Genomic DNA, 56,679 nt, shown 5'->3' on the forward strand with positions numbered 1-56,679 from the left:
GTCCGTCTCCTTGTCGTGACGGACTCTACCAAATTTTGGAGGAAGTTAAGGGGCTCAGGTCAGAGCTCGTCATCCTTCACTTTACTCTCGTTCATGCAGGTTCCCCCGTAGCCGCGCAGCCCGTTCCAGCCGTTCGTTTAATGTGTCGTGTTTGAAATCGCTTAATGTAGCAGCCTGAGATTGGTGGATCGACGCGCCCGCGACGCGATCAGCGCTGAGGCCTTTATGGACTTTCCGATCAGGTTGTCGAACGCGAGAATACAGCGTACGCAACACCGCCGCGCTAACCGGACTACCACCTCGCGTACGTAAACCTTCGCTCTTCATGAGTGAGGCTATCTGCTCCCAGGTCGCGCCAGCCGCCCGTAGGCGTTCAAGAAAACCAATGTGATCGCGGACAACACGCTGTAGCGGAAGCGGCCCCAAAATGCCTTTGGCTGATTTCGCAAATGTTTTCGCCTGTACTCTTATGTATTTCATGCTTCTCATATAGAAATAATGCCGCGCAATTTAAATTGCGACAAGCATCATAGACAGATTTGTAATAAATATTGAGTTACGAAAGTTTTCGTAACGTTTCATAATGTTACATTCACACCTGTGCACCTGCGAGTGCGGCGCGCTGGGTTACTATGAATTCGCTGAAGACGACCCATAAGACTAGATCTGCATTACTCGGGGAACTTGCCGTAGTTCTTGTATGGCGAGAACCTTCCCGGCTTCACGCAGCCGGGCAGCCGAACAAGCCATAGGCCAGATCAATCCGTCCTTCTTGGCACAGAAACTCCAAGGCTTGCTCATCGGTAAGGAATCTTGGTTCATCTCCGGCAATTCGCCCACTGTTAATGTCCTTGGCCCAAATGGACTCGGCATTGATCTTACATGCGGTGAAGTACACTCCATCCTGGGTCCGATAGAGATACTTCTGCCAATTAATAACTTCGTCGTTCCCGGTTGCGCGGGAAAGACGCATAATTTCATTAGCTTTCGAAAGGTCAACATGTTCTTCTTCCAGCAACCGGAGACTCTTCCAGTTTTCGGACCCGAAATAGAAAAATTGGAGAGAATTTTAGATGTTTTAAGGGAGCTTGACCTCAGGATGACGATCGGGGCTCTCTCAGCCTTTGTGTTCATCGCACGACGTCTGCACGTACTGGCATCTGGCGATGAAAATCTGCGCAACATTGCTCACGAAATGCAAATTCCCTACCCGTCGCTTCTCCGGCACACTGACCTGCTCTCAGAGGGAATTCCGCAAAAGATCGAAGGAATACGATTATTCGAAAAAGGCCGCATCCGCACGACAAGCGAGCGCGGCAGGTTAAGCTTACCGCAAAAGGATTAGCGATCTTCGAGAAAATCGAAAAAATAATGGCCTGATTTTCCTTCACTTCGAAAGGTGGATTCGCTGAGCTTTCACCCGAAACCCACTACATCTTGCCCTCTCAGTACAGCAGCAACAAGACACGCACAGGCCAATCGCCGCTCGGTTAACGTTACGATGCCCGCATACATCATCACCACCAAGATGATCGACACGCCCTTCGCAATATCCACCCAAGCCATACGTTTCGAATGGGTCATTTCGGCTCCAGGGCGTAGCGCGCATTCATTTCGTCATGGCGGTCGCGGATTTCGTCCGGCCATGTACTCTTGATGTAGGAGAGGACAGCGATGATTTCTGCATCGGTGAGCACGTCTTCATAGACCGGCATTGCCGAAGTGTAATTCGTCAGATTTGCTGCGGCTACAATTCCGTATTTCGTGATCTCGAAGAGAATTTCATCCGGGTGATGCCATGTGTGGCCGGTTTCGTCATGGGGCGGCGCCGGCATCAGGCCGTCGGCACCCGGAGACTGCCAATCCTTGACTTGCCCCTCCAATTTCACACCATGGCAGGACGCGCAATTCTCGCCATACAGGGTTTGCCCCAACGCCAACAACCGCCGGTCCTCTGGTTTAAGAAGCCCCGCGCTCCCTGCATCCTGCTGCACCGTCACGACGATCGCGGCTGCTGCAAACCCCGCGATGACGGCAATGGCCGTGACATACAAAGGTTTACGCATGGCCGACTCACACCACTATGAGCCGGGAGCCCGAAGGCACGCGGTTATACAGGTCAATAATATCCTGGTTCATCAGCCGGACGCAGCCGCTCGAGACCGCCTTGCCGATCGTCCAGTATTCGGGGGAGCCATGGATACGGTAAAGCGTGTCGACACCGTTCTGAAAGATGTAGAGCGCGCGGGCACCCAGAGGATTGTCGAGCCCCGGCGGCATGCCGCCATTGTCCGCGCTCCATTGCTCCAGTTCCGGTTGCCGGGCGATCATCTCTGCGGGCGGGGTCCATTTTGGCCATGCCTGCTTCCATTGTATGCGGCCTTCGCCGGACCATTCAAAGCCTTGCCGGCCAAGCCCAACCCCATAACGCATGGCCTTGCCGCCTTCCTGGACGAGATGGAGGAAAAACGTGTGTGTGTTGACCACGACAGTACCGACCGGGTACGGCTCGGTATAATCCACCTGCCTCCGCCAGAATTTTTCCGGTACTCTTGTCAGCTCGACTGCCGGAATGGGAAATCTTTCCTCCGGCATCGGCCCATACATGGCAAGATAGGAGGACGGCGGGCCTTTGGGCGGGGGTGGCGCCTGCGGAGTTTCTGTTGTGGAACACCCGTGCAAGGCCAAAGCCGACAGGCTTCCTGCCCCGGTGATGAATTGTCGCCGGTTCATTGTTTGCCAGCCTCGAAGAAAACCGCAGGGGTTTCGGCGGCTCGGCCGGTGAACGCGTAGACTTTATAGTTTGCCGCCGGATCATCGCCCATGCCGAGTGAGCCCATCGGCATGCCCGGGGCCGAGATTCCGCGGATATCCGGTCTCTCGGTCATCAATGTTTTCACCGCCTCGATCGGCACATGGCCTTCAAGCACGTATTTGCGTTCGCCGCCAATCATGGCTGTGTGACAGGCCTCAAGTTCGCCGGGCACGCTGGCCTGCATCTTGATCGGGGTGAGGTCTTCTACGTCCGTGGTTTCGACGTCGTAGCCGGCCTTTTCCATCGCGTCAGCCCAGGCCTGGCAGCACCCGCACCACGGCGTCTTGAACACCATGATCTTGTTGTCAGCTTCCAACGATTGAGCGAACGCAACCGTGACCGTTGCGGAAAGCCCCATGGCAAACGCCAGGGCAAATGGGGTGAGGAATTTGGTCATATCATATGCCTTTCGAAATCGTGAGAGATTGGTCTTGGCAGCATGGCCCCCAGTTTGGGGCGCGAAGTGGTGAACACCGTGGCATAGGTCCAAACCGGCAGTCAGCGGGCGCGAATTTTCCCCTTGGCGGGTTGGCCTGAACCGGCCTTGCTGGCGTTGCATATACGTATCCGAGACACGATGAAAGCGCGGGAACCGGTATTGGACCGTGCTTGCTGTTGCATCACAACACCACCACCTCGGCACCGGCAGGCACTCTTTCATACAGGTCTTCAACATGTGCATTGATCATGCGAATACAGCCGTTGGAGACCGAGCGCCCAATCGACGAGGGCTCTGTCGTGCCGTGAATGCGATAATAAGTATCTCGCCCGTTCCTGTAGAGATAAAGCGCCCGTGATCCGAGCGGATTGCCGGGACCGCCGGGGACACCCTTGGCATATTTTGCGTATTTGCCGGGCTGGCGCCGGATCATGTTCTGGGTCGGCGTCCAGCTCGGCCATTTCGCCTTGCGGGCAATCGTGGCGGTTCCTTTGAAAGTAAGGCCTGCCTTGCCAACACCAACGCCGTAGCGGCGTGCCATTCCCTTGCTCACTTGCAAGTAGAGAAAATGATTGCGGGGATCGACGATAACGGTACCGGGCGCATAGCCCGAAAACGCTACGGTCTGTGGCTCGAATTTCGGGTCAAGCTTGAAAGACTTTGTATGTGCGTGAGCCTGCGGTGCCGGCATCAATGTCAAAGCCGCAAAGCCCAACATGAATTTTCTTTTGGAGATCATGATCACCTCGTGACTGATTAAATTCCGAAAGCGCCCATTGGCGCGGCTATCCGTGATCAGGACACAATAGGGGGTCGCATGAGGGTGCCTTCGACCGAATATGTCAGCGAAGACGAAGACCAACTTGCTTTAACGGGGATTGTTCGCCGGAAATTGATAACGATATAGGGCGCGAGGAAATGGCAATCCATGGCGCAGGAATTGTAACCATGCCCCATCTTGCTGCCGGGACTTTCACAGCAGTCCTTCTTGACAGCGTCGGGCCGGCTTTGCTCGGTCATCATCTGGCCAGCCGTATCAGCTGTTTTCGCACTCTGCGTTGCAGCCAGGAGTGCGCCATTGGAAAACAGCAAGAAAACAAGTGCGATGACAAGATTGCGCATACCACCCTAATTACCCGGAAAAGCTAAAATGTTCCATAATAAACCGGCCTTCACGCAATGGTGAACGCCGTCGTCATGCCTGCCGCGGCATGTTCAGGCATGTGACTAGGGTCACGCCATTTGCCCGGATTGTCGGCGACAAAGGCAGTTTCCGTCGTCTGTTCGGGCCCGATCAGCAAGGTGTCGCGCCACGGTTGCCTTCGTCCACCTCGCTGCCCGGCCGGGAGATCAGCCGGAAATGATGTCAACTTCCAAATTTTCGTTAACCACGCGAATGCACACATCTGTTACGTTATCAACATCAACATCGCGCTCTTGACTGAGACGGCGGCACCAACTCTCCGATCCACAAGGGACAGAGAAGAACTTGTTTCAGAAGCTACTCAAATTTCTGGTCCTGCCTGCGATTGCAGTGTCTATGACAGCTTGCGTATCGACGGTTCTTGACGTTGACAACAAGGCAAATCAGCCAATTGCGGCAAGCCTTGTCAGCGACATGAGAAAGCTCAAGATGACCCCGGCTGATCCCATCCTGGTCCGGATTTTCAAGGATGAGAGCGAACTCGAGATCTGGAAACGTGACCGCACCGGGCGTTACGCGCTATTGAAGACGTTTCCCATGTGTCGCTGGTCCGGAAAGCTCGGCCCGAAGACCACAGAAGGCGACCGGCAGGCTCCGGAAGGATTTTACCATGTCTCCGCGGGCATGCTCAATCCCAACTCCCAATACTATCTCGCTTTCAATCTTGGCTACCCGAACAGGCTGGAAAGCGCACTCGGTTACACTGGCGACGCCTTGATGGTTCATGGTGCCTGTACATCGTCAGGATGCTACGCGCTCACGGATGCCGGCGTCGCGGGCATCTATGCGATAGTCCGTGAGGCCCTGAGGGGTGGACAATCGTCATTTCAGGTGCAGGCTTTTCCATTCCGGATGACGCCTGAAAACATGGCGCGAAACCGAAATGACCCCAACTTCGAATTTTGGAAGAACCTGAAACAGGGTTATGACATTCTGGAGGTCACGGGCCGGCAGCCGCAGGTCTCCTATTGCGGCAGACGGTATGTCTTTGATGCGACTTTTGAGGGGGGTAATCCTCGCGACCCGCTTGCGTCATGCCCACCTCTCCTGAGCACGGAAGACGATGCCGTTGCTGCCCGGCGTGTGTCTGATGAACGCAAGATGGAAGCTGTCATTGCCTCCGGCGCGGATATTTCTGTTCATGCGTATTCGGATGGCGGCATGCATTCAAGTTTCCGAAAACTTCTGAAAAACCGTGGTGCCAAGGCGCTCGCAGAAACAACATCATTGAAGAGCGTACCGGTCAGCCGACCGGAGGCTGCCCTGGCGGATCCTCATACGCCCGGAGAATGACATCCAAAGTCGGATTTGCCATTGGACATGAGACCCTGTGTCCGTGCCGCCGGGCCTGGGGAGTCGCCAGGTTCGTTGCCAGTGGCGAACCGAATAGTCCCGAGCCACTCATAGCCACTCATGGGCGTTCTCGGTGACCGGTTGCGGTTCACCGAGAGCGCCTGTCGCGGCACCCAGACATCTTGACAGCACGGGCGCGCTGTCAAGATGAGTGCCGCTGCTGGGCACAGGGCGCTGGAAGGCATCAGCCGAGCTTCGGAAGCATCAGGCAGGGGTGCCGGGATAACCTGCTTCTTGCAAAGCGGCGCCAAGTGCACCGGCATCGGCAGTTGAGGCCACGGCCACGTTCCTGGTCGCCAGATCGATGTCGATCTGCGCTTGCGGGTCGACGCTCCGGAGCGCCTTGGTCACGATGCTGGCGCAATGACCACACGTCATATCAGGTACATTAAGTTTCAACATTTCTCTCACCTTTGGTTGGCTGGCTCCTGCCAGTGAGCACCCAATTGGGGCTTCCCCCCATGGCAAGGTCAAGGGAGTGTCGAAAAATATTTGCCTCCAAAAAAAAATGCACAAAGAACGCTTGACCTTCCCATGATGGGAAGCCTTAGGGCTGTTTTCAAGACCAATTGTTTTGAAGGACTACCCCCATGAACATGCGCCCTGAAATAGATGCCCGGCACCGGTTCCGGATTGAGGGAATGACTTGTGCCTCCTGCGTGAAGCGGGTCGAAACTGCCATTGCCAAACTTGACGGTGTCAAATCCGCCTCGGTCAATCTGGCCACTGAAACCGCCGAAGTCCGGTTCGGAGCCAGGCCCGACGCGCAAGCCGTCATCAAGGCCGTGAACGATGCCGGCTATGAAATCGCAGCAGATGTGGCCGAGTTCGGCATCGAAGGCATGACCTGCGCCTCCTGTGTCCGCCGGGTCGAACTGGCTATCGCCGCCGTCCCCGGCGTCCTTGGCGCCTCGGTCAATCTGGCAACGGAAACCGCAGTGGTCCAGTATGCCAGTGGGCTCGCTCTGACGGAAGTCGAGGCGGCCATACGCCAAAGCGGCTACGAGCCTACAAGAAAAAAGGGCGGCGCGGAGGAAACCGACCGTCGCAAGGCCGCAAAGGAAGCCGAGTACCGCGCCTTGATACGCGACTTCAGCCTCGCTGCGACGCTGACGCTGCCGATCTTCGTTCTGGAGATGGGCTCGCACATGATTCCAGCGTTGCACATGTGGCTGATGCATGCGGTCAGTACCCAGACCCTCTATCTCATCTTTTTCGCCCTCGCATCGGTGGTGCAATTCGGCCCCGGCCTGCGGTTCTACCGCAAGGGCGTGCCGGCGCTTCTGCGTCTTGCACCCGATATGAACTCTCTGGTGGTTCTGGGCTCGACGGCTGCCTGGGCCTATTCCGTGGTGGCCACGTTTACGCCCGGCATTCTGCCGGATGGCACTGCCAATGTGTACTATGAAGCCTCCGCGGTCATCGTGACCCTGATCCTGCTCGGACGCCTGCTCGAGGCGCGTGCCAAAGGCAGGACCGGCGAAGCCATCAAGCGCCTGATGGGGCTGCAAGCCAAATCGGCCCGGGTAGAGCGGAACGGTGAATTCGTCGAGGTGCCGCTCGAACAGGTGGCCACCGGCGATATCATCCAGGTGCGTCCCGGCGACAAGATCCCGGTGGATGGGCGGGTGACCAGCGGCTTCTCCTATGTCGACGAGGCGATGATCTCCGGCGAGCCGGTGCCGGTGAAAAAGGTGGCGGGTGATGAAGTCATCGGCGGCACCATCAACAAGACGGGCAGCTTTGTCTATCAGGCAACCAAGGTCGGCGCCGACACGTTGCTGGCGCAGATCATCCAGATGGTAGAAACTGCGCAAGGCTCAAAACTGCCGATTCAGGCGATTGTCGACCAGGTGACGGCCTGGTTCGTGCCCGCCGTCATGCTTGCTGCGGCACTCACGTTTCTGGTCTGGCTCAGCTTTGGCCCGGACCCGGCATTGGCGTTTGCGCTGGTCAACGCCGTCGCAGTGCTGATCATCGCATGCCCATGCGCCATGGGCCTTGCTACTCCCACCTCGATTATGGTCGGAACCGGACGCGCCGCAGAACTCGGTGTGTTGTTCCGCAATGGCGATGCCCTGCAAAGCCTCAAATCGACCGATGTGGTTGCCCTCGACAAGACCGGTACCCTGACCCTCGGACGCCCGACCCTGACCGATCTCATTGTCAGCGACGGTTTTGACCGTGACGAGGTTCTCTCGCTGGTCGCCTCTGCCGAAGCCATGTCCGAGCATCCGGTGGCCGAAGCCATTGTTGCAGCCGCCAAGGCGCAGGCGCTTGCGATTCATCCGGTCGAGGCGTTCGAAGCCGTCCCGGGCTTCGGCATCAAGGCCGAAGTGGCGGGCAAGACCCTGCACGTCGGCGCGGACCGCTACATGCGCCAGGTCGGCGTCACCTACGCTGTCCAGCCACAGGTGACGGAAGATCTGGCCATGGAAGCGAAGACACCGCTCTATGCTGCCATTGACGGCAAGCTGGCGGCCATCATCGCGGTTGCCGATCCGGTGAAGCCGTCGACACCGGCTGCCATTGACGCGCTTCACGCCCTCGGGCTGAAGGTTGCCATGATCACCGGCGACAACCGCCGCACGGCTGAAGCCATCGCCGCGCGTCTCGGCATTGACCAGGTGGTGGCCGAAGTGCTGCCGGAAGGCAAGGTCGAGGCGGTCAAACGCCTGCGCGCTGGTGGCCGCAAGGTTGCCTTTGTCGGCGACGGCATCAATGACGCACCGGCGCTGGCCGAGGCGGATGTCGGCATCGCCATCGGCACCGGAACCGACGTCGCCATCGAGAGCGCCGATGTGGTGCTGATGGCCGGAGACCTGACCGGCGTTGCCAATGCCATCGGCCTGTCGAAGGCGACCATAACCAACATCCGGCAGAACCTGTTCTGGGCGTTTGCCTACAACGCCGCGCTGATTCCGGTGGCGGCAGGCGTGCTCTACCCGTTCTCCGGAACCTTGCTGTCGCCGGTGCTGGCCGCTGGCGCCATGGCCATGTCCAGCGTGTTCGTGCTGGGCAATGCGTTGCGGCTGAAACGTTTCACCGCGCCGATCAAGGACTGGTCCAAGACCAAGCCTGCCTAACATCAACTGCGGGTGCGGGGCCTGGGCGCTCTGCACCCCATTCAGGAGAACATCATCATGACCGATGCACCTTCCAGATCCTGGATTGAAATCTACACCACGCCGCAATGCCCCGACTGCATCGCGCTGAAGCGCTGGCTTCGGAACCTGGGCATTCCCTTTGTCGAACACGACCTGCGCGACCCGCTGATTGCCGAGGAAGCACGGGAGCGGACCGGAATGCGGATCGCCCCGCTGACCCTCATTGAGGGACAGGTTTTCTGGGGCACCTTCAGCCACCAGGCACCGCAAATCGCCGAACTGCTCGGTCTCACCGCAGCCGCGGCCTAGGAAATCGATCCTGACAGATGGGTTCCATCCTTAAGGACACACCGACCCACCAGATCAAGAGGAGAGAGAGATGACCACAATCACATTGCCACAACTTTCCCGCCGTATCGGCGCGGCTGACCAACAAACCATCCTCGACGCAGCCTTTGCTGCCGGGGTCGCCTATCCTCACGGCTGTTTGTCGGGGCGGTGCGGCGCCTGCAAGTCGCGCCTGCTGGAGGGCGAGGTGGTGATGGCGAAGCACTCGCCATTTGCCTTGACGGCAGAGAAAGCCGCCAAGGGACAGATCCTTGCCTGCGTGGCGACACCGGTTACGCCGTTATCGGTTGAATGGCTTGATACCGACTATGTGCCCCGCGAAGCAGCGAAGACGACCGCCCGGGTTCTCTCGACGAGCCAGGCGACCCATGATGTTGTGATCCTGAGGCTTCGCCCGTCAGCGCCGTTGGCCTTCGCCGCCGGGCAGTATCTGTCCTTGAAAATCCAGGGCACACGGGCGCGGCATTACTCGATGGCCAATACACCCCGTGAGGAACTCATCGAACTGCATGTCCGGGTCGTTCCGGGTGGCCGGACAAGCGGACTGGTCTCTCGTCTGGTTGTAGGTGACGTGGTGCAGCTGACTGGTCCGATGGGCAGCAGTTACTTTCGAGAAACCCACGCCGGTCCGATCCTGGCGGTAGCCGGCGGAACCGGCCTGGCCCCGGTGAAATCGATCATCGAGGCGGCCCTTTCGCTCGATCCCGATCGGCATGTGCTGCTCTATTTCGGTGTACGAACAGAGCGCGACCTCTATTATGCCGCCCATTTCCGGGCGCTCGAAGCCCGCCACGCCGGGTTCAGCTTCATCCCGGTTGTTGCAGTGACGGACAATCCGGAGCATCGTAGCGGCATGGTAACGGACGCCATTGCCGACGATATCCGCGATCTCAGCGGATTCAGCGTCTACATGGCGGGACCACCACCGATGGTGGAGGCCATGCAGGCTCTAGCCTCGCAACGTGGCGCACTGGCGAATCGGGTTTACGCCGATGTGTTTTTCACGCCCGAGGCCGCAAAACAGGAGGAGTTGCTATGAACATCGGCGAAGCCGCCAAGGCGACCGGCATATCCGCCAAGATGATCCGTTATTACGAGGGATTGAACCTGATCAGGCCGGCCTTGCGGACTGCGTCGGGTTACCGGGTCTATTCCGACGTCGACATTCACACGCTCAGGTTCGTGCGGCGGTCGCGTGATCTCGGGTTTTCAGTCAGGCAGATTTCCACTCTGCTCAACCTCTGGCAGGACCGGAGCCGCGAAAGCGGCCAGGTCAAGCGGGTGGCGCTGCAGCACATTGCCGATCTCGAAGTCAGGATCAGCGAGTTGCGCGACATGATAGGGGTGCTGAAGACCCTGGCGGACACTTGCCATGGCGACCATCGACCTGATTGCCCGATCCTGCACGGGCTCGAACGAGGGGCCCGGGTTGAGCCCACAGCTTTTGCCTGACCTGGTCCTCCTGCCTGCGATGTTGCACATCGCAATCTGGTCAGGACAGGACACCTTAGATCAGGACTCATCTGTTGATATGGAAGATGACGGTCACCGCGATGGCGATGGCTGACATGAAGGCGCGGGCGCTTGACCTTCCGCTGGGTGGAAGCTTTATAGATAATCGCCGAGCATCAAACTCCACCGGACTGTTCGGAAAACGATCCGGAGAGTGGTGGTATAGATCTCGAAATATTCTGCACCGCTGATATTCTGGACCCATGTCGGCGGTGAAGATCAAAGATCCAGAAGTCGACACAATTTGTATCTACACAGGTAGTACTCAACGCGGCAATGGAATACCCTGACAATACCCCAGCAGCGCATACGCCAAGAACAGACATCTCCTCACTGGCTTTTGATCAAAAAGGCTATTGTTGTTGCTCAAATTTAGGCTATCAAATCCGCCGATGAAGCTGTCGAATCACTTCATATCCCGTCGCCGACGCATGTTCCTGGTCGTGCTGCTTGTTGTTGCGAGCTTCTTGCCGGGGCCCCTGCGGGCGCTTGCCATCACCGGGGCTCAGGCCGCCGACGGGGGTGGGCACCATGCCATGATGGGGCACGTCTCGAGTGATCGACCGGCAGCCGCCCACGGTTTATCCCAGGATATATCCTCTGGTTCCGACCAAGGTTCAGTTCCTGCAAATCCGGGTGACAAGGCAGACCTTTGTTGTCCCGCGACCTGTTTCGTTGCGATTTGCGCCTATGAGCCCGAGACGGCCGATCTGTACATTGCGGAACGTTTCGAGACCGGACTCACGCCCGGATTCATCGTCACCGTCACGGCATTGCCGGAGCGACCGCCGCGAGCCTGAAGTGTGACCTGACCTTTTCCAGGGTCATCGACGCCGGAATTGACCGGCCCCTCACACTCTCGATCGCAGTAGGACACCCATGTATCGTTATCTCTTGGCGGCTGCCTTGCCGCTGGCGCTTGCCGCTTGTGCGGCGTCGAACAGGCCTGCCGACATCTTGCCGGCGGTTTCGCCGGTCGATTCCGGCCTCGGCATCCGGAGCACGCACCATCACACGGTACTCGACGGCTACACGCACCGCGTTCCAGTCAATCCGAAGCCGTGGCGTCAGCAAAACGACAGCCAGGGGCCCGGTGCGGGAGGCGGATCATGAGCGTGCGGAGAGCGTTCAAAGCCCGCATGGTCCTGCCGCTCGCGGCAATCGCCCTGTCAGGATGTGTGACAGATCAGGACCTGGCCGGCTATTCGGCAAAGGACGCCGGATTCGGGGTTGTTTCGGCGGCCGTGTCAATCGGCACCAAAGGCAAAGATACCGTCTGGATCCAGAATCAGCAGCAGGCCAAGGCTGTCTCTGAGCGCGTCCAGGGTCTGGTTCACAAGAAGACCATAAATGCAGACACCGCGGTACAGGTGGCGCTGCTCAACAATCGCGGACTTCAGGCAGCCTATGCCGACATTGGCATGAATGCAGCTGAGGCCTGGCAGCAGGGCATGCTCGAAAATCCGACGGTTTCCATCGGCCTGCTCGGCATTGGCGCTCCGGAACTGGGCGCCTTGCGGGCGATCGAAGGCATGATCGCAACCAATATTCTGGCGCTGGCAACGCGCAAGGCGCGGGTCGATATTGCAGATACACGCTTCAGGCAGTCGCAGATGCGCGCCGTTGACGCAACACTGAAAGTTGCCAACGATACGCGCCGGGCCTGGATCAATTCGGTATCGGCGTTCGAAACCGTCGCCTATCTCAATCAGGCCAAGGTGGCTGCCGACGCCGCATCGGAACTGGCACAGAAGCTGGGCGAAAGCGGCGCCATGGGCAAAGGCAGTCAGGCGCGCGAACACGCCTTCTATGCCGAGCTGACCGGACAAATGGCCGAAGCGCGGCTGGCGTCACGGCTGGCAAAAGAAGAGCTGACCCGACTGATGGGCTTGTGGGGCAGCGATGTCGATTATTTCGTCCCCGACCGTTTGCCGCGGCTTCCACGTAGCATCATCAAACGCAACCGGATCGAGCAGGAAGCGCTCGAAAACCGCGTCGACCTCAGGGTCGCCAAACTTGAGCTCGACGCTGTCGCCAAAAGCTACGGCCTGACTGAAGCCACGCGACTTGTCACCGATCTTGAGATCATTTCCGGGGTTGAAATCGAGCGTGAAATCGAGAGCGAATACGAGATTGCCGGCGGTGAACTGGAAGAGAATAAAACCAGGAAAACCGTCGTCACGCCGCAGATCGAACTCGAATTCGTGATCCCGATCTTCGACAGCGGCAAAGCCCGTCTGCGCAAGTCCGAGCTCAGCTATATGCAGGCGGCAAATCAGCTTGCGGAAAAGGCCGTCAATATTCGGTCCGAGGCGCGTTCTGGTTACACAGCCTATAGTTCGACCCATGAGATCGCGCGGCACTACCTCAACGCGGTTGTGCCATTGCGCACCACCATCGAGGCGGAAGGCTTGCTGACCTATAATGGCATGATTTCCAACACCTTCGAACTCCTCGCCGACACCCGCGCCAAGATCGGAACCTTGATGTTGGCGATCAACGCCAAGCGCGAATTCTGGTTGGCCGATGTCAATCTGTCTGCTGCGATCTATGGCGGCGGAACCGGAGCAAGCGGTAGTGCCGCTGCACCCTCCGTCGGCGACGCTGGCGGCGGCGGCCACTAACTTTCCGGAAAGGAAAAGACCATGTTCAACAGACGACAATTACTCGGCGCAAGTGCCGCGGGTGCGGCCCTTGCCTCCTCGACCGCCTGGTCAAAAACGACAAATATGGGGCTGCCCGATGCGGCGCTGATGGATAGCCCGTTGACCCAGGCACCGCTGATGCCGTCGACCGGACCGGACTACAATCCGGTGGTGACGCTGAACGGGTGGACCTTGCCATTCCGGATGAACAACGGCGTCAAGGAGTTCCATCTCGTCGCCGAGCCGGTGGAGCGTGAACTTGCAGACGGCATGACCGCCTATCTCTGGGGTTACAATGGCCAGTCCATCGGCCCGACCATCGAAGCCGTGGAAGGCGACCGGGTCCGGATCTACGTCACCAACAAGCTGCCCGAACACACAACGGTACACTGGCACGGGCTGATCCTTCCATCCGGCATGGATGGAGTCGCTGGGTTGTCACATCCGGCAATCCCGTCCGGCAAGACCTACATCTACGAGTTCGATCTGGTGAAGTCCGGAACCTTTATGTACCACCCCCACGGGGACGAAATGGTGCAGATGGCGATGGGGATGATGGGATTCTTCATCGTCCATCCCAAGGATCCGTCCTTCATGCCGGTTGATCGTGATTTCCTGATCATGCTCAATGCCTTCGACATCGATCCCGGCTCCTATGTGCCCAAGATCATGACCATGACCGATTTCAATCTGTGGACATGGAACAGCCGTATTTTTCCCGACATTGACCCACTTGTCGTTTCGATGAATGACCGGGTGCGGGTGAGGGTAGGCAATCTGACCATGACAAATCACCCGATCCACATGCATGGGTATGATTTCGAGGTGACCGGCACCGACGGGGGCTGGGTGCGCCCGGAAGCCCGCTGGCCGGAAGTGTCGATTGACATACCTGTGGGCGCCATGCGGGCCTATGAATTCGACGCCAAATACCTGGGCGATTGGGCCATCCATTGCCACAAGTCCCACCACACCATGAATGCCATGGGCCATGACGTGCCGACCTTCATCGGCGTCGACAAGTCCAAGGTGACCAAAAAGATCCGGATCGTGCAGCCCGAATACATGCCGATGGGAACCGCCGGCATGGCTGACATGGCGGAAATGTCGATGGAGCTGCCCGACAACACCATTCCGATGATGGCCGGATGGGGTCCGTACGGACCGCTGGAAATGGGCGGCATGTTCTCCGTCGTCAAGGTCCGTGAGGGCATCTCCGCCGGCGATTACAGCGATCCGGGCTGGTACGAAAACCCGCCTGGAACCCAGGCCTATGAGTGGACCGGCGAAATCCCCGATTTTGCCAAGGCCGCTGATGCAAAGACAACCATCACCCCCAAGCCGCACAGCGGCAAAGGTTAACCCTGACTACACCCCGACCAACCCACCAAAAGGAAGATCGATGAACTTGATTACAGGCAGCACTTTAGCCCTCATCCTGCTCGGCACGCCCGCGCTTGCGGCAGGCACCCACGGGGGCGGACATCATGATGAAATGGATGCGGGCAAGCCCGGCAAGGCCACCGCTGTCAGCCGGACGGTCGAAATTTCCATGTCCGAAAAAGACGATGGCCAGATGCTCTTTGAACCAGCCTCACTGCAGGTGGCGGAAGGCGAGACGATCCGGTTCCAGATCAAGAACACAGGTGAGATCGAACACGAATTCGTCCTCGACAGCCATCACGAGAACATGGAGCACAAGGCGATCATGGCGAAGTTTCCAGAGATGGAGCACGATGATCCGAATGCGATCCGCCTGATGGAAGGAACCAGCGGCGAGATCATTTGGACCTTCTCCAAGACCGGAACCTTCGAGTTCGCCTGTCTGATCCCCGGTCATTACGAATCGGGCATGAAGGGTGACGTTACTGTCGCCAGCAAATGAATCAGCACACCACTTCCACCACAACGAAAGGCTATCCCCCATGCGCAAATTCATAACACTCGCCCTTGCTTCCGTAATCGCCGTCAGCGGCGCCACCGCGGCGCTGTCAACCGAATATACCAAGGGTGTCGTCAAGAAAGTCGACCTCAAGGCTGGCAAGGTCACCATCATCCACGAGGAACTCGCCAATCTGGAGATGCCGGCCATGACCATGGTGTTCAAAACCATTGACATGGCTATGCTTGAAAAAATGAAGGAAGGCCAGGACATCGAGTTCGTTGCCGACCGGGTTAACGGCAAGTTGACCGTCACAGAGCTGAAGTAACCGCTGAATGACAAGTGGCGGGAAATCAAAGCGTCCCGCCATTTGCACCTGCTGTTTATCGCCAAGACCGCTCCCGGATTGCCGGGCTGAGGGGCCGCTGATGAAACTTTCCCGTCGTCGTTTGCTTGCCGGTTTCTCTTCCGGGCTCGTGGCCTCCCAATTGCCGAGTCTGTCGCTGGCAAAATCACAGGATGGGTTCTTTGATCTCATTGCCGCGCCTTCGGAGCAGCGGCTTTAGCTGCCCGATGCGCCCACGTCGGATCTTTGGACCTACAACGGATCTGCACCGGGGCCGGAAATCCGGGTGAAAAAGGGTGAGCGTGTCCAGGTACGTTTCACCAACAAGCTGGATGAGCCGACATCGGTCCATTGGCATGGCATTCGCATTGACAACGCGATGGACGGCGTTTCCGGGCTGACCCAGGACCCGGTCCAGCCGGGCGGCTCATTCGTCTATGACTTTGTCGCGCCTGATGCCGGCACCTTTTGGTATCACGCCCATAACAAGAGTTGGAACCAGGTTGCACGCGGTCTATATGGACCTCTCATTATTGATGAGACTGAGCCTTCTTTCGAGCGATCAAACGACATTACCTTTGTTTTTGATGACTGGCGGTTGGCGGGCGAAGGCGTGCTTGATGTCGCAAGCCTTGGTTCGATGATGGAATGGGCCCACGGCGGACGGCTGGGCAACTGGCTGACGGTCAATGGTCAAAGCCGGCCGGTGTCAGATCTTGTCCGGGGACAGACCTATCGCCTCCGGCTCATAAACGCCGCCAATGCACGTATCTTTGAAATAGATCCAAACCGTTTTGGCGCAACGCTCCTGGGCTTTGATGGCCAATCATTCACTGAACCGGGCAGGCTGGACTATGCGCCGCTTATGCTGGGGCCAGCCCAGCGCGTGGTTTTGATGGTCGTAGCCGAAAAAGATTTCACCATTGAGGAAGTCTCCGGGGACACGCCTTATCCTATGGCGGGATTCTCTGTCCTGGATGCTGAGTCTTCGCGACTGGCTAGACCCGCCATCAAGCTGCAGCCCAATGTTCTGCCCGCACCTGACTTTTCCAAGGCCCGGCGCATCCGACTGGAAATGACGGGTGGTGCGATGGGGGGCATGACTGACATCACCTACAAGGGAAAGAGGCTCAAGGGGGATGATATCCGTACTACGAGACAGGCCTGGGCCTTCAACGGGGTGGCCAATCTCGCCGAGGATCCGTTTTTCGAGGCACGGCAAGGCGAAACCATTCTGATTGAAACCGTAAACCGAACCGCCTGGGTTCATGCCATGCATGTCCATGGTCATCATTTCCAGATCCTAAACCGATCCGGATCTGGTGTTGATGAGGGAAAGCCATTCCGGGATACCTTTCTGATCGGACCGGATCAGACGACCGAAATAGCTTTTGTGGCCGACAATCCTGGGAAATGGCTGTTCCATTGCCACATGCTTGAACATGCGGCAGCCGGCATGAACACCTGGTTTGAGGTGGTCTGATGGGCAAGCGAACTGATGGCCTTGGTACCAGACGAATTCTGCCGAAAAGAACATATCAATGATAAAGAGAAGGAACCTGCTCGCCGGCGGCGCGGCACTTGCAGCCAGTAGCGCCCTCTACACTTGGGCAGATAACCGCTTCACGTCTCAAGCAACCGATGCTGCAAACCGTCCCGTGTTGCAGTTTCCGCCGCTGATCGACACGGTCGATACGGGAAAATTCCTGGTCACCGCCCAGTCAGGCACAATATCCTTCTTTCCGGGCCATCCAGCAGAAACGATTGGCTTTAATCAAGCCTATCTCGGACCCGTGGTTCGAATAAGGAACGGAGTACTGCGGCCGAGTGTGGAAAACGGACTGTCATGGCCGGTCAGCGCGCACTGGCATGGTCTGGTGGTGCCAGGCAATCACGACGGCGGGCCACACCTGCCCGTCGAACCGGGAGAGGTATGGGCACCGGACATGGAAATTGGACAGGGACCCTGTACCGCCTTTTTTCATACCCACATCCATGGTCGAACCGCGCGCGATGTGTACGCCGGTCTGGCTGGCGTACTGCACATTGCAGACGGGTTAGACCGCGAACGAGGCCTGCCGGACACCTACGGTGTCGATGACCTGACGCTGCTGCTTCAGGATCGCCGGTTCTCCAGCGACGGCCAGCTTGTCTACGCCAACTCGATGATGGACATCATGCATGGCATGACCGGCGACACGATACTGGTCAATGGTCAGGTAGCTTCAGTTGCCGCTGTGCCGAAGGCAGTGGTACGGCTACGCTTGATAAACGGTTCGAATGCGCGGATCTATTCACTGTTTTCCAGCGACGACAGACCCTTTCACTTGATCGCAACGGACGGTGGATATCTGCCAGCCCCGGTACAGCTTGAGACGCTCCGCCTCGGACCGGGAGAACGTGCCGAGATTCTGGTCGACTTCTCGGATGGTCATGGCATGTCGCTGATGAGTGAGGGTGACCCCAATTCGGGTATGGGCGGCATGATGGGAAGAGCCCGCGGCCTGCTCGATGATATAACCGGGGGCAGGCGGTTCGAAGTGCTTCCGTTCCTGGTCGACGAGCGGATTCCCGCCAAAGTCACACGCATCCCCGATGTGCTCGGCGGAGATCAACCTGACCTCACAGCCGCCAAGGTGTCAAAGCTGCGCAAATTCTCTCTCGATATGGGCATGGGAGGCGGAATGATGGGATCAAGCGGATTGGGTCGCGGCATGATGGGCGGCATGGCTATCAACGGGCAGCCATTCGACATGAGTACCATCAACGACCGCGTGCGCCTTGGCGACACCGAGAAGTGGGTGATCAGCACCAGCATGCTTGCGCATCCATTTCATGTTCATGGTGTCTCCTTTCAGGTGGTCAGTGAGAACGGAAGAGAACCGCGGCCGGAGAGCTTGGGATGGAAGGACACGGTCGTTGTCGACAGCCAAACGGAGCTGCTTGTCCAGTTCACGCAGCCAGCGTCGGAGGAAACACCGTTCATGTATCATTGCCATATTCTTGAACACGAAGATGCCGGCATGATGGGGCAATTCACAGTGAGTTAGCCACGCGCGGCGGGCTTGCCACAACGTGGAATCTGGTAACTGCTTGGTTCGAAAGCGTTGACATGTGACGGCAACGCGCGCGGTTTGTCGCATTTGATGAATACCGTCGCAAAAGTGCGCAGCGTCCCGAAATGATGTGCTGTCTGTGGCTTGCCTCAACGCTATGCGCAGTCTGATGGCAAAAGCGAATGTAACCCCTTGACTGAATGCTTGCCCTATCAAGTCATCGACCGATCGGACTGCAACCTCACTTCATGAGGTATTTGGCCAAACCGGCAATGGCCAGGATTACCAGAATGGCAATCAGCAGCATCCAGATACCGCCAAGCCCCATAAACCCACTTCCCATTGTCTCGTTCATCATTACCGGTCCTCCATTGCTTTGGCCCCAGCAGCCTGCCGTTGTGTTAGCCAGACCACGGCAAGCGGGATGAATAACCACTGCAGCAGCGGGCTCAGTCCTGTTCCGAACGGCGGCACCAGTGGCATGAGATCGGAGTAGGTCCAGCGCTGCGATATGTTGGTGTAATAATATTCAAAACCAACAGTCAGAGCGATGCCGACGCCGATGAACAAGAGCGTTTGCCAAGCTTTGGGTGCTTCAAACCAAAAGCGGGATCGTGCAGCAGCACTGGTAATCCAGAACGCAGTTAAGGCGAATCCGACATCCCCGAATGTCGCCGAAGAACAGAGCTTGATGCCCTCCCAATGGTTCATTTCTACCATGCTCGCATAGGTGGGCGCCTGCCAGAACTCCCAGACGAAGTGGAGCAGGAAGGAGAATACGATCACCGAATATTCGGGCAGGCGTGTCATGTTGTTTGGTCTCTTTCAAGGAAGCACAAAATGTACGCCTTCACGCCTGATAGCGTAATGGTTACGGTAGGGGGAAGGTCAAGCGGCCCATTTGAGTCACCCAAGAGCAACATTTCTTTTGAGCTTCAATTGTCGCTGACAAGATGAGTTCGTAGTCCGCGGTGCGTCAGAGCCTTGGCTTGGTTCGTCTTCAAGTCACAGTTTTACGGTTAAACAACCGGACAGAGATGCCAATTTGACCGTCGCCGACGAGAACGTCGAGTGGGCCGGATCAATGCAACGGTTTCCATCCATACTTGATGCCATCTACAGCAACTTCATTTTCAGAAGTCACCTGACCTGCCGCCCGATTTTCCGTCTGGTACGCACCAGAGCCGCTGCTGAATAGCATCGAATGATTTCAGCTTAGATGGGCGCAGTTTTGATCTTGTTGGTCTGCTCAATTAAATGTGACTCAGCCATTAAATGAGCAGATGAAAAGCGCTGGGCGGAATGCCCGGTTGAAATTGGGAACGACGCAGATCAACTTGCCATCGAACAACCGGTCTTGTTTGGTGTTGGCACTGAATTCGCAGATTGCCTCGGAGTGCCCAGCTCCCATGAACGGGAGACGCATCGCGAAACCTAATCTGACACATTGGCCGGTGATTATCTTTAGCTGCCGCTTGCAGAGTTGTGGATCAACCGGATTTTATCCCCAGACACATCCGCAGGATGAGGGAATTTTATATAAGTATTTCAATTTGATAGATGTTCGCGCATATGTCATGAGAGGCGCGCCATTTTTCCACCACTTCAGGGCAAAACTGCGAACACGCGTCGATGTGTCTGCAAATTCTTACACGGCAGCAGATAAATATGGCCGAGCAAGCGAAGTCGGGGTATTCGGGCAGCCACGACTCAATCGTATTTCTATTTAGGATATCAGAATCTGCCGCTATTCGACCGGCAGGATCGGCAAGCGTCCGGAGCCCCTTCACCAGGTGTTCTCGTGCCGTATCTTCATCAGGATTATGGCTTATGCCGACGTTTGACGGAACAAGCATCAGCCTCACTGGTATAACTCGCGCCACGTTGGAGGCATCATGAAGTGCCCCTGATGGCACACGTTATGTCGATATTGAGCGCGCCGCCTGTATGGCCAGAGGAGCATTCCGGTCTTGGAAATCCTGGACGTTCCAGTCGGCGAGCGATCCGGAGATGTGTATTGCGCCGAGCGGCGTGCCGTCGCTTTCCAGAATCGGGGACGCCAGCACGATTTCGCCCAGCATCATTTCCTCCATGCACAGCGCATAGCCTTTCTCGCGGGCCTGATCGACTCTCTCAAGGATCTCGGATTTGTCGGTGATCGTCTTCGGGGTGACCTTCCTGAGATTCGACCGCGCCAGGATGTCTTCCCGCCGCTCGCGGTCGAGATGGGCCATCACGACCCGTCCGCCGGTGCTGGCATAGGTGGGAACCTGTCGGCCGATCAGGGTTGCGTAAAAAGTCTGGCGCTTCGTCTGACGCCGCAGCGCATAGATCATCGTCAGGTCATTGAAGAGGCTTACGTCCACTCTCTCGCCGGTCTCGGCCTGAAGTTGCATCAGGACCGGGCTGGCGCGCTGGACGACCGGCGAATTGCGCAGGAACTCGAAAGCGTGCTCGAGAAACTTGCGCCCGATCCCATAGGTCCGGTTCGAGCCCCGTTCGAGATAGCCCAACTGGACCAGGGTGTAGGAGAGCCTCTGGACCGTGCTGGAATCAAGGCCCGACGCTTTCTGCATCTCCTTGTGTGTCATGTGGCCGCCGTTGGAATTGTCGTTGAATGCCTGAAGCAGCACAAACGCCTTCTCCAGTGACTTCATATACAGAGAATTGTTTTCATTCATGATTCTCCCTCCCTGCCAGCCTTCGATCGCCAGTCTTGACATGACGCATAATATCAAAATATAATTTATTATATTGCAATACAATATGAAAAATCAACTGGGAGTTTGAAATGCGATCCATCGTTTCACTAAGCGTCATGGCTGTGGCCATCTCCGTTTCCGTCTTCGCGGGGCCTTCATTCGCACAGGACAAGCCGGTCAAGCTGGGGGTCATGCTTCCGCTTTCCGGTCCCGCGGCGCTGGCAGGGACCTCGATTCTCGAGGGCATCCGGTTCGCCGCGGAAGAGAACAACGCCAAGGGCGGCGTCCTCGGGCAGCCTGTCGAACTCGTCATCGAGGATGACGAAGGCAATGCGACCAAGGGCGTAACTGCTGTCCGCAAGCTGATCGAGCAGGAGGGCGTAGCCGCCATAAGTGGAACCTATGTCAGTGGCGTGGCGCTCGCCGCGACGAAGGTGGCGCGGGAATTCAAGGTCCCGATGATCTCCGCAGGCTCGACGTCGTCCGACGTGACCGATTTCAACGAGGCCGGCGATCCGTGGTTCTTCCGCGCCTTTCCCGGCAGTCGCGAACAGGCCCGCCAGTCAGCGGTCGACATGGTGGGCAAGCTGGATGCGACCAAGGTCGCCGTGCTGCACGAGAATTCGGTCTACGGAAAGTCGCTGTCGGACTCCCTTGCCGCCAACCTTGCGGATGTCGGCGGAGAGATCATCCTCACCGAAACCTACAACCCCGATGAGCGCGATTTCTTTTCGGTCCTGACCAAGGTGCGCGCGGCCCAGCCGGATGCGATCTACATCGCCGGGCTGATGGATGCCGGTGCGCAGATCATCAAGCAGTCAGCGGAACTCGGAGTCGACACGCAGATCATGGGCTCCGGCTCGATGATGAGCGACAAGCTTATCGAACTCTCCGGCCCCGCCTCGGAGGGCTTTGCCGTCTCCTCGATGTTTGAACCCAGCACGCCGAACGAATACGGAGCTGCCTTCACCGAACGCTTCCGCGCCAAGTTCAACAAGGAGCCGGACGTCTACAGCGCGCTTGGCTACGACTCCATGAACGTCCTGATCGAGGCTGTGCGTCGTGCCGGCGCTGCCGACGGTGCTGCCATCCAGGCCGAGTTGAACAAGATGGACGACGTACCGCTGGTACAGGGACCGCAGGGCACCGTCGCCGCCTTTGACGAACAGGGCAGCGTGCCTTTCAAGATCGGTCTCGCGATAGTGCGCGACGGCAAGCGCGAATGGCTTCCCTTCGACTAAGGCCCCTTCGACCAAAGCCAGGAGCACATGGTGTCTGATTTCGTTCTATTGCCGCAATTCCTGACGAACGGGCTGGTCATCGGGTCGGGCTATGTGCTCGTCGCGGTGGGCCTGACCCTCATCTTCGGAATTCTCCACATCGTGAACTTCGCCCATGGCGAGTTCTATATGCTGGGGGGCTTCGCCGCGGTTTTGGGCTCGCAGCTGCTTGGTCTGCCTGCTCTCCCCACCCTTCTCTTCGTCGCCGTGTTGATGGCGGCATTCGGACTGGTTGTGGAACGCGTGGTTTTCAGACCCCTGAGCGGAAAGGACCCGACCAATGCGATCATCGCATCGTTCGGCCTTTCCGTTCTGCTTCAAAACCTGATGCTGAAGACCGTGGGCGCAGAGCCCATGGTCCCAAAAAGCGGATTTGCTTCCGGGGCAATCCAGATCGGCAATGTCTTCATCACCGCCGAACGGATCGCCATCGTGGCTGCGATGGCCGTCATCGTAGCCGCCTTGCTGCTGGTCCTGCGCTACACATGGACCGGCAGGGCCTTGCGGGCCCTGTCTGAAAACCCGACCGTGGCTCTCATCAGCGGTGTGAATGTCCGTCGCGTTTCGCTGATCACTTTCATGATCGGCAGCGTCCTGGCCGGGCTATCGGGCGCGCTGATGTCCACCGTCTTCATGGTTCAGCCCAATTCAGGGGCCTTGATCGTGATGAAGGCCTTCATTATCGTTGTAGTCGCCGGCATGGGCAGCATAGAGGGCGCCATTATCGTGGGGCTTGGCCTCGGACTCATCGAGTCGCTCGTCGCAGGATACATGGGCAACCAGCTCCGTGACATCGTTGGCTTCCTGATCGTGATCCTTGTTCTGGCGGTCCGCCCGCAGGGACTTTTCGGCCTGACGACTGAAAGATCCTGACATGCGTACTCCTCTTATCCTTCTGCTGACAGCGGCGATCGCCTGCGCGCTTCCCGCCGTCCTGGAAAGCGGCTATTTCATCAATGTCGCGATCATCGCCTTGATCTATGTGATCCTAGCGTCCAGCCTTGACATCATGATGGGCTGGACCGGCAAGTTCTCCTTCGCCCACGCGGCCTTTTTCGGGATCGGCGCCTACACGGCGGCGATGATGCAACGCAGCTTCGGCACCGATCTGTGGGTGCATCTGCCAGCGGGCATGGCCTCGGCCGCGCTGTTCGGCGTGCTTCTCGGCCTGCCGTCGCTCCGGCTTCAGGGACATTTTTTGGCCATCATGTCCATCGCCTTCCAGACCGTCGTCTATCTGGTGCTGGCGCAGTGGACGGACGTCACCGGCGGGCATTACGGGCTGTCCGTCGAGGTGAGCCCGGAACTCGCCAATGTCTCGACCTTCTACTTCGTGACGCTGGGCTGCACCCTTGTCGCTTGCCTGTTCGTCTGGTTCCTGACCCATTCCCGGTTTGGGGATACCCTGACCGCGATCCGGGACGACGAGACCCTCGCGCGCACCATCGGCATGGACACCAACATCGTCAAGATCATCGCCTTTGCCATTTCCTCGGCCTTGGCCGGTGGCGCGGGCGTTCTCATGGCGCATCACATCCGCGGCGTCACGCCAAACGACTACACCGTCATGACCTCGGCCACCATCGTTGCCATGGCCGTGCTTGGCGGGCGCGGCAAGTTCTGGGGACCTGTCGTGGGAGCGTTGATCCTGACCATCCTTCCCGAGGTGCTGTCTGATCTGGCTGAATACAAGCACATCATGTACGGCGCCCTCCTGATCTTCATGATCATGGTTATGCCGCAAGGCGTGGTCGGAGCCCTTGCAGGAAGGAAAGCGAAATGACCGCGCCGATTCTTGAGGTGAGAGGCCTGACCAAGACGTTCGCCGGTATGGTGGCTCTCGATGATCTGTCTTTCACGGTCAACGAGGGCGAGATCGCGGGCCTGATCGGCCCGAACGGATCGGGCAAGTCCACGGTGGTCAATCTGGTTTCCGGCGTCCTGATCCCGACTTCCGGCCAGGTGGTGATGCGCGGACAGGATGTCACGGGTGCGGCTTCCCACCAGATGGCTCGCCGCGGCGTCGCCCGCACCTTCCAGATGATCCGGTTGTTCGGAACTCTCTCCGTCGAAGACAACATCGCGCTCGCCCTGCAGCAGAAGGACGGGCCGGGCTACCTTCCCTCGTTCTTTCGAACGGCAGCCGCGCGGCGGCAGCGCGCCGCAGCGGGCGTCAAGGCACGCGACATGCTGAAACTATTCGACTTGGAGGAGAAGGCCTCGAATTTGGCCTCGGACCTGTCAATCGGACAGCGCCGCATGGTCGAACTGGCCCGCGGCCTGGCCTCCGAACCGACGATTTTCATTCTTGACGAGCCAGCCGCCGGGCTTGCACCCCACAATGTCGACCGCCTCATCGACATGATACGCCGCATGCGGGATGAATTCGGGGTCACCATTCTCCTGGTCGAACACGTCATGCGGGTTGTCCAATCGGTCTGCGACCGGGTGGTGGTGCTCGATTACGGCCAGAAAATCGCAGACGGCCCCCCGGCGGAGGTTGTCAACCAGCCCGAGGTCATCGAGGCTTACATCGGATTGGGGCGCGGCAAAGATGCTTGAATGCACGAATGTGGACGCAGGCTACGGCAATGTCATGATCCTGCACGATCTGAATCTGACTGTCCGGCAAGGCCAGCTGAGCGCCATCCTGGGCAGCAACGGCTCGGGCAAGTCGACTGCGTTGAAGACCCTGGCGGGCCTCGTCACTCCCGTCAAAGGCCAGATCACCCTGGACGGCAAGAGGATCGACGGACTGCCGGCCAATGCGATGGCCGAGCACGGAATGTGCCTGGTGCCGCAGGGCAAGGAAGTCTTGGCGGGCATGTCGGTCCAGGAGAACATCCTCATAGGCGCCTTTCACCGGCGCAAGGACAAGCACGGAATCGCCGAGGACCTAGACCGGGTTTACGCCCAGTTCCCGCGGCTCAAGATGCGCCGCAAGGCCGCGGCAGGCGTGTTGTCGGGTGGCGAACGCCAGATGCTGTCCCTGGGCCGGGCTCTGATGTCGCGCCCCAAGCTTCTGCTGTTGGACGAGCCATCCGCCGCTTTGGCCCCCAAGGTCGTGGGTGAGATCTCGGACATCCTTCGCAGCCTTCGGGAGACTGGCCTCACAATGTTGCTGGTGGAGCAGAACGTGTCCATGGCCGTAGAGCTTGCCGAAGAGATTCACATTCTCAGGGAAGGCCGCATCGCCCATTCTCGCCTCAATGGACCTGATTTCGATACCAGTGACCTCAAGGCCTATTACCTGGGAAGCGGGACATGAGCTGGGGTGAAGATTTTTCAGGCCGGTCTGTAGTTCTGACCGGAGCAAACAGCGGCATTGGACTGGCGACGTTGGACGGCTTTATCGATGCCGGTGCGGATGTGCTTGCCGTTGACCTCAATGACGATGTCATGTCGACCCGGAAATGCACCTCGCTTCGGCTGGATGTGGCGTCGCAGGACGCGCCATCTATCATCAGGCAATCCGCCGAGCGAATGAAAGGCCTGGATATCCTGGCCAATTGCGCGGGTATTGGCGGCTCCCGCTCGCTCGCCGACAGTGATGATGCCCTGATCGACCGGATTCTGGGGGTCAACCTCCGATCGGTGATGCGGATCACCCGGGACCTGATTCCCCTGATGCGGTCGGGTTCATCTGTCGTGAACGTGACCTCGGTCTTTGGCCATGTCGGCCGCGCGGGCACCGCTGCCTACGCGGCAAGCAAAGGCGCGCTGTCACAACTGACCCGCCAACTGTGCGCCGATCTCGGCCCGCAAGGCATCCGGGTGAACGCCGTGGCGCCGGGCGTTATCCTGACCGCCATGACGCGCGACAAGATTGAAAATGACGAGGAATACCAGCGCACGATGATTGGCGGAACGCCGCTCAAGCGGATCGGAACGCCCGAAGACGTGGTCGAGGTGATCCTCTTCCTTGCCTCGGATCGCGCGCGTTTCGTCTCTGGCCAGATTCTCGCCGTCGACGGCGGATGGCTGGCGGTCCGCGGACCCAACTGAATTCATGAAAGGCACCATTATGCAGGAATTCGCTCCCGTTAACTGGCCCGACGGCAAACGAGTCGCCGTCATGCTCACTTTCGATTTCGACGCCGACACGCTTTGGCTGTCCCGCGACCCTGAAAATGCGCTGCGGCCCGGCACGTTGTCCCAGGGCCAGTATGGCGCGAAAGTCGGGGTTCCGAAAATCCTGGAAACGCTCAAAACGGCGGGTGTCCCGGCGACGTTTTTCGTCCCGGGCTGGACGGTTGAAACCTATCCGGATCGAACCGATGCAATCATGAAAGAAGGCCATGAGATCGGCCATCACGGCTATCTTCACGAATGGATCGATCCGCGGGAACCGGAAAGAGAAGAAGAGGCATTCGTGCGAGGGCTCGAGGCCCTGCGGGCCAGGGGTATCGAACCCAGAGGGTTTCGCTCCCCGGCCTGGGAAACCAGCCCCAACATGATCTCACTCCTGGCGAAATATGGGTTTCACTACGACAGTTCATTTATGGACACGGTCCATCCCTATCTGCATGCGACAACCGGCAATCCTGTGGTCGAGATACCCGTGCACTGGAGCCTGGATGACGCCCCGTTCATGATGTTCTCCACCCGCACTCCCCGGACAATCATGACCAATTCCCACCTGTTGGAGATCTGGCAGGCGGAATTCGAGGAAATCCGGGAGTGGGGAGGTGTCTTCAATCTGACGATGCATCCCCAATTTACCGGTCGACCCTCCCGGATCCGGCTTCTGCGCGACATGATCGAATGGCTTCAGCAGTTCCCCGACGTCTGGTTTGCCCGTGGTCATGAAGTCTGTGACGCGTGGCTGAGCAGCAACGACTCGGCACGGGCGGCTTCGGAATGAACTTTTCGGAATATCGGAGCATGGACGGCATTGCGCTTTCGGATGAGTTGTCCAAGCGCGAACTGCCTCCTCGGGACGCCATGCGCATAGCGCAGAATGCGGCCGAAGTCGTGGACGGCGTCTGCAATGCGATCACCTATCGCAGGTACACGGCCGCGATGGACGACGCGGAGAATTGCATCCCCAAAGGGGGACGGTTCGACGGTGTGCCCTTTCTGCTGAAGGATTCCGGGCTTGCTTCGACGGACCTTCCCTCAAGCACGGGCTCTCGCCTGCTTGACAACACGAGCTTCGCCAGGGACGCGACGTTGGCAGGACGTTTCCGGGATGCTGGGTTCATCAACTTTGCGCGAACCGCCGTGCCGGAGTTCTGCATGGCGCCGACCACGGAGGCGCTCCGCAACGGCGGGCCGACCAGGAATCCTTTTGATCTGACCCGTTCCTCCGGCGGGTCATCAGGCGGGGCAGCGGTCGCGGTCGCAGCCGGCGTGGTGCCGATTGCCCATGGCAGCGATGGCGGCGGCTCCATACGCGTTCCAGCAGCCAGTTGCGGAATCTTCGGCCTCAAACCGTCCCGCGGTCTTGTTCCCATGGGTCCGTTCCGCGGAGAGGGCTGGGGGGGACTGGCATGCGACGGCGTTCTGTCCCGCAGCGTTCGGGATACGGCACGCGTCTTGGACCTCGTCGGCGGCATGGAACCTGGCGCTCCCTATGCCAGTCCGTCCTTTTCCCGCAGCTTTGAAGATGCTGTTCGAGCCGGCTCCGTGCCGCCGCTGCGCATCGGGCTCTGGACCGATCCGTGGGGCCTAGACGTGGACTCGCCCTGCCTGGCTGCGGCCGAGGCAACCGCCGAGGCCTGTCGTTCGCTCGGTCATCTTGTCGTGCCACTGCAGCCACCCGTCTTTGATTACCCCTCCTTCATTGCAGCAATCATCACGATCATGTCGGTGAATATTGCCGCCTCGGTGGACAAGAAGCTGGCCGGCAGCGGACGCAGGCCGACGGCCGATGACCTGGAGCCTGCGATCCTTGACGGCTACAGACTGGGAGTTTCCACCTCGGGAGAAAGCTATGTCCAGGCGATAAACTTCCTTCATGCAACTGGACGTATGATGACGGAGATGATGGCGGAATGCGACATTCTCATAAGTCCCACGCTCACGTCCCTGCCGGTGAAACTGGGCACGATTTCGACCGAAGTGCCGAAATTTGAGGAGTTCCGTGAGACCGCAGGCAAGCTCACAGCCTTTTTGGCGGTGATAAACGCATCCGGCCAGCCGGCAGCGAGCCTGCCGATGTGGCGGCATGAGGGGCTTCCCGTCGGAGTTCAGCTGATCGGGCATTTCGGCCGCGACGACATCGTCCTGGCGCTTTCGGGCCAGTTGGAGAAAAGCCGTCTCTGGATGGAAGCCGCGCAATTCCCGCTGCTGGCGGAACTGGAGAGAATCGGCATGGGGGCATGATGGATTTTGTCGGCAGAACCGTGCTCATCACGGGGGCAGGAGGGGCGTTAGCGAGCGCCGCCGCCGTGGCGCTAGCGAAACAGGGCGCTGATCTGGTCCTTGCCGACATCGATCAGGAAAGCCTCGATCGGACGCTGGCGCTTTGCCCGCGGTCACGAGGCCGATGTCTCGATGTGACTGTCGCAACAGAGGTCCAGGCCCTGGCCGACTATGCGCGCGAAGCGTTTGACCGCCCGGTCTACGGCCTCGTCGGTGCTGCCGGGATGCTGGGGCCTGTGAAGAAGCTGATGGATGTCACGGAAGAGGAATACGACAGGACGTTTTCCCTCAACACCCGGGCCCTCTGGCTTCTGTGCCGCGCCGTTCTGCCGCAAATGCGGACAGCCCACGAGGGCTCCATAGTGCTGCTGTCATCCACGGCAGGGCTGGAAGCTTCACATAGCCTCAATCTCTACTCCGTCACGAAGGCGGCGGTGATCATGCTCTCGCGGAATCTGGCGCTCAATCACGCAGCTGACAACATACGGGTCAACAGCGTCTGCCCCGGGACCATAGAAGGCCCCATGACAGAGAGCTCCCTCGCACTGCCCGGCCTTGATGAGGAGGCCCGGCAAGTGCGGCGGAAAAACGTCATTTCGGCCCATCCGATGGGTCGTTTGGGAACACCGGAAGAAGTTGCGCACAGCATCATCTTCCTGCTCAGCGACATGGCGCGCTTTACCACCGGCGTTGCGCTGCCGGTGGATGGCGGCCGCCTAGCGTAAGCTTCAATGAACTTCGGCTAGCGCTGGCTTTCTCCTATGTGGGTTGGCTGTGCAGCGCTTTGGCAAGATCACTATGCAATGGAGCTTCTAAGAACATTTGGCCTTGGGTGCATAAGACCTGTCAATCCTGATCATGCGACTGCCTGGGCTTTTGGGCGGGACAAAATGAAGGTGCTTCTGCCTATCCACAAGCCGCCGGCGGCGGCCTTGTTCCGTCGCTATCGTGAAAGACTGCCGCACTACGAACACACTCTTCCATCTTTAGATCGAGATTTCAATTGCATAGATGTTCGCATCTTTGTCCTCAGAGGTGCGCCATTTTATTTCAATAACTTAGCTAAACCCCTCCGTCTTTTTGCTCCGCGGTTTGCAAAGTCTGTGCTCGTTGCGTTCTCGAACAAGGCGATTGCTGCTTCCGTCAGCGTGCCTGTGCGGGCAAGCTGACGGTCGAGAATCGTCGTCACAGTCTTCAATCAATGCCCGGCAATGGCGGCGATCTGAGGCGTCGAGCAGTCGGCTTCAGCAAGCATGGTAATGGCTGTTCCGCGAAGCTTGTGGAAGTGCAGGTCGGTGATGCCGGCGGCTTTGGTAGCTGCTTCCCCTCGGGCCTTGAAGTATCTCGCCGTCCAGCGGAGTCTTGTCTTCGGTGTCGGAACGAGGTTCGAATCCAGGGTGGGGTGTAGCTTCCGCCGTCGCCGGGCGTTCCGGCAAACCCGGTGCGCTTCAATCCTGCTGCCAAGAGCCGGTCCGGAAACCTGGATTCTTAACAAGGCTCCCCACGTTCTATCATCAGCTCGAAACGCAACACCGTACGCATCACCGTCCAAGGTGGGCGAAACCAGATATCCTATGGTTGCCGACCGGCACCCAGTGGAGACAACTGGTCCGGATTGGTTGTCTGTGTGGAATGATAAAGACATGTCACAAAACTGTAATGAGCCATGAATAGAGAAGCCTTGTCGTCTAACCCGCGATTTTAATTCAACGGGAGTTTCTCATGAACGCACTCAAATTCACAGCTGCCGCACTTGTGGCATCGACAGCCTTTGCTGGCGTCGCTGTCGCCCGCGACCAGATCAGCATCGTTGGCTCATCCACCGTGTTCCCCTACACCCAGGCTGTGGCCGAGCAGTTCTCCAACAACACCGGCTCGCCATCCCCGATCGTCGAATCCACCGGGACCGGCGGCGGAATGCAGATTTTCTGTGAAGGCATCGGCGAAGGTTTTCCCGATCTGACCGGCGCGTCGCGCGCCATGAAGACCACTGAGTGGGAAAAGTGCGTAGCCAACGGTGTCACCGAAGTGACCGAGGCGCTGATCGGCTTTGACGGCCTGTCGATGGCGGTGTCGCGCGCCAATGACTACAACTGGGATGTGTCGCTGGGCGAAATCTATCTGGCGCTCGGGGCACAGGTGCCGGTGGGTGGCGAGTGGGTCGATAACCCTTACAAGAAGTGGTCCGAAATCGATCCACGCCTGCCTGACACTGAAATCGTCGTGCTTGGACCTCCGCCCACATCCGGGACCCGCGACGCCTGGGTCGAGCTGGCCATGCATGCGGGCTGCGAAGAGCTTGACTATGTCAAGGATGGCAGCTTTGACGGCGACTGGATTGAAGAAAACTGCTCGCGCATGCGCACTGACGGCCCGTTCGTGGAAGCCGGCGAGAACGACAATCTGATTGTTCAGCGTCTTGAAAGCGATACCAACGCGCTGGGCATCTTCGGCTACTCGTTCCTGTACGAGAACCTGGACAATCTGAAGGGCGTCAACATCAATGGCGTCGAGCCGACCACCGACACCATCGCCGACAAGTCCTATCCGGTATCGCGTCCGCTGTACTTCTACGTCAAGAATGCGCACCGCGGCGTGATCCCCGGCCTCAACGAGTTCGTCGCGGAATACATGTCCGAAGATGCGCTGGCCCCCGGCGGATATCTCTCCGAGCGTGGTCTGGTGCCGCTGGCCGACGAGCGTCGCGCCAAGCTCCAGGAAGACGTCATCAACGCCGTCGCCATGGAAGCCATGTAACCGGCAGCTGAGAGGATGCGCACCAGTGCGCCCTTTTGGCGCCCCCACCTTCCATGGTGGGGGCGCCATCTCACGAGCCGCCAGGCACTCCCATGGACCCGACAGGCACTCCCATGACGCTCTTCGCCTTCCTGATCTTGTTTGTTGCCGTGATGGTCGGTTACACCATCAATCTTCGTGCCGCCCGCGCCATCCGGGCCGGCGGGACAAAGCCTCATTCGCTTGACGAGTTCCACGGCGGTTATGCCGCCCTTGTAATTCTCGTGCCGACCTTTTTTCTGATCATCCTTTGGGTACTGTTTCAGCCCGTTGTCATCGAGTTTCTCGTCAAGGCCGGCCTGCCCTCCGGCACCTTCGAGGGATTGGGGGCTGGCGAGATCCAGCTCATCATGACTGAAATCAGGTCCATCGCCGGGGGGCGCATATTCGGCACGCCGGAGGAGTGGAAGCTTGCGGCCGCAGACCGGCTGGTGTCGTTGCAAGCAACGGCATCCTGGCTGCTTGTAGCGATCACCGCCGCGATGGTTGCCGCGCTGATCCTTTATACACGTCGTACCGTTGCGGCAGATTTCCGCGCCCGTCACGGGGTCGAGCGAATCGTGCTTGCTCTTATGGTGGGCTGCGCCACGGTGGCGATCTTTGTCACGGTCGGGATCGTCGGATCGCTGATGTTCGAGACCTTCCGCTTCTTCCAGATGGTGCCGTTCTGGGACTTCATCCTTGGCACCTCGTGGGAACCGCAGATTCCGATCCGCGAGGATCAGATCGCGGCCGAGGGCGCATTCGGCATGTTGCCGGTGTTCCTGGGGACTCTGGTGATTGCCACGATCGCCATGATTGTCGCCACGCCCATCGGGCTCTTCTCGGCGATCTATCTGCATGAATTTGCGTCGCCGCGTGTGCGATCCATCGTCAAGCCGGTGCTGGAAATCCTCGCCGGCGTGCCGACGGTTGTCTATGGCTTCTTCGCCATCCTCGTTATCGCCCCGGCGATCCGCTCATTCGGCGCGGATCTGGGCCTGCCGATCGCGCCCAACACGGCGCTCGCGGCGGGCAGCGTGATGGGGATCATGCTTGTTCCCTTCATTTCGTCCTTTGCCGATGATGCGCTGGGAGCGGTGCCACGCAGTTTGCGCGACGGCTCTCTTGCCTTGGGGTCGACGCCGGCCGAGACCGTATCAAAAGTGCTCTTTCCGGCCGCCATTCCGGGTATCGTCGGCGGCATCCTGCTGGCGGTCAGCCGCGCCATTGGCGAGACGATGATCGTGGTGATGGCTGCAGGATTGATCGCCACGATGACGATCAACCCGCTCGACAGCGTCACCACCGTGACCGTTCAGATTGTGACACTGCTGATCGGCGACACAGCGTTTGACAGCCCCAAGACACTGGCCGCCTTTGCCCTGGGTATGGTGCTTTTCCTGGTAACGCTGGTCATCAACATCTTCGCCTTGAGCATCGTGCGCAAGTATCGCGAAGTTTACGACTAGGACCGCGCAATGACCGACCAAACCGTCTCCTCCGGCTCGTTCGACTGGACCAGCCCCGCCTTCAAGTCCAACGTCAAACGGCGCAAACGCAGCCAGTTCCGGCTCAAGCTGTATGGCTTGACGGCGATCTCGATCGCCTTCCTGATGCTTGCCCTGCTGATCGGCTCACTGGTGTCCACCGGGTATCATGCCTTCACGCAGACCCACATCAAGATGAACGTCTATCTTGACCCGCAGGAGATCGCTGCGGAAAACCCCGGCCGCGGCGACTATCGGAGTATCCTGACCGAGACCATGCGGGCGCAGTTTCCCGAGGTGGCGGATGAGCGCGCAGACCTGCGCCGGCTGACCTCCATGCTGTCCAACGGGGCGCAGTTCACGATTCGCGATGCCGTGGTGGAAAATCCTAGGCTGATCGGCCAGACGGTCGTCTTCGACGTGCCTGTCGCGGACGCCTATGACCAGCTCAACAAGGGGCTGATCGACCGCGAGACGCCCGAGGAATTCCGCCGCCTGAAAGACGACGAGATCGCCAATTTCGATCTGTTGCAGGAGCGTGGTCTGGTGACCAGGCCGCTCAACACCGCGCTGATCACCAATGCCGATTCGCGGTTTCCGGAACTGGCTGGTCTGAAGGGGGCGATCATCGGGTCGTTCTATGCGCTGCTGACCTGCTTCATCCTGTCGTTTCCCGTCGGGATTGGCGCGGCGATCTATCTTGAGGAATTTGCACCCAAGAACAAGGTGTCGGATCTCATCGAGATCAACATCAACAACCTTGCCGCGGTGCCCTCGGTGGTGTTCGGTCTGCTGGCGCTGGCGGTGTTTCTGGGCTGGTTCGGCATGCAGCGCTCGGCGCCGTTCGTCGGCGGACTGACACTGGCGCTGATGACCCTGCCCACCATCATCATTGCCACCCGTGCGGCGCTCAAGGCCGTGCCGCCCTCGATCCGCGAAGCCGCACTTGGGGTCGGGGCCTCCAAACAGCAGGTTGTCTTCGGTCATGTCCTGCCGCTGGCCATGCCGGGCATTCTGACCGGTACGATCATCGGCCTGGCGCAGGCGCTCGGCGAAACCGCGCCCCTGTTGCTGATCGGGATGAACGCCTTCATCACCTCTGCCCCCGCGACACCATTTGACAGCGCCACCGCCCTGCCGACCCAGATCTTCATCTGGGCGGACAGCCCCGAGCGCGGCTTTGTCAGCCGCACCTCTGCGGCCATTCTGGTGCTGCTGACCTTCCTGATCACGATGAACGCCGTAGCCATCTATCTGCGCAGCAAATTTGAGCGGAAGTGGTAGAAAAAGGAAAAAGAGTATGAATATGCTGACCGATACGGCAATCGAGGAAAAAATATCTGGCATGACAATCGAGCCGAAAATCAAGATGCGCGGCGAGAACATCGTTGTTCGCTATGGCGAAAAACAGGCCCTGTTCGGCGTCAACCTGGCGGTTCCGGAACACCAGGTGATCGCCCTCATCGGCCCCTCGGGCTGCGGCAAGTCGACCTTCCTGCGGTGCCTGAACCGGATGAACGACACCATCGACATCTGCACCGTGACAGGCGACATCACGCTCGACGGCGAAGACATCTACGATCCGAAGATCGATGTCGTGGAGTTGCGTGCACGCGTCGGCATGGTTTTCCAGAAGCCCAATCCGTTCCCCAAGTCGATCTATGAGAACATCGCCTATGGACCGCGTATCCATGGCCTGACCAAATCGAAGGCCGAACTCGACGAGGTGATCGAATCGAGCCTGCGCAAGGCGGCGATCTGGGACGAGGTCAAGGACCGCCTGCAGGAACCTGGAACCGGCCTTTCCGGCGGCCAGCAGCAGCGCCTGTGCATTGCCCGCGCCATCGCGGTAAGCCCCGAGGTGATCCTCATGGACGAGCCCTGCTCGGCGCTTGACCCGATCGCCACGGCCAAGGTCGAGGAACTCATCGACGAACTTCGCGTCAACTATACCATCGTCATCGTCACCCACTCGATGCAGCAGGCCGCCCGCGTGTCGCAGCGAACTGCGATGTTTCATCTGGGCAATCTCGTTGAGGAGGGGCCAACCGACAAGATGTTCACCAATCCGGAAAGCAAGCTGACCCAGGACTACATCACCGGCCGATTCGGCTGAGGCGACCACATCCCGGCAGCGCTGCTAGAGGATTGAAGGATTGAATCATGTCCGATGCCCATACTGTCTCCTCCTATGATGACGACCTGCGCTTTCTCGCCCGCCGCCTGTCCGAAATGGGCGGCATCGCCGAGCGCATAGTCGCCGACGCCGTCGCAGCACTGGTCAATGCCGACACCGGCTCCGCCCAGCGGGTGATTTCGGAAGATCTGCTGCTCGACCATGGCGAGCGCGAAATCTACGACAAGGCCGTTGTGGTGATCGCCAAACGCCAGCCGATGGCGTCTGATCTGCGCGAGATCATCGGATCGATCCGCATTGCCTCCGATCTCGAACGGGTCGGCGATTTGGGCAAGAACATCGCCAAGCGGGTGATCGCCGTGCACACCCTGGCGCCGCCGCGCAAACTGGTGCGCGATCTCGAGCATCTGGCCGAACTGGCGTTGACCCAGCTCAACGAAGTCCTCGATGCCTTCGCAACGCGCTCCCCGGATCTGGCCAATTCGATCCGCGAGCGCGACGAGGAGATCGACGCGATCTACACCTCGCTGTTCCGCGAGCTGCTCTCCTTCATGATGGAAGATCCGCGCAACATCACAGCCTGCACGCATCTTCTGTTTTGCGCCAAGAACATCGAACGCATCGGCGACCACGCCACCAATATCGCCGAGACGGTCTATTACGTGTTCACGGGCGAGCAATTGTCGGCCGATCGTCCCAAGGACGACGATACCGCCAGCATGATCGCGCCTGCCCCCGGTGCGGCGTGAAGACCATAAGGAACGCATGAGCGATGGCCGCGAGACCGTGGCACTCGCTGAAATGGTCACATATCTGACGGCTGAGCGGCAAGTCAGCATCCACCGCAGCGCGCTTGGTGCATGGCCGCGCGGAGGCGGGTGGAGGTTGAAAAATGTCCGCACACGCAATGGAGCAATCCCGTCCGGATGTCCTCAAGCGTCGACTGGGCTGGTTTGACCGCCAGTTTTCGATCTCGGTCCGAAAAGATTTGTCTTCATGGACGAGACAGGTCTTTCAACGAGGATGGCACGTCTGCGTCGACGCGCAATGCGGGATGAGGGCTGTCGAGCCGGCTTGCGGCACGGCCATTGAAAAACAACGACAGTCACCGCCGTTCGGCGCTTGGGGAATGTGCAACCGACTTCAGGGCTGCAGGACTTGATCCGGGTTGAACAGGGCCTGCTGCTGCGAAACCTCGACGATGATGGTGGAGAGGGGATGGGCCCCTCTCCACCTTTCGTGACATAAAACCACGCTGGACAATTCAGACCTTTGTCGGCCGCGCGGCTGTTTCCTCGGAAATGGATCAGCGTCCCATCAGAGGTTTCGAGTAGCGGTTGGCGTGGGCGATGATCTCGTCTGCATCGGACTCGAAATCCACCATGACAAAGGGACCGGACCAGACCGGCTCTACTGTCTCACCGTTCATATGGGCGACGAAAGCATCGGCCACCGCCGCGCCGCTATCGTCAATCGAGCGAAGGGGTGAGGCGCTGAGCCAGCCTTCGTTCATGGCCGTGATCTCGTCCCCGGTGCCGCCAAATCCAAGGGAGTAGATCTTGTCAGACAGGCCTTGTGATTTGAGCGCCTGGCCGATGCCCAGACCGACGCCGGTAGACACCCCATAGATCAGGTCGAGGTCGGGATGGGCGGCGACAAGGTTGCTGGTCGCCTCGAAGGCCTTGACCCGGTCAAAATCAGTATGCACGCCGATCACCACCTCGATGTCGGGGTTCTTCTCCATCACGCTGAGGAACCCGTTCATCCGCTTGTCGCTGACGATGCCCGGCACGCCCTGAAGGACCGCCACCTTGCCTTTGCCGCCCAGACGTTCGGCAGACCATTCACCAGCAAGACGCCCGCCTTCGAAATGGTCGAAGGCGATATATTGCATGGCCCGGGCGCTTTCGTCTTCGTGCGGTTCCAGGAAGTTGTAGACGACGACCGGAATCCCCGCCTCTTTCAGTTTGCGAAGCCCGGTTACGGCCGATTCATATTCGGTCGCGCCAAGCATCACGTAATCAGCGCCCTTCTGAATGACGGATTCCACCTGAGCCAACTGCCCGGCATGATCGGTGGCATCCTGCACCGCAAGCTGGGTGACCTCATACTTCACGCCGAGTTCATCCAGCCGGCCGCGCATGGACCAGTAAATCCGCTCCCATGCGTCGGAAATATCGAAGGACGGCGACATATAGGCGATCTGGATCGGGGCGTCCTGGGCCCGGACCATTCCGGTTGATGTCAGCGCCAGCGCGGCGGCGAGGGTCGTGCCAAGGATATGGCGTCTCGAAATCTTCATTTTGGGTCTCCTCCCGTTTCAGTTGGTCTTGTCGTCGGTTTGGTCTTGTCGCGGGTTAGCCGGGTTTGCTCCGGTTTGCGGCCCGCCTGCCGCGCAACTGGTTGATCCAGTCGATTCGGTTCTCGCGGATGTTGTTGATGGTGACGGCAGCGATGACGATCACGCCGACAACCACCAGTTGCCAGAAGAATTCGACCCCTGCGATAACCAGCGCATTGTTCAGCATGGTCAGAAGCAAGGCCCCGATGAGCGTCCCGTAGAGCGAGCCGCGCCCGCCGAACAGACTGGTGCCGCCGATGATCGTTGCGGCGATGATGTGAATCTCCATCGCGGTGCCAAGTGTCGCCTGGGTGCCGTCTATTCGGGCCATCCAGATCAGTCCGCCAAGGGCCACAGCGATACCCATATAGGTATAGACCGCCACTTCGATCCGGGTGACCGGAATGCCCGCAAGGCGCGCCGCCTCGCGGTTGCCCCCTACGGCGCGGACATGGACGCCAAAGCGTGACAGGTTGAACAGCCAGTGGGTTACGAGAATGAAAATCGCGGCGATATAGATTGGAACGGGAACCCCCAGTATCGCTCCCTGCCCAAGCCACACCACTTCGGGCGGCAGGCCGAAATAAAGCTTTCCGGCAGAATGCAGCAGCGCAACGCCACGGAAGGCCACCATGGTTCCAAGGGTTGCGATCAGCGCTGGAACCGCGAGAAACGTGATGATCGCCCCGTTTAGCGCCCCAAGCGTCATGGCAAGAAGGAACATGATGATCAGGGCCGGTACGTAGTGCACACCGCTTTCGATCAATCCAAACGCGACACAGGTGACCAGCGCCATGAGCGATCCGACCGACAGGTCGATGCCGCCCTTGGTGATCACAAGGGTCATGCCCATGGCCACGATCACATAGGTCGAGGTCTGGGTCAGCACGTTCAGAAGATTCCCGTAGCTGGCAAATCGTGGATTGATCAGGCTGAACATCACGATCAAGGCCAGAAATGCCAGGGTCAGGCCGAGACTGTCAAAGCGGAACTTCTTGTCCGACTGGCCGATGGATTTGTCCGGCGCGCCGGTTTTGACGGTAGAAATCATAATTTGCTCCTCCTCACGCCTGACCGATGGTGATCATCGAGACGATGTCTTCGCGGGTCACATCCGAGGTTTTCACCACACCGATCATTGCGCCATTCTTCATGACGGCAATCCGGTCAGCGATCGAAAACACATGCTCCAGATTGTGGCTGATGATCAGGGTGGTGATGCCTTGCTCCCGCAACCTTTCAACCAGGGCCAGAACCTTGCTTCCTTCATCCACGCCAAGGGCGGCCATGGGTTCATCCATGATGAGAAGCTGGGGTTCAGCCAGAAGCAGGCGGCTGATGGCGATGGTCTGGCGTTGCCCGCCGGACAGACGGCGCACCGGTTCATTCAACGTTGGCAGCCCGATCGAGAAGTTCTGCAGCAGGTCATGGGTGCGTTGGCGCATCGTGGCCTTGTCGAGAACCGTGATCGCCCCCAACACCTTGCGGGTCAGTTCGCGCCCGAGAAACACGTTCTGCGGCACGTCCAGCTCATCGACCAGACCGAGGCTTTGGTGCACCGTCTCGATCCCGACATCCTGGGCATCGGTCGGCTTGTGAAAGCTTACCGAAGAGCCATCAAATACGATGTCGCCGCCATCGGGGACGATCGCCCCTGACAGCGTCTTGATCAGGGTCGACTTGCCAGCGCCATTGTCCCCCACAAGCGCAATGATCTCACCGCGCACGATATCCAGATCGACATCCCTGAGGGCCCGCAGACCCCCGTAATACTTGTTCAGTCCGCGCGCGCTGAGCAAGGCCGCGTCAGACGCTTCGCGCGTCAAGTTCTGTTCCAAAATGTGTCCTCCCACTTCGATCCTGAAAGATCGGTCGATACTTTCCTGCCTGGCACCACTGTTTGAACACGCGTCGCGCGGCCCGGGTTTGTGTTGCGCCCATCTCGGGTCCAAGACCGGGCAAGCAACATTATGAGTAATGTAGGAACCAAAAAGCCGGGCTGCGCCGTGAAAATCCTCTATCTTGCAAACTTTCTTGCAATTCCGGCTGGAATGGGCCTAATTCCCGCCAACGCGTTACGTCGGGCGGATTGTCGGAACTCCGTTGCGATAGCAGGGAGGCTCTAATGGCAACGCTCAGTCCGGACTTTGAGGTCATCGTCCATCCGCCGACGGAATCCTTCCGCTGGAACGTGCATGGCTATCCGCACCATCTGGCAAAATGGCATTACCATCCCGAATACGAATTGCACCTGACCCAGGACACCTGCGGGCGGATGATGATCGGCGACTATGTCGGCCCGTTCAGCCCCGGCTGCCTGATCCTGACCGGCCCCAACCTGCCGCACAACTGGGTCAGCGATGTCGCCCCGGATTATCGCAGTCCGGACCGCGACATGCTGATTCAGTTTTCATCCGAGTTCGCGGAGCGGATGTGCGATTGCTTTGCTGAACTCCATGCCGTGAAGGTCCTGCTGGATGACTCGGTCTACGGGGTGGAATTCAGCGGGACGGCCCAGGCAGAAGGCGCCCGGTTGCTGCAAGAGATCGGCGATGTGTCCGGCGTAAAGCGCATGATGTTGTTTCTGGAGTTGATGGATGTGCTGTCCCGCTCGCCATCGGAGCGCAGGATTCTGTCGCACTCTGCCCCGGCCCTGAACGTGCATACGGTCAGATCGAAAAAGTTGCAGGTGGCGATCACGCATATTTATGAGAACTATACGCAAGGGGTCAGACTTGATGAAGTCGCCCGCCTCGTGCACATGGAGCCCAGCACGTTCTCACGCTTTTTCAAGAAGCAGACGGGCCACACATTTTCTAAATTCATCAACAAGTTGAGAGTGCATCACGCCTGCAATCTGCTGGTCAACACCGACATTTCGATGACCGAGATCTGCTATGATGCAGGCTTCAACAACACGGCCAATTTCAACCGGCAGTTCAACACGATCTATCGGGAAACGCCTTCAAGCTACCGGAAAAGTGCCCGGTCGATCGCCAGGGCGGATCGCGATAAGAAGAAGACCTGATCCCAAGCCGCCCGGACCGGCAGCGTGCAAGAAAGTTTGCGACTATTCCTTGTTTGACGTAGCCTGAAGCTCAATCCCTGCCATATCCTTCATGTCCAAGGCATGGAAGGAATGAAGATGTCGAAGACGGCGGCGCCTGATGGGCACAAACGCGGACAGGCAGAAGGTCGGGCTCTCGTTCTCGAAGAAAAAGGCAGGCTCTCTCTGAGGGAGTTGGTGGTCAACGAAACCCTTGGGCCGAATGATGTGCGTGTGGCGATCCACACGGTCGGGATCTGCGGATCGGACGTTCACTACTATACCCACGGTGCGATCGGCCCGTTTGTGGTGCGCGAGCCCATGATCCTTGGGCATGAGGCATCCGGCGTGGTGACCGAGGTCGGCAAGGATGTCACCGGTTTGACCGTCGGCGACCGGGTTTGCATGGAACCGGGCATCCCGAACCCCACGGGGCGGGCGACCCGGCAGGGAATTTACAATCTCGACCCCGACGTGCGGTTCTGGGCGACGCCGCCGGTGCATGGTGTGTTGCGCTCAAGCGTGGTGCATCCGGCGGATTTCACCTTCAAGCTGCCCGACAACGTGTCCTTTGCCGCGGCTGCCATGGTCGAACCTCTGGCGGTTGGTGTTCATGCCGCCACCAAGGCGCGCGCCCATCCCGGCCATGTGGCGGTGGTGATCGGCGCGGGGCCGATCGGTCTTGTCACGGTTCTGGCTGCACTGGCGGCGGGCTGTGCCCATGTGATTGTCAGTGACGTGGATGACACCAAACTGACGATTGCAGCCGGTCTTGGAGCCGTGTCCACGGTCAATGTCACCAAAGCCTCGCTTGATGATGCGGTGTTGGCCGCGACTGACGGTTGGGGTGCGGATGTGATCTATGAGTGTTCGGGCAATGACCACGCGGCTGCAGGAGTGTTTTCAGCGCTCTGCCCCGGCGGCGTCGTGGTTTATGTCGGCATGCCTCTGGCCCCCATCGCCTATGACGTGGCCGCGGCCCAGATCAAGGAAGCCCGGGTTGAGCACGTGTTCCGTTACGCCCATGTTTTCCCCCGCTGTGTGGCGATGCTGGCCTCGGGTGCCATCGATCTTGCGCCGCTGATCACCCGCACCTTCGAGTTCGAAGACAGTGTCGCGGCCTTCGAACTGGCCAGCCAAAGCCCGCCGGGACAGGTCAAGATGCAGATCGTCCTGTGACCATGATGCCGCAAGGGAGTGACGAGATGAAATTCAAGGACAAGACAGTGCTGATCACCGGTGCCGGCAAAGGCATCGGGCGTGACACCGCGAAACTTCTCGCCGGACAAGGGGCGCAGATCATAGCTCTGTCGCGCACAGCATCCGATCTGGACAGTCTGGCTGATGAAATCGGCAGCACTTCGATTGTGGTCGATCTTGCCGATGCCGACGCGGCCCGTGCCGCAGCACTACAGGCGATGCCCGCAGATTATCTGGTGAATTGCGCCGGCATCAACGTCTTGCAATCCTTTGTAGATGTCACGGTCGAGGCCTTCGATCTGGTTCACGCGGTCAACACCCGGTCTGCGATGATCGTCGCACAGGAGTTTGCGCGTGAGCGCATCGCGGCAGGCGGCGGCGGGGCCATCGTCAATGTGTCAAGCATCTCGTCGCTCGTTGGCTTCGACGATCACGCCTCCTATTGCGCGTCGAAAGGCGCCATGGATGGGATGAGCCGGGTGATGGCCAATGAACTCGGCCGCCATGGCATCCGGGTGAACTGCGTCAATCCGATCGTCACCATGACCGAATTGGCCGCCCGCGCCTGGAGCGACCCGGCGAAATCCGGACCGGTGCTCGCAAGAATGCCGATCGGACGGTTTGCTGAAACCGGCGATGTCGCAAGTGTCATTGCCTTCCTTCTCAGCGATGAAGCCGCAATGCTCAGCGGGCTTGCGGTGCCGATAGACGGCGGATTTCTTGTGCGCTAGGCGCAAATCCTGTGATCGATGACGCAAACCTGATGGGGCGTAGGAAGCCGTAGCTGATCCATCTTTTTTCGGTGAAGACGAGATTGATGATGGCACAGGCACAGCTCGATGATCTTCGAATGCGGATCTTGAAAGTGCGCGATGCTGTCGAGCGCATCGGTGCAAAGCTCATGGTCCTGCCGCCCTGCAGCTCAAGCAAACGCCAGCCCCTTCTTGGAAGTCAAAGCTGCGGTAATTGGATGGATCTGAAGGTGTTGCGGCGTCATTCTGCCGCCTCCTAGAGCCTGCTGTTTTCCTCAAGTACCTTTCGCGCGACGCGGAAACACTCAAGCGCTTGCGGGACGCCGCAATAGATGCCGATCGAGATCACGGGTGAACACGCCGCCGACAAGGCCGTAATCGGTGGAATTGGCGATGGCGATGGCCTCATCATCGCCTGCAAACTTGACCCGGTCAGCAACTATCGGGATGTGTTCAAGGCGGATGCTGCCAGGAATGCGGCTTTCAACAAGAGCTTGCGCGCAGCGGGCCTGCTCAAATCAGCCGGCAAGCTTTACCCCTCGCTTGCGATCGATCAGGATCTCGAATGGACCGATCTGGCCATCCGCCAGGCCGCCGCAGATATCCGGTAGGTTACCGTTTCTCATGAGCCAGCCACCCAATCACAGGGCTATCGGGCATCTTGAGATCGGGATGGGTTACCGGCTTTGTCAGAAGCGGGCGGAGAGGCCGTGCACCAGCTTGGCTCCCATTTCGTAGTAGCGCGCCTTTGCCAGGCTGTGACGTTCGGAATAGGTCTCGATTGCGGGCAGCGGCAAGTCTGCGCGCTGATCCTGCAGCAGAGCTCGAGCAATTGCACGCCCGAACACGGTGCCGGGAGCGATGCCGCGCCCCGAGTAACCAAACACGGCATATGCACCCGGTCCGAAATGAACGATCTTGGGGATGTGGTCGCTGGTCATCGCGATCCGACCGCTCCAGCCATGCTCGAATCGGAGGTCCGGGAGGTGCGGATAGAGCTTGCGGAGTTTGCGCCTGGCCCAGGCGCGGTGGAATGAGCTGCCGCGTTGTTCCAAGCTGCCGACCCCGCCGATGATCAGCCGGCCGGCCCGGTCAATCCGGATCGACGACATCACCATGGCCGTATCCCAGCAGCCTTCGCCGCGAGAAAGAATATTGGCGCGGTCCGCCGGTGCAAGCGGTGCGGTGGCGAACTGACAATAGTTCATGGTGGTGAAGCCGGGCGTGAAAGGTGCGGTGATGCCGAGATGGTAGGCATTGGTGGCGACCAGCAGGTTCCGGGCGCGGACCGTGTGGCCGTTGCACGCCGCAAGCCATCGATCCGTCTCATGCCGCAATGCGGTCACGGTCGAATGCTCGCTGATCGTTGCGCCCTGCGCCTGCGCGGCGCGGGCCAGGCCGCGGCAGTAGGCGAGCGGCTGAATGGTACCTGCGCGCGGATCGAACAGGGCGCCGAAAAATGCGTTGGTCCCGGTCCGGCGCGCGGTTTCCTCAGCTTCGAGAAGGCTGAGCGGTGCTTCGTGACGCTTGCCCTGCCGGCATCTGTCTTCGAGGTCGGCAAAACCGCTTGCCGAATGGGCCAGATGCAGCGTGCCGCACCTTGTGGCCTCGCAGTCGATCCCCTCACGCTCGATCAGCGCGAAGACATCGCCGGGGCCGTTGCCCAGAACATCGATCAGCCGGTGAGCGGCGGTCTCGCCCAGATGCTCGATGATGGCGTCGGGCGGCAGCCAGAGACCGGCATTGACGAGACCGACATTGCGCCCGGAGCCTCCGTAGCCGATCGTCTCGGCTTCCAGAAGGCACACGGAAGCCCCGTTTCGTGCCGCCTCGAGAGCAGCCGAGGTGCCGGTAAAGCCCCCGCCGATGATGACAAGATCCACATCCATGTTCCGCGAAAGCGGCGGTGTATCGATCTGCTCGCAGGAACTGGTACGCCAGAGAACTGAAAAGGGAGCGGCACTCATCTGCGGGGCCTTTCGGCGTTCGGGGTTTCGGGATCTGTCCAATTCATCGTCAGTGGGTCCATCCGCATCGGCTCAGGTCAGCTTGCTGCAACACTCTGCAATGCGACGCAGCGCCTCTTCCAGTTCACTGCGCGCTGTCGCATAGGAAATCCGGAAATAGGGTGACAGGCCGAAGGCAGAGCCGGGCACCACCGCGACATGGGCTGTTTCCAGCAAGTGGTCGGTGAAATCGCTGTCCTTGAGAAGCAGCGTTCCGTCGGGCGTCGTCTTGCCGATCAGTCCCTTGCAATCGGCAAAGGTATAAAAGGCGCCTTCCGGTGTCCGGCAGGAGATGCCTTCGATCCGGTTAAGCGCCGCGACCACGAGATCGCGCCGCTCCTCGAAGCTTTTCCGCCGGACTTCCAATCCATCCTGTGGCCCGGACAGGGCTTCGAGGGCCGCTGCCTGGCTGATCGAGGATGGACAGGAGGTCGCCTGGCTCTGGATTACGGCCATCGCCTTGATCAGCGACTTGGGACCACCGGCATAGCCAATGCGCCAGCCGGTCATGGCATAGGCCTTCGACACGCCGTTGACCGTCAGAATGCGGGGCTTGAGCCGGGGCTCCATCGCCGCGGGGGTGACAAAACGGAAGCCATCATAGACGATGTGTTCATACATGTCGTCAACCATCAACCAGACGTGCGGATGAGCCAGCAGCACGTCGAGAAGCGGACGATAGTCCTCCGCGCGGTAGGCCGCCCCTGTCGGGTTCGACGGTGAGTTGAGCAGAAGCCACCGGGTTTTCGCTGTGATCGCCGCCTCCAGTTGCTGCGGTTTGAGCAGAAAACCGTCGCTGCCATCGCACTCGACAAGCACGGGAATTCCGCCGCAGATCTCGACGATGTCTGAATAGGAGGTCCAGTAGGGAGTCGGAATGATGACCTCGTCGCCGGGGTTGAGGCTCGCCATGAAGGCGTTGAACAGAATCTGCTTCGCACCCGTCGCCACGGTAATCTCGTCGATTGCATAGGTGACGCCGTTCTGGTTGCCGAACTTGTCCGCAATAGCCTGCTTGAGCGCCGCCGTCCCGTCAAGCGGCGTGTATTTCGTCTCGCCGCGGTCGATCGCCGCTTTTGCGGCGATCTTGATATTGTCGGGTGTGTCGAAGTCGGGTTCGCCCGCCCCCAACACGATGACCGGCGCGCCGTCACGCTTCATCGCGGCGGCGCGACTGCCGATCTGCACGATTTTGGACACCCCGATCCTGGCAATGCGGGATGCCGCATTGAAACGCTGCTGGTCCATATCACTCGAAGGTGTCATGGCTGGGCTACGCGATATCAAATGACACGCCCTGGGCGAGCGGCAATTGCTTGGAGTAATTGATCGTGTTGGTGGCCCGGCGCATGTAGTTTTTCCAGGCGTCGGAACCCGATTCGCGGCCGCCGCCGGTTTCCTTCTCGCCACCGAAGGCGCCACCGATCTCCGCGCCGGATGTGCCGATATTGACGTTGGTGATGCCGCAATCCGAACCTTCGGCCGAAAGGAAGCGTTCGGCCTCCTGGATGTCGAGGGTGAAGATCGACGACGACAACCCGGCGCCGACCGCGTTGTGGGCCTCAATTGCCGCGTCGAAATCGGAATATTTCATGACATAGAGAATCGGGGCGAAAGTTTCCTCGAGCACGGGACCGGATTGCTTCGGCATCTCGACCAGGGCGGGCCGGGCGTAATAGGCCTTGTCGCTTCCCGCTTGCGTGACGCGCTCGCCGCCGGTGACGACGCCCCCTTCTGCTTTGGCCGCGGCAAGAGCCTGTTGCATGGCGTCGAACGCCTGGCTGTCGATCAGCGGGCCGACCAGCGCGGAGCTTTCGAGCGGGTTGCCCACCGTGACGCTTTCATAGGCGGCACGCAGTCGCGGAACCAGCGCGTCGTAGAGGCTTTCGTGGACAAACAGGCGACGCAGCGTCGTGCAGCGCTGTCCGGCCGTGCCCATGGCGCCAAAAGCGATGGCGCGCAAAGCCATGTCCACATCGGCGGTCGGGCCGACGATACCGCCATTGTTGCCGCCCAGTTCAAGGATGGCGCGCGCGAACCGCCTGGCAAGCCGCGGGCCGACCTCGCGGCCCATCCGGGTCGAACCGGTGGCAGAGACCAGGGCGACCTTGGGATTGTCAACCATGGCTTCACCCACGGTGCGGTCGCCGATGAGAACCTGTAGCAGGTCGACCGGCGCATCGCCGAAGCGCTTGATGGCGCGGTCAAAGATCGCCTGGCAGGCCAGCGCCGTCAGCGGGGTCTTCTCGGACGGCTTCCAGACGACCGCATTGCCGCAGACCAGGGCGAGCGCCGCGTTCCAGGACCAGACCGCAACGGGGAAGTTGAAGGCGCTGATGACGCCGACGACGCCCAGCGGATGCCAGGTTTCCATCATCCGGTGGCCGGGCCTTTCTGTGGCGATGGTCAGGCCGTAGAGCTGGCGCGAAAGGCCGACCGCAAAGTCGCAGATGTCGATCATTTCCTGAACTTCGCCGGCGCCTTCGGAAGGTATCTTGCCGGCCTCGATGGAAACCAGGCGGCCAAGATCATCCTTGGCGGCGCGCAGTTCTTCGCCGAGCAAACGAACAAGCTCACCGCGGCGCGGAGCCGGCACCTGCCGCCAGGCCTTGAACGCGGTATGCGCGTTCTCGATCGCGGCTTCGCAGTCGGCGGCGGAGAAAGAGGTGAGGCGGGCGACTTCCTCGCCGGTGATCGGTGAGAACGAAGCCATGTCGCCATTGCTCCACTTGTCCTTCGCCACGCCAAGCTTGTCGAGGATATCTGCTGTTTCCCGTTTGATGTCGAAAGTGCTGGTCATCATTGCTCTCCAATAGACTGACTTCAAGGTTTTAGAAATGCATCGCGCCGCGCTTGCCGGGTGAAATCGCCCGTTTCAAACTGGCGGCAAGGGTGCGAACTGCCTGCGGCGTGTAGTGGTCGTACCAGGCCTGGTTCTTGTGGCCGATGCCGTGTTCGGCGCTGAAGCTTCCGCCAAAGTCATCGACGGCCACCGAGAAGACCAGATCCCGCAGGGCGGCTTCGAATCCCGGATCTGCCAAGTCCGGATCGTCGGGCTGGGCAACGAGATTGAAGTGAACGCCGCCATCGCCGAGATGACCGAAATCGCAGACCGTCAAGTCCGGATAGGTGTCGGCCAGCTGCGCCTTCATCTGTGCAAGAAAAGCCAGGGTGTCGCCGCGCCGGAACGAAAGATCGAAGGCGAACAACCGGCCGCTGTGCCTGACGCCCTCCGACAGAGCGTGGCGCAGAGCCCACATTTCGGCGGGCGGACCCATCAGCGCATTGGCCAGCGGCTTGTTTGTGCTGTCCCAGATCTCGGCCAGAACACTCTCGAGCAGGGCATCGAGGGGTTGGTCTCTCTCGCACGCCTGGCTGGTGCGCGTCAGTTCCATCAGAATGACGAAATCCGGCACGATCCCGCCTTCAAACGGGTTTCGCAAGGCCGGAACGTGCGCAAGGGCGGCGCGGATGGAATTGCCGGACATGCCTTCGAAGGCCGAGAGCGCGCTGCCGCAGGCCTGCTCCATTTGAACCAGCAGCCCCGGGACGGCTTGGTCGGACGCAGGAACCAGCAATGCCGTGGCTTGTTGGCCGGGCAGGGGCTCGAGATTGAGAACACATTCGGTGACAATGCCAAAGACGCCGGTGGTGCCGATGAACAGGTGCTTCCAGTCGACTCCGGTGTTGTTCTTGCGCAGGCCGCTGGTGAAATCCAGAACGGTGCCCGCTTCATCCGCGAGCACCACCTTGAGGCCCAATGTGTTGGCGCGGACATCGCCGTAGCGCAGGAAGCGCGAGCCGCCGGTGTTGGTCGCGATCATGCCGCCCAGCATCGGGTCGGCGCCGAGATCGATGGGAAAGAACAGCCCATCGGTTTCAGCTCGGGCGTTGAGCGCGGACAGGCGCACGCCGGCGCCGGCGTTGACGGAGCGGTTGACCACATCGATGCCGCCCAACGTGGTGAGACGGTCGAGGCTGAGAATGGCCTGGGTTCCCGTCTCATCCGGCGTGGAGCCGGAGACAAGGCCGGTGTTTCCGGATTGGGGGATGAAGTCTATTCGGTGGGTGACGCAATAGGCGACTGCTGCCGAGACTTCCTCGGTGGATTTCGGTCGCATGACAAATGCAGCCACCCCGCGGTCGAAGCGCGCGCCGGTCTCGTAGGCTTCCAGATCATGTTTCTCGACGAGAAGTCCGCTTTCACCAAGAAGCGTCCGCAGCGCATCGATGTGGGGTGCGGCGATGTTTGTCATCGTCACTCCGCTGCTTCGGCGGTTTGGAGCGCCTGCATGCAATTCTGGATCGACGCTTTCTCCATGGCGGCGTAATGCGCAAACTCGTCCAGGACAGGGGCGCCCAGATCGGCTTCGAACAGCTGCTGGTTTGGTCCCGCCTCCAGTTCCTCGGTATCGTGCTCGCCAAGATTGGACAGGAAGATGCCAGCGGCGCTGACGGGAAGAAAATCTTCATAGATGATCGGATCGAAGCGGATCAAACCGTGCTCGATAGCAGTTTCGAGATCCATGCCTGCGGCTTCAGCGCGAAGCCCTTTCCCGGTCATCGAATAGGTGAAGTAGCCAAGGCCCGCGCGGCGGATGGCATCCCAGTCATCGGGAAATTCCGTGAATGCGCGGGCGAGCGCGTCGCGGTAGGCGGCGGCATTTGACCCGTCCGGCGCCGGCCGTGATATGGCGCGGGCGCGGGCGAGCAGCGCATCATAGAGGGTGCGCCCCTGCGGCGTCAGCGCCACGCCGCGCTGTTCGATTTCGCCAAAACGGGCGGTGTGCGAACCGCTTTCCCAGCCCCCGTCCTTGCCGATGAAGGCAACCTGTTCATCGAGCGCCTTGAACGAGGTCTGACGCAAGAGGATGGGGCACAGGCGGGAGGGCGGCCCTTCGACGACGGCCTTGGGGGTGATGCCTTCCTCAAACATCCGCTCCTGTACCGTGTCGATGTCGAGCGTGCGCGGGGTCAGATGGTTTATATGCGGTCCGCGAAAGGAAACGATGTCGGCGATCAGCCGATGGGCGGCGTGAAGCCGTGCGTACATGGCGGCATCGACCACCGCCTTGTCGTGCCAGCGGAAGGTCTCAAGCACTTCGGTGACGAAGCTGACGCTGTCGGTCCCTAAGAGGCCGCCGTCGCGTTCGGCCTTTTCGACCAGCGCGCGTGCGGCCGGTGTAAAGATGTCCCGCTTTGAGAGAATGTCAGCGACCTCGGCGCGGAGGTCGTTGTCGGCAATCAGATCGTGGCGCAGAAGCGAGGTGAACACCCGAAACGGGTTTCGGTTCAAATGCGCCTCGCCGACCGGCCGGAAGGCGGTGGAATGGACCGGGACGCCTCCCTCCGACAGATCGTAGTAGCCCACCGGATACATGCCCATGACGGCGAACACCCGGCGCATCATGCAGAGCTCCCCTGGCGTGCCCAGACGGATGGCGCCGTGGCGTTCCTCGGAGATGCGGTTGAGGCTATCTGTCGCTTCGAGCCGCCCGGCAAGACCCGGATCGGCCGCAAGCGTTTGCGCGTTGACGGTTTCGACGAGCTTAATCAAGCTGCCGTAGGCAGGCACCTCTGTCCGGTACATGGCGGACATGGCGGCTGAAAATCGGGCGCGCAGCGTGTCGGGGGAAACAAATCGGCTTTCGGTCATGGGTTCCCTGCAATCAGGTCTGGATTGTCATTCGGTTTGCTCATAATAAGTGATCCAGGTTCAAAATTAATGCGATGAATTCGCCTCAGTTGATGCGGTATCGGAATGAATGTCAGCCGAACTCTCATCCCCGACCTGGTCGTTTTGCAGGCCTTCGAATGCGCCGCCCGCCATGGCAGCTTCACCCAGGCCGCGGCGGAGCTCCATCTCACCCAAAGCGCTGTCAGCCGCCAGATACGGGCGCTCGAGGTGCAGTTGGGGGTAACCCTGTTTGAACGGGTGCGCCGCCATGTCGTGCTGTCGGAGACGGGGCGGTCGCTGCTTCCTTCGGTGATGCGGTTGCTCGCGCAGTCGGAAGCGCTGGTCCAGCAGGCCATGGCATCGGCAGATGGGCGGATCGTGCTTTCGATCGCCGCCCTGCCAACCTTCACCAGCCGCTGGTTGTTGCCCCGGCTTGCCGATTTTACCGCGCACCATCCTGATATCGTCGTCAATATCGCCTCGCATTCGGAACGCTTCGACCTCGTCGAGCAGGATTTTGATCTTGCCATCCATTACGGCCAGCCGGTCTGGGCGCGGGCAAGCTGCACCTATCTGTGCAGCGAGGTCATTCTGCCTGTTGCCAGCCCGGCCTTGATTGCCTCTCATCCGGTGGCGGCGATCGACGATTTCACCGGCACGCCGCTTCTGCATCTGGCGACGCGGCCGCGGCAATGGGTGGACTGGTTCGAGCAGAACGGCGGGACGGGTGCGATCGGCTATCACGGTCACCGGTTCGACCAGTTCAACATGATCATCGAAGCCGCCATTATCGGGCTCGGCTTCGCGCTCCTGCCGAAATATCTGATCGAGGAAGAACTGAGCTCGGGACGGCTCCAGATTGTGCTCGACCGGTCGATGACGACGGAGAACAACTATTATCTGGTCACACCCGAGGGCAAGTCTGACTCCGGGGCCGCCAAAGCCTTCGAGGCATGGATCCTGTCGCAGGTCTCGCCGATCAGCCGATGACGTGCCGCGCATCCTCTCTGGTGTGCAAGGAACGCCTGGCGTGGCTTGGACGAAAAGGCGGCTGCACCGGCAGCCGCCCTTTGTGATGCTGGCGGCGGCGCAGATCTACTGTGCGACGACGGTACGGTTGAACGCCTCGATGATGGCGGCGCGATTGATGTTGATGCCGTTCCAGTCCGGCAGCGAAAGGCTCTTGACGCTGCCGTCAGCCCCCCATGGCATGCGCTGCCTGGCATCGTCGCTCAACTCCACATCCTTCGTGGCCGGACCGACATAGATACGCTCGGCCATGCATTTGGCCGGATCCTTGCCGATTGCGAAATCGACGAATTTCTCCGCCGAGTCCATGCGCGGCGTATTGGCCACAAGGTGGAGACGGATATCGCCGCCAATGGCGCCTTCCTCAGGAACCACAAACGCAATCGGCAGGTTCTGGTCGCGCATGGCGTAAGCGGAACTTGCGTAATGGGCTCCAACGATGGCTTCGCCGCTCTGGAACAGGTTGGTGCCGGCGCCCGCGGTATCAAAATACGCCGCGACCCTCAGGTTCTTGACGTCTTCGAGGACCGGAGCGATCTTGTCGAGGCTGGTGCCCTCCATCTTGGCCAGTTCGGCCAGGAAGGGAACGCCCATGGCGTTGCCGGGGCTCGGGAATGTCACCGTGCCCGAGTACTCCTCTTTCCAGAGGTCTTTCCAGGATGTCGGCGGGGTTTCGACCTCGTCGGTATTGTAGGCCAGCCCAAGCGAATAATAGCCGGTGCTCACAGCAAAGATGTTGCCGTCGTCGGTCTTGTAGATGCCCTCGTCCAGCATTCCGGCAACGCCGGGAACCGTCTCGGGGTTGATGGTTGCGATGACGCCTTTCTCCACCGCCTGCTCGGAAACGCCGCCGTCCATCCAGACCACGTCCAGCACAGGTGCGTCCTGCTGCTGAAGCAGCTTGCTCAGCGTGACGGCCGACACGCCCGGTTCCGGTGTGACGGCAATGCCGGTTGCTTCGGTGAAGGGATCTATGATGCAGGCCTGGAGAGCGGCTCCCCATTCTCCGCCATAGGTCGCGACCGTGATCGGGTCCTGGGCAGCAGCCGGAAGCGTCAGGCTGCTGGTGGCGAGAGCTGCAAGTGTAAGGAGAGAAGTTCTATACTTATTCATGTTGGTTGTTCCTCTGTTATTGGTCTTCCAAATGATCAAGCTATTAGGTACCGTTGATTTTCGAACATCAAATTGCGATTGCGCCCTCTGAGATAACGGAAAGTTATGAACGTCAGACAACTCGAAGCTTTCAAGATGATCATGGAGCTGGGAAGTTTCACGCGCGCTGCGGAACGCCTCAATCTCACTCAGCCGGCCGTCAGCAAGCTGATCATGCTGCTGGAGCACAAATGCGGCTTCCAGCTGTTCCACCGCCAGAAGAACGGGGTGGTGCCGACGGCCGAGGGCGAAATGCTCTATGCGGAAGTGGAGCGTGTGTTTCTCGGTCTCGAATCGATTTCGGCACGCGCGCGCGCCATCCGGCAGTTCGATTACGGCGAAATCGACGTCGTCACCTTCCCCTCTCTTGGTACCCGTGTATTGCCGCCAATCCTGGCCGAATTTCTTGAAGGCCGGCAGATCACGGTCACTCTGGCGAGCCGAAACTCGTGGCTGCTCGTGGACCGTGTGGCGACGCAAGGGGTGGACGTCGGGTTCGGAATGGCCAAAACCGATCGTCCGGGCGTTCGTTTCGACCTCTTGTGCTCCATGCAGGGGGTTTGCGTGCTGCCGCCGGGACATCGTCTCGCTGACAAGCCATTCATCGAGGTCGGCGATCTGGAGGGTGAGCGGTTCATATCGCTTGCCGAGGAGGATGGCGTGCAGGTCGATATCGACAGGACCTTCGCCGAGCATGGGGTCTCCCGCAACGTGGTCCTCACATCTCAGCTTTCTGAGACGATCTGCTCCTTTGTCTCCTCCGGGCTCGGGGCAGCCATTGTCGATCCGATCAGCACCGTCGGCTTCCGCCGCGACGAGTTGGTGGTCAAGCCCTTCAGGCCGGGTATCCGGCAAGACATCTGGGTCATAACGCCGAGCTTCCGCGATATTTCCCTGGTCGCCCAAGGTCTCATACAGCACGTAAGGCTTGGCCTGACTGCGAAGCTTGCCGAGCTGGAGGCGGCGATCGCACCGGCAAACGGATCATGATGCGTTAGAGCATTCCAAAAAGTTATGGCTGACTTGGCATAAGAAATTTGACTTAATGTCACACGATTTGTCTGGTGGTGGGCAATCCGAAGGTACTTCCTGTGTATAGGAAAGTATTTTTCCAGTTGTTCATCAATGAAGGTCGTTTGATATGGAGAAATCGAAGTCAATCACTGTGTTGACGCCCACCGGAACCTTGGGCTACGGCTTCGGCGCTGAAGCCCTTTCCCGCGGCATGAGCCTCGGTCCCGCGGTGATTGCGGTCGACGCCGGCTCGACCGACCCCGGCCCATCCTATCTCGGCTCCAACAAGCCGCTGGTTTCCGACTACAGCATCCGGCGCGAGCTCAAGGATCTGATCTCGGCGGCCCACCAGGCAGGCATTCCGGTCATTGTCGGCAGCGCCGGCGGAGCCGGCACCGGGCCCCAGGTCGACCGCACCGTGGCGCTGGTGCGCAGCATCGTTGCGGAGCTCGGGATTCATCTCAAGCTTGCGTGGATCTATGCCGATATACCGATTGAGCGAGCCAAGGCGGCCGTTGACGCCGGCGAAGTGCAGGATTTCGAGGTTGGCGCGCCGCTGACCACCGAGATCCTCGACCAGACCTGCAGCCTGGTTGCGCAGATGGGGCATGAGCCAATCTGCGCGGCGCTCGAAGCGGGCGCCGATGTCATCATAGCCGGACGGGCATGCGATGATTCCGTCATCGCGGCCTTCCCGATCTGGAAGGGCGCCGAGCCGGCGCTGGCCATTCACATGGGCAAGATTCTTGAATGCGGCGCGTTCTCGGCCGAACCCTTTGCGATGGATGTGATGCTGGGCACTGTTCATGCAGATCACTTCATTCTCGAGCCCGGAAGCAGCCAGCGCCGGGCGTCGGTGAAATCGGTCGCCGCCCATTCGCTCTACGAACGCGAAAACCCGTTCTCCCAGGGCGGGCCGGGCCATATCATGGATCTGTCGAGCTGTTCTTACCAGCAATCCGGCCAGCGGCAGGTCAAGGTCGCCGGCGCGCGGATCAGCGAGACCGACGAGTATTATGTCAAGCTGGAGGGCGCCCGACTGGCCGGCTACCGTTCAGTCTGTATCGCCGGCATCCGCTGCCCGACCCTGATTAAGGCGATCGACGGCCTTCTTGAGGAAGTCCGGGCCAAGGCCATAGCCTATTTCGCCCCCGAAGAGGTGATCATCACCTTCCATCTCTATGGCCGCAACGGCGTCATGAAGGACCTGGAGACGGCTGCGGAAACGGGCCACGAACTGGGCCTGGTCATCGACGTGGTTGCGGACAGCCAGGAGCTGGCTCATGCCGCCTGCCATCAGATAAGTGGCGGGCTGCTGCATTATCACTATCCTGACGTGATCAACCCGTCCGGAAATCTCGCATTTCCCTATTCACCCTCCGATCTCGATCTCGGGCCGCATTACGAATTCAGCGCCTATCACCTGATGAAGGTGACGTCGCCGACCGAAGTTTTTCCCGTTCATTTCGAGGACCTGTGACATGACCAGTCTCCCCCTGTACCAACTCGCCGATATCGTCCGCAGCAAGAACGCGGGGCCTTATCGCATCACCTTCGACATCATGTTCACCGACAAGGCGCGCTACGAGGCGGTGCGTGACGGCGGCGCCATTACGCCGGAAACCGTTGCCGCCGCCTATGGCCTGGATGTCTCGCAGATCTCGTCGTTCTTCAAGATCGACCAGGCGATGGCCCTCAAGGTCACCATCGTCCGCCCGAGGGCGCAGGGCGCGGCGGGCGAGGGCGACATGTATGGCTGCCAGCATCACGTGCCGCTCATGAACATCGCCGTCCCAGCAATGTGATCAGGGTAGACCCATGGCCAAATTTATCGACGTCAGAAACCTCACCAAGCGCTACGGCAATTATCTTGCCCTCAATGATGTATCGCTCGAGGTTGCGGAAGGGGAGTTTCTGGCACTGCTTGGACCAAGCGGCTGTGGCAAGACGACGCTTCTTCGATTGATTGCCGGCTTCATCGACACCTCCGATGGCGAGATCTCCATCGATGGCCGATCGATGCGAGACCTTCCGCCCAACCGCAGGCCGGTCAATACGGTCTTCCAGAACTATGCCCTGTTCCCGCACATGACGGTGGCGGAGAATGTGGCCTATGGCCCGCGCCGCAATGGCGAAAGCCGCAAATCCGCCGCAACACTTGCCGCCGACAGCCTGTCGACCGTCGGCATGCTCGAGTTCAAGGCACGCTATCCGACGCAATTGTCGGGGGGCCAGCAACAGCGTGTCGCGCTGGCGCGCGCCATCGCCAACAGGCCAAAGGTGCTGCTGCTCGACGAGCCTCTGGGGGCGCTTGACCTGAAACTGCGCAAGCAGATGCAGATCGAACTCAAGACGCTGCAGAAATCACTCGGCATCACCTTCATTTTCGTCACCCATGACCAGGAGGAAGCCCTGGTGATGGCGGACCGCATCGCCGTCATGGATGCCGGACGCATCGTGCAGATTGGTGGCGGTGAGGACATTTATCACACGCCGGCCACGCGCTATGTCGCCGATTTCATTGGTGATGCCAATCTTGTCGCCTGCGAGGTCGCTGCCGACAGGACACTTCGCGCGACGGACAGCGGCGTGACGCTGTCCGTCCCTCACGCTGCGGACGCCGGATCCAAGGTTACCTATCTCGTTCGGCCCGAGGCGATACTGGTTTCCGCAAATGCGCCGGAGGTGTCCGCTGACCGGACCGTCCTGAAGGCCGTGGTCACCGACAAGGTCTTCATCGGCAATGCGCTGCGCATCTATGTCGAAACCGGCGGGCTCACACTGGTGTCCCAGATTCCTTCGTCCAGCCGGGCTGCCGAATTCAACCGCGGCCAGACCGTTCATGTGAGCTGGCATCGCGACAATGGGCAGGTGCTGGCGCGATGAGAATACGTAACCTCTGGGCCCTCATCCTGATTGCGTTGCCACTCGCCTTCATGGTCATCTTTTTCCTAATTCCATTTCTGGTCACGGTGGTGGCGAGCTTCCACGATGCCGATGGCGCC

At 59.6% G+C, this 56,679-nt stretch carries 57 protein-coding genes and 1 pseudogene (1 of these 58 only partly in view); 39 read left to right on the top strand and 19 right to left on the bottom strand.

The window, feature by feature from the left end; genetic code table 11:
• Positions 1-700 precede the first annotated feature (700 nt).
• Positions 701-1,345: a hypothetical protein gene (locus PZ897_RS10555; RefSeq protein ID WP_275752245.1), complete on the top strand. Its 645-nt coding sequence runs from the start codon at positions 701-703 to the stop codon at positions 1,343-1,345.
• Between the two features lie 71 nt (positions 1,346-1,416).
• Here the strand turns inward: PZ897_RS10555 and PZ897_RS10560 are convergent, their stop codons facing one another.
• The 7 genes from PZ897_RS10560 to PZ897_RS10590 all read right to left on the bottom strand — a co-directional run bounded on the left by PZ897_RS10560 (position 1,417) and on the right by PZ897_RS10590 (position 4,660).
• Positions 1,417-1,584 carry a hypothetical protein gene (locus tag PZ897_RS10560; RefSeq protein WP_275752246.1) on the bottom strand — a complete coding sequence of 56 codons (168 nt, stop codon included), beginning with the start codon at positions 1,582-1,584 and terminating at the stop codon, positions 1,417-1,419.
• Positions 1,581-2,054 carry a cytochrome c gene (locus tag PZ897_RS10565; protein WP_275752247.1) on the bottom strand — a complete coding sequence of 158 codons (474 nt, stop codon included), beginning with the start codon at positions 2,052-2,054 and terminating at the stop codon, positions 1,581-1,583. Before PZ897_RS10565 ends, PZ897_RS10560 begins: the two co-directional genes overlap by 4 nt.
• 19 nt (positions 2,055-2,073) lie before the next feature.
• Complete coding sequence (locus tag PZ897_RS10570; protein WP_343217455.1) at positions 2,074-2,523, bottom strand: L,D-transpeptidase; 450 nt, start codon at positions 2,521-2,523, stop codon at positions 2,074-2,076.
• Between the two features lie 206 nt (positions 2,524-2,729).
• A complete protein-coding gene (locus PZ897_RS10575) occupies positions 2,730-3,212 on the bottom strand; it encodes a DUF411 domain-containing protein (RefSeq protein WP_275752249.1) in 483 nt (160 codons plus the stop codon).
• Between the two features lie 223 nt (positions 3,213-3,435).
• The gene (locus tag PZ897_RS10580) at positions 3,436-3,945 is read right to left on the bottom strand and encodes a L,D-transpeptidase (RefSeq protein WP_275752483.1); all 510 of its coding nucleotides are present in this window, start codon (positions 3,943-3,945) and stop codon (positions 3,436-3,438) included.
• A gap of 104 nt (positions 3,946-4,049) precedes the next feature.
• Complete coding sequence (locus PZ897_RS10585; RefSeq protein WP_275752250.1) at positions 4,050-4,376, bottom strand: hypothetical protein; 327 nt, start codon at positions 4,374-4,376, stop codon at positions 4,050-4,052.
• Between the two features lie 50 nt (positions 4,377-4,426).
• Positions 4,427-4,660 (bottom strand): multicopper oxidase domain-containing protein, encoded by a 234-nt coding sequence (locus tag PZ897_RS10590; RefSeq protein ID WP_275752251.1) that lies wholly within the window; start codon positions 4,658-4,660, stop codon positions 4,427-4,429.
• Between the two features lie 134 nt (positions 4,661-4,794).
• Between PZ897_RS10590 and PZ897_RS10595 the strand changes: the two genes are divergently transcribed.
• Positions 4,795-5,751 carry a murein L,D-transpeptidase family protein gene (locus PZ897_RS10595; protein WP_275752484.1) on the top strand — a complete coding sequence of 319 codons (957 nt, stop codon included), beginning with the start codon at positions 4,795-4,797 and terminating at the stop codon, positions 5,749-5,751.
• Positions 5,752-6,015: 264 nt separating this feature from the next.
• Here PZ897_RS10595 and PZ897_RS10600 read toward each other — a convergent pair whose 3' ends face one another.
• Positions 6,016-6,213 carry a heavy-metal-associated domain-containing protein gene (locus tag PZ897_RS10600; protein ID WP_275752252.1) on the bottom strand — a complete coding sequence of 66 codons (198 nt, stop codon included), beginning with the start codon at positions 6,211-6,213 and terminating at the stop codon, positions 6,016-6,018.
• 188 nt (positions 6,214-6,401) lie between these two features.
• Between PZ897_RS10600 and PZ897_RS10605 the strand changes: the two genes are divergently transcribed.
• From PZ897_RS10605 to PZ897_RS10655, 11 genes are all read left to right on the top strand, one after another.
• On the top strand, positions 6,402-8,897 hold the full coding sequence (locus PZ897_RS10605) for a heavy metal translocating P-type ATPase (protein WP_275752253.1): 2,496 nt from the start codon (positions 6,402-6,404) through the stop codon (positions 8,895-8,897).
• A 57-nt stretch (positions 8,898-8,954) separates the two neighbouring features.
• Entirely contained in the window at positions 8,955-9,227 is a 273-nt protein-coding gene (locus tag PZ897_RS10610) for a glutaredoxin family protein (RefSeq protein ID WP_275752254.1), read from the top strand.
• 70 nt (positions 9,228-9,297) lie between these two features.
• The gene (locus PZ897_RS10615; protein ID WP_275752255.1) at positions 9,298-10,305 is read left to right on the top strand and encodes a 2Fe-2S iron-sulfur cluster-binding protein; all 1,008 of its coding nucleotides are present in this window, start codon (positions 9,298-9,300) and stop codon (positions 10,303-10,305) included.
• Positions 10,302-10,718, top strand: a complete 417-nt coding sequence (cueR, locus tag PZ897_RS10620; RefSeq protein ID WP_275752256.1) for a Cu(I)-responsive transcriptional regulator — start codon at positions 10,302-10,304, stop codon at positions 10,716-10,718. The genes PZ897_RS10615 and cueR overlap by 4 nt, the downstream gene beginning before the upstream one ends.
• A gap of 939 nt (positions 10,719-11,657) precedes the next feature.
• The gene (locus PZ897_RS10625) at positions 11,658-11,891 is read left to right on the top strand and encodes a hypothetical protein (protein ID WP_275752258.1); all 234 of its coding nucleotides are present in this window, start codon (positions 11,658-11,660) and stop codon (positions 11,889-11,891) included.
• A complete protein-coding gene (locus PZ897_RS10630; RefSeq protein ID WP_275752259.1) occupies positions 11,888-13,402 on the top strand; it encodes a TolC family protein in 1,515 nt (504 codons plus the stop codon). The genes PZ897_RS10625 and PZ897_RS10630 overlap by 4 nt, the downstream gene beginning before the upstream one ends.
• 21 nt (positions 13,403-13,423) lie before the next feature.
• A complete protein-coding gene (locus tag PZ897_RS10635; RefSeq protein ID WP_275752260.1) occupies positions 13,424-14,785 on the top strand; it encodes a copper oxidase in 1,362 nt (453 codons plus the stop codon).
• 40 nt (positions 14,786-14,825) lie between these two features.
• Positions 14,826-15,308, top strand: coding sequence for a cupredoxin family protein (locus PZ897_RS10640; RefSeq protein ID WP_275752261.1), 483 nt, complete (start codon positions 14,826-14,828; stop codon positions 15,306-15,308).
• 40 nt (positions 15,309-15,348) lie between these two features.
• Positions 15,349-15,633, top strand: a complete 285-nt coding sequence (locus tag PZ897_RS10645; RefSeq protein WP_275752262.1) for a copper-binding protein — start codon at positions 15,349-15,351, stop codon at positions 15,631-15,633.
• A gap of 238 nt (positions 15,634-15,871) precedes the next feature.
• Positions 15,872-17,134 carry a multicopper oxidase family protein gene (locus PZ897_RS10650; RefSeq protein ID WP_275752485.1) on the top strand — a complete coding sequence of 421 codons (1,263 nt, stop codon included), beginning with the start codon at positions 15,872-15,874 and terminating at the stop codon, positions 17,132-17,134.
• A 58-nt stretch (positions 17,135-17,192) separates the two neighbouring features.
• Positions 17,193-18,701 carry a multicopper oxidase domain-containing protein gene (locus PZ897_RS10655; RefSeq protein ID WP_275752263.1) on the top strand — a complete coding sequence of 503 codons (1,509 nt, stop codon included), beginning with the start codon at positions 17,193-17,195 and terminating at the stop codon, positions 18,699-18,701.
• 363 nt (positions 18,702-19,064) lie between these two features.
• Here PZ897_RS10655 and PZ897_RS10660 read toward each other — a convergent pair whose 3' ends face one another.
• Complete coding sequence (locus PZ897_RS10660; protein WP_275752264.1) at positions 19,065-19,517, bottom strand: hypothetical protein; 453 nt, start codon at positions 19,515-19,517, stop codon at positions 19,065-19,067.
• Positions 19,518-20,626: 1,109 nt separating this feature from the next.
• The gene (locus tag PZ897_RS10665; RefSeq protein WP_275752265.1) at positions 20,627-21,388 is read right to left on the bottom strand and encodes an IclR family transcriptional regulator; all 762 of its coding nucleotides are present in this window, start codon (positions 21,386-21,388) and stop codon (positions 20,627-20,629) included.
• A gap of 110 nt (positions 21,389-21,498) precedes the next feature.
• Between PZ897_RS10665 and PZ897_RS10670 the strand changes: the two genes are divergently transcribed.
• The 16 genes and pseudogenes from PZ897_RS10670 to PZ897_RS10745 all read left to right on the top strand — a co-directional run.
• The gene (locus PZ897_RS10670; RefSeq protein WP_275752266.1) at positions 21,499-22,650 is read left to right on the top strand and encodes an ABC transporter substrate-binding protein; all 1,152 of its coding nucleotides are present in this window, start codon (positions 21,499-21,501) and stop codon (positions 22,648-22,650) included.
• Between the two features lie 27 nt (positions 22,651-22,677).
• Positions 22,678-23,562: a branched-chain amino acid ABC transporter permease gene (locus tag PZ897_RS10675; RefSeq protein ID WP_275752267.1), complete on the top strand. Its 885-nt coding sequence runs from the start codon at positions 22,678-22,680 to the stop codon at positions 23,560-23,562.
• Between the two features lies 1 nt (position 23,563).
• The gene (locus PZ897_RS10680) at positions 23,564-24,472 is read left to right on the top strand and encodes a branched-chain amino acid ABC transporter permease (RefSeq protein WP_275752268.1); all 909 of its coding nucleotides are present in this window, start codon (positions 23,564-23,566) and stop codon (positions 24,470-24,472) included.
• Positions 24,469-25,251 (top strand): ABC transporter ATP-binding protein, encoded by a 783-nt coding sequence (locus tag PZ897_RS10685; protein WP_275752269.1) that lies wholly within the window; start codon positions 24,469-24,471, stop codon positions 25,249-25,251. Before PZ897_RS10680 ends, PZ897_RS10685 begins: the two co-directional genes overlap by 4 nt.
• Positions 25,244-25,957 carry an ABC transporter ATP-binding protein gene (locus PZ897_RS10690; RefSeq protein ID WP_275752270.1) on the top strand — a complete coding sequence of 238 codons (714 nt, stop codon included), beginning with the start codon at positions 25,244-25,246 and terminating at the stop codon, positions 25,955-25,957. The genes PZ897_RS10685 and PZ897_RS10690 overlap by 8 nt, the downstream gene beginning before the upstream one ends.
• Complete coding sequence (locus PZ897_RS10695; protein WP_275752272.1) at positions 25,954-26,694, top strand: SDR family oxidoreductase; 741 nt, start codon at positions 25,954-25,956, stop codon at positions 26,692-26,694. The genes PZ897_RS10690 and PZ897_RS10695 overlap by 4 nt, the downstream gene beginning before the upstream one ends.
• Positions 26,695-26,698: 4 nt before the next feature.
• On the top strand, positions 26,699-27,553 hold the full coding sequence (locus PZ897_RS10700) for a polysaccharide deacetylase (protein WP_275752273.1): 855 nt from the start codon (positions 26,699-26,701) through the stop codon (positions 27,551-27,553).
• Positions 27,550-29,016 carry an amidase gene (locus tag PZ897_RS10705; protein WP_275752274.1) on the top strand — a complete coding sequence of 489 codons (1,467 nt, stop codon included), beginning with the start codon at positions 27,550-27,552 and terminating at the stop codon, positions 29,014-29,016. Before PZ897_RS10700 ends, PZ897_RS10705 begins: the two co-directional genes overlap by 4 nt.
• The gene (locus tag PZ897_RS10710) at positions 29,016-29,780 is read left to right on the top strand and encodes an SDR family oxidoreductase (RefSeq protein ID WP_275752486.1); all 765 of its coding nucleotides are present in this window, start codon (positions 29,016-29,018) and stop codon (positions 29,778-29,780) included. The genes PZ897_RS10705 and PZ897_RS10710 overlap by 1 nt, the downstream gene beginning before the upstream one ends.
• A 165-nt stretch (positions 29,781-29,945) precedes the next feature.
• Complete coding sequence (locus PZ897_RS10715) at positions 29,946-30,224, top strand: hypothetical protein (protein WP_275752275.1); 279 nt, start codon at positions 29,946-29,948, stop codon at positions 30,222-30,224.
• Positions 30,225-30,777: 553 nt separating this feature from the next.
• Positions 30,778-31,812, top strand: a complete 1,035-nt coding sequence (locus PZ897_RS10720) for a substrate-binding domain-containing protein (protein ID WP_275752276.1) — start codon at positions 30,778-30,780, stop codon at positions 31,810-31,812.
• A 113-nt stretch (positions 31,813-31,925) separates the two neighbouring features.
• A complete protein-coding gene (pstC, locus tag PZ897_RS10725; RefSeq protein WP_275752277.1) occupies positions 31,926-33,302 on the top strand; it encodes a phosphate ABC transporter permease subunit PstC in 1,377 nt (458 codons plus the stop codon).
• A gap of 9 nt (positions 33,303-33,311) precedes the next feature.
• The gene (gene pstA, locus PZ897_RS10730; protein WP_275752278.1) at positions 33,312-34,604 is read left to right on the top strand and encodes a phosphate ABC transporter permease PstA; all 1,293 of its coding nucleotides are present in this window, start codon (positions 33,312-33,314) and stop codon (positions 34,602-34,604) included.
• Positions 34,605-34,620: 16 nt separating this feature from the next.
• Positions 34,621-35,436: a phosphate ABC transporter ATP-binding protein PstB gene (pstB, locus tag PZ897_RS10735; RefSeq protein WP_275752279.1), complete on the top strand. Its 816-nt coding sequence runs from the start codon at positions 34,621-34,623 to the stop codon at positions 35,434-35,436.
• Between the two features lie 47 nt (positions 35,437-35,483).
• Positions 35,484-36,206 (top strand): phosphate signaling complex protein PhoU, encoded by a 723-nt coding sequence (gene phoU / locus PZ897_RS10740; RefSeq protein WP_275752280.1) that lies wholly within the window; start codon positions 35,484-35,486, stop codon positions 36,204-36,206.
• 16 nt (positions 36,207-36,222) lie between these two features.
• A pseudogene (locus PZ897_RS10745) lies at positions 36,223-36,546 on the top strand (IS630 family transposase); the annotation flags it as partial.
• A gap of 217 nt (positions 36,547-36,763) precedes the next feature.
• On the opposite strand, the gene PZ897_RS10750 reads toward PZ897_RS10745, so the two are convergent.
• Genes PZ897_RS10750 through PZ897_RS10760 form a run of 3 tightly spaced genes read right to left on the bottom strand, consistent with a single transcriptional unit; the run spans position 36,764 to position 39,624 of the window.
• Entirely contained in the window at positions 36,764-37,759 is a 996-nt protein-coding gene (locus PZ897_RS10750; RefSeq protein WP_275752281.1) for a substrate-binding domain-containing protein, read from the bottom strand.
• A gap of 55 nt (positions 37,760-37,814) precedes the next feature.
• A complete protein-coding gene (locus PZ897_RS10755; protein ID WP_275752282.1) occupies positions 37,815-38,849 on the bottom strand; it encodes an ABC transporter permease in 1,035 nt (344 codons plus the stop codon).
• Between the two features lie 13 nt (positions 38,850-38,862).
• Entirely contained in the window at positions 38,863-39,624 is a 762-nt protein-coding gene (locus tag PZ897_RS10760; RefSeq protein WP_275752283.1) for an ATP-binding cassette domain-containing protein, read from the bottom strand.
• A 299-nt stretch (positions 39,625-39,923) separates the two neighbouring features.
• On the opposite strand from PZ897_RS10760, the gene PZ897_RS10765 reads away from it, so the two are divergent.
• The 4 genes from PZ897_RS10765 (at position 39,924) to PZ897_RS10780 (ending at position 43,407) form a co-directional block, all read left to right on the top strand.
• Positions 39,924-40,826 (top strand): AraC family transcriptional regulator, encoded by a 903-nt coding sequence (locus PZ897_RS10765; RefSeq protein WP_275752284.1) that lies wholly within the window; start codon positions 39,924-39,926, stop codon positions 40,824-40,826.
• A gap of 117 nt (positions 40,827-40,943) precedes the next feature.
• Positions 40,944-42,023, top strand: coding sequence for an NAD(P)-dependent alcohol dehydrogenase (locus tag PZ897_RS10770; protein WP_275752285.1), 1,080 nt, complete (start codon positions 40,944-40,946; stop codon positions 42,021-42,023).
• Positions 42,024-42,049: 26 nt separating this feature from the next.
• Positions 42,050-42,775 (top strand): SDR family oxidoreductase, encoded by a 726-nt coding sequence (locus PZ897_RS10775; RefSeq protein ID WP_275752286.1) that lies wholly within the window; start codon positions 42,050-42,052, stop codon positions 42,773-42,775.
• A 353-nt stretch (positions 42,776-43,128) separates the two neighbouring features.
• Positions 43,129-43,407: a hypothetical protein gene (locus PZ897_RS10780; RefSeq protein WP_275752287.1), complete on the top strand. Its 279-nt coding sequence runs from the start codon at positions 43,129-43,131 to the stop codon at positions 43,405-43,407.
• A 78-nt stretch (positions 43,408-43,485) separates the two neighbouring features.
• On the opposite strand, the gene PZ897_RS10785 is transcribed toward PZ897_RS10780, so the two are convergent.
• The 5 genes from PZ897_RS10785 to PZ897_RS10805 all read right to left on the bottom strand — a co-directional run bounded on the left by PZ897_RS10785 (position 43,486) and on the right by PZ897_RS10805 (position 50,458).
• Complete coding sequence (locus PZ897_RS10785) at positions 43,486-44,763, bottom strand: FAD-binding oxidoreductase (RefSeq protein WP_275752288.1); 1,278 nt, start codon at positions 44,761-44,763, stop codon at positions 43,486-43,488.
• A 72-nt stretch (positions 44,764-44,835) separates the two neighbouring features.
• Positions 44,836-46,068: a pyridoxal phosphate-dependent aminotransferase gene (locus PZ897_RS10790; RefSeq protein WP_275752289.1), complete on the bottom strand. Its 1,233-nt coding sequence runs from the start codon at positions 46,066-46,068 to the stop codon at positions 44,836-44,838.
• Positions 46,069-46,075: 7 nt separating this feature from the next.
• Positions 46,076-47,605 carry an aldehyde dehydrogenase family protein gene (locus PZ897_RS10795; protein WP_275752290.1) on the bottom strand — a complete coding sequence of 510 codons (1,530 nt, stop codon included), beginning with the start codon at positions 47,603-47,605 and terminating at the stop codon, positions 46,076-46,078.
• 28 nt (positions 47,606-47,633) lie between these two features.
• Entirely contained in the window at positions 47,634-49,058 is a 1,425-nt protein-coding gene (locus tag PZ897_RS10800) for an FAD-binding oxidoreductase (RefSeq protein ID WP_275752291.1), read from the bottom strand.
• 2 nt (positions 49,059-49,060) lie between these two features.
• A complete protein-coding gene (locus PZ897_RS10805) occupies positions 49,061-50,458 on the bottom strand; it encodes a VOC family protein (protein ID WP_275752293.1) in 1,398 nt (465 codons plus the stop codon).
• A 105-nt stretch (positions 50,459-50,563) separates the two neighbouring features.
• Here PZ897_RS10805 and PZ897_RS10810 point away from each other — a divergent pair, with 105 nt between their 5' ends.
• Complete coding sequence (locus PZ897_RS10810) at positions 50,564-51,469, top strand: LysR family transcriptional regulator (protein WP_275752294.1); 906 nt, start codon at positions 50,564-50,566, stop codon at positions 51,467-51,469.
• 105 nt (positions 51,470-51,574) lie between these two features.
• Here the strand turns inward: PZ897_RS10810 and PZ897_RS10815 are convergent, their stop codons facing one another.
• A complete protein-coding gene (locus PZ897_RS10815) occupies positions 51,575-52,621 on the bottom strand; it encodes an ABC transporter substrate-binding protein (protein WP_275752295.1) in 1,047 nt (348 codons plus the stop codon).
• A 105-nt stretch (positions 52,622-52,726) separates the two neighbouring features.
• Between PZ897_RS10815 and PZ897_RS10820 the strand changes: the two genes are divergently transcribed.
• The 5 genes from PZ897_RS10820 to PZ897_RS10840 form a co-directional block, all read left to right on the top strand.
• Entirely contained in the window at positions 52,727-53,650 is a 924-nt protein-coding gene (locus tag PZ897_RS10820; protein ID WP_275752296.1) for a LysR substrate-binding domain-containing protein, read from the top strand.
• A gap of 151 nt (positions 53,651-53,801) precedes the next feature.
• Positions 53,802-55,154, top strand: coding sequence for an acyclic terpene utilization AtuA family protein (locus PZ897_RS10825; RefSeq protein WP_275752298.1), 1,353 nt, complete (start codon positions 53,802-53,804; stop codon positions 55,152-55,154).
• A 1-nt stretch (position 55,155) separates the two neighbouring features.
• Complete coding sequence (locus tag PZ897_RS10830) at positions 55,156-55,479, top strand: DUF4387 domain-containing protein (protein ID WP_275752299.1); 324 nt, start codon at positions 55,156-55,158, stop codon at positions 55,477-55,479.
• Positions 55,480-55,492: 13 nt separating this feature from the next.
• Positions 55,493-56,560, top strand: a complete 1,068-nt coding sequence (locus tag PZ897_RS10835) for an ABC transporter ATP-binding protein (protein WP_275752300.1) — start codon at positions 55,493-55,495, stop codon at positions 56,558-56,560.
• Positions 56,557-56,679, top strand: partial view of an ABC transporter permease gene (locus PZ897_RS10840; protein WP_275752301.1) — the start only. Its footprint extends 732 nt past the window's final position; only the first 123 of its 855 coding nucleotides appear in the window; its start codon is at positions 56,557-56,559; its stop codon lies off the right edge, out of view. Before PZ897_RS10835 ends, PZ897_RS10840 begins: the two co-directional genes overlap by 4 nt.

It is taken from the genome of Hoeflea sp. YIM 152468, from assembly GCF_029210485.1.
Taxonomy (GTDB): Bacteria; Pseudomonadota; Alphaproteobacteria; order Rhizobiales; family Rhizobiaceae; genus Hoeflea.

Coding starts and splice junctions, on each gene's coding strand:
- PZ897_RS10555 (WP_275752245.1), top strand. CDS start 701: ATGGCGAGAACCTTCCCGGCTTCACGCAGCCGGGCAGCCGAACAAGCC.
- PZ897_RS10560 (WP_275752246.1), bottom strand. CDS start 1,584: ATGACCCATTCGAAACGTATGGCTTGGGTGGATATTGCGAAGGGCGTG.
- PZ897_RS10575 (WP_275752249.1), bottom strand. CDS start 3,212: ATGACCAAATTCCTCACCCCATTTGCCCTGGCGTTTGCCATGGGGCTT.
- PZ897_RS10580 (WP_275752483.1), bottom strand. CDS start 3,945: ATGCCGGCACCGCAGGCTCACGCACATACAAAGTCTTTCAAGCTTGAC.
- PZ897_RS10585 (WP_275752250.1), bottom strand. CDS start 4,376: ATGCGCAATCTTGTCATCGCACTTGTTTTCTTGCTGTTTTCCAATGGC.
- PZ897_RS10590 (WP_275752251.1), bottom strand. CDS start 4,660: ATGTGTGCATTCGCGTGGTTAACGAAAATTTGGAAGTTGACATCATTT.
- PZ897_RS10595 (WP_275752484.1), top strand. CDS start 4,795: ATGACAGCTTGCGTATCGACGGTTCTTGACGTTGACAACAAGGCAAAT.
- PZ897_RS10600 (WP_275752252.1), bottom strand. CDS start 6,213: ATGTTGAAACTTAATGTACCTGATATGACGTGTGGTCATTGCGCCAGC.
- PZ897_RS10605 (WP_275752253.1), top strand. CDS start 6,402: ATGAACATGCGCCCTGAAATAGATGCCCGGCACCGGTTCCGGATTGAG.
- PZ897_RS10610 (WP_275752254.1), top strand. CDS start 8,955: ATGACCGATGCACCTTCCAGATCCTGGATTGAAATCTACACCACGCCG.
- PZ897_RS10615 (WP_275752255.1), top strand. CDS start 9,298: ATGACCACAATCACATTGCCACAACTTTCCCGCCGTATCGGCGCGGCT.
- cueR (WP_275752256.1), top strand. CDS start 10,302: ATGAACATCGGCGAAGCCGCCAAGGCGACCGGCATATCCGCCAAGATG.
- PZ897_RS10625 (WP_275752258.1), top strand. CDS start 11,658: ATGTATCGTTATCTCTTGGCGGCTGCCTTGCCGCTGGCGCTTGCCGCT.
- PZ897_RS10630 (WP_275752259.1), top strand. CDS start 11,888: ATGAGCGTGCGGAGAGCGTTCAAAGCCCGCATGGTCCTGCCGCTCGCG.
- PZ897_RS10635 (WP_275752260.1), top strand. CDS start 13,424: ATGTTCAACAGACGACAATTACTCGGCGCAAGTGCCGCGGGTGCGGCC.
- PZ897_RS10640 (WP_275752261.1), top strand. CDS start 14,826: ATGAACTTGATTACAGGCAGCACTTTAGCCCTCATCCTGCTCGGCACG.
- PZ897_RS10645 (WP_275752262.1), top strand. CDS start 15,349: ATGCGCAAATTCATAACACTCGCCCTTGCTTCCGTAATCGCCGTCAGC.
- PZ897_RS10655 (WP_275752263.1), top strand. CDS start 17,193: ATGATAAAGAGAAGGAACCTGCTCGCCGGCGGCGCGGCACTTGCAGCC.
- PZ897_RS10660 (WP_275752264.1), bottom strand. CDS start 19,517: ATGACACGCCTGCCCGAATATTCGGTGATCGTATTCTCCTTCCTGCTC.
- PZ897_RS10665 (WP_275752265.1), bottom strand. CDS start 21,388: ATGAATGAAAACAATTCTCTGTATATGAAGTCACTGGAGAAGGCGTTT.
- PZ897_RS10670 (WP_275752266.1), top strand. CDS start 21,499: ATGCGATCCATCGTTTCACTAAGCGTCATGGCTGTGGCCATCTCCGTT.
- PZ897_RS10675 (WP_275752267.1), top strand. CDS start 22,678: ATGGTGTCTGATTTCGTTCTATTGCCGCAATTCCTGACGAACGGGCTG.
- PZ897_RS10680 (WP_275752268.1), top strand. CDS start 23,564: ATGCGTACTCCTCTTATCCTTCTGCTGACAGCGGCGATCGCCTGCGCG.
- PZ897_RS10685 (WP_275752269.1), top strand. CDS start 24,469: ATGACCGCGCCGATTCTTGAGGTGAGAGGCCTGACCAAGACGTTCGCC.
- PZ897_RS10690 (WP_275752270.1), top strand. CDS start 25,244: ATGCTTGAATGCACGAATGTGGACGCAGGCTACGGCAATGTCATGATC.
- PZ897_RS10695 (WP_275752272.1), top strand. CDS start 25,954: ATGAGCTGGGGTGAAGATTTTTCAGGCCGGTCTGTAGTTCTGACCGGA.
- PZ897_RS10700 (WP_275752273.1), top strand. CDS start 26,699: ATGAAAGGCACCATTATGCAGGAATTCGCTCCCGTTAACTGGCCCGAC.
- PZ897_RS10705 (WP_275752274.1), top strand. CDS start 27,550: ATGAACTTTTCGGAATATCGGAGCATGGACGGCATTGCGCTTTCGGAT.
- PZ897_RS10710 (WP_275752486.1), top strand. CDS start 29,016: ATGGATTTTGTCGGCAGAACCGTGCTCATCACGGGGGCAGGAGGGGCG.
- PZ897_RS10715 (WP_275752275.1), top strand. CDS start 29,946: ATGAAGGTGCTTCTGCCTATCCACAAGCCGCCGGCGGCGGCCTTGTTC.
- PZ897_RS10720 (WP_275752276.1), top strand. CDS start 30,778: ATGAACGCACTCAAATTCACAGCTGCCGCACTTGTGGCATCGACAGCC.
- pstC (WP_275752277.1), top strand. CDS start 31,926: ATGACGCTCTTCGCCTTCCTGATCTTGTTTGTTGCCGTGATGGTCGGT.
- pstA (WP_275752278.1), top strand. CDS start 33,312: ATGACCGACCAAACCGTCTCCTCCGGCTCGTTCGACTGGACCAGCCCC.
- pstB (WP_275752279.1), top strand. CDS start 34,621: ATGAATATGCTGACCGATACGGCAATCGAGGAAAAAATATCTGGCATG.
- phoU (WP_275752280.1), top strand. CDS start 35,484: ATGTCCGATGCCCATACTGTCTCCTCCTATGATGACGACCTGCGCTTT.
- PZ897_RS10750 (WP_275752281.1), bottom strand. CDS start 37,759: ATGAAGATTTCGAGACGCCATATCCTTGGCACGACCCTCGCCGCCGCG.
- PZ897_RS10755 (WP_275752282.1), bottom strand. CDS start 38,849: ATGATTTCTACCGTCAAAACCGGCGCGCCGGACAAATCCATCGGCCAG.
- PZ897_RS10765 (WP_275752284.1), top strand. CDS start 39,924: ATGGCAACGCTCAGTCCGGACTTTGAGGTCATCGTCCATCCGCCGACG.
- PZ897_RS10770 (WP_275752285.1), top strand. CDS start 40,944: ATGTCGAAGACGGCGGCGCCTGATGGGCACAAACGCGGACAGGCAGAA.
- PZ897_RS10775 (WP_275752286.1), top strand. CDS start 42,050: ATGAAATTCAAGGACAAGACAGTGCTGATCACCGGTGCCGGCAAAGGC.
- PZ897_RS10780 (WP_275752287.1), top strand. CDS start 43,129: ATGCCGATCGAGATCACGGGTGAACACGCCGCCGACAAGGCCGTAATC.
- PZ897_RS10785 (WP_275752288.1), bottom strand. CDS start 44,763: ATGAGTGCCGCTCCCTTTTCAGTTCTCTGGCGTACCAGTTCCTGCGAG.
- PZ897_RS10790 (WP_275752289.1), bottom strand. CDS start 46,068: ATGACACCTTCGAGTGATATGGACCAGCAGCGTTTCAATGCGGCATCC.
- PZ897_RS10795 (WP_275752290.1), bottom strand. CDS start 47,605: ATGATGACCAGCACTTTCGACATCAAACGGGAAACAGCAGATATCCTC.
- PZ897_RS10800 (WP_275752291.1), bottom strand. CDS start 49,058: ATGACAAACATCGCCGCACCCCACATCGATGCGCTGCGGACGCTTCTT.
- PZ897_RS10805 (WP_275752293.1), bottom strand. CDS start 50,458: ATGACCGAAAGCCGATTTGTTTCCCCCGACACGCTGCGCGCCCGATTT.
- PZ897_RS10810 (WP_275752294.1), top strand. CDS start 50,564: ATGAATGTCAGCCGAACTCTCATCCCCGACCTGGTCGTTTTGCAGGCC.
- PZ897_RS10815 (WP_275752295.1), bottom strand. CDS start 52,621: ATGAATAAGTATAGAACTTCTCTCCTTACACTTGCAGCTCTCGCCACC.
- PZ897_RS10820 (WP_275752296.1), top strand. CDS start 52,727: ATGAACGTCAGACAACTCGAAGCTTTCAAGATGATCATGGAGCTGGGA.
- PZ897_RS10825 (WP_275752298.1), top strand. CDS start 53,802: ATGGAGAAATCGAAGTCAATCACTGTGTTGACGCCCACCGGAACCTTG.
- PZ897_RS10830 (WP_275752299.1), top strand. CDS start 55,156: ATGACCAGTCTCCCCCTGTACCAACTCGCCGATATCGTCCGCAGCAAG.
- PZ897_RS10835 (WP_275752300.1), top strand. CDS start 55,493: ATGGCCAAATTTATCGACGTCAGAAACCTCACCAAGCGCTACGGCAAT.